Raw genomic sequence first — 55,644 nt, 5'->3', positions numbered from 1 at the left:
GCGCGTTGATCGCGTTGAGCCCTTCCGTGTGATGAGTCTGCTGGAGGCCGCCCAGGCGCGCGAGGCGGCCGGCCATGACGTCATCCACCTCGAGGTGGGCGAGCCCGATTTCGCCACGCCCGAGCCGGTGGTGGCGGCCGGTCAGGCGGCGCTGGCAGCGGGACATACCCGCTACAGCCCGGCCGCCGGGTTGCCGGCACTGCGCGAGGCGATCGCCGGCCATTATCGCGAGCACTTCGGGGCCGACATCGACCCCCGGCGCATCCTGATCACACCCGGCGCCTCCGGGGCACTGCTGCTCGCCAGCCAGCTACTGGTCGGCCCCGGCGACAGGGTGCTGATGGCCGATCCCAATTATCCCTGTAACCGGCACTTCATGGCCCTGGCCGGCGCCGAGGTGGATACCGTTCCCGTCGGCCTGGAGAGCGGCTGGCAACTCGACGCCGACCTCGTGGCCCGCCACTGGCGCGATGACACCCGCCTGGCAATGCTCGCCACGCCGTCGAACCCCACCGGACATATGCTCGATGCGGCACAGCTCAAGGCGGTCGCCGACACGGTGGCTGCCAAAGGGGGGCATCTGCTGGTGGACGAGATCTACCAGGGGCTCAGCTATGACATTGAGCCGCTATCGGTGGTCTCGCTCTCGAGCGAAGCCTTCGTGGTCAACAGCTTCTCCAAGTATTTCGGCATGACCGGCTGGCGCTTGGGCTGGCTGCTGGCGCCCGAGGATGCCGTGGAGCCGCTGACCCGGCTGGCCCAGAACGTCTTCCTCGCCGCCCCCACCCCGGCCCAGCATGCGGCGCTGGCCGCCTTCACCCCGGCGTGCCGCGACCTGCTCGAGAACCGCCGCGTCGAGCTCGGCCGTCGCCGCGATGCGCTACTGGCCGGTCTTGCCCGACTGGGTCTGGCGCCGTCGCTGCCGCCGCAGGGCGCCTTCTACCTGTGGCTCGACATCTCGCGCTACAGCCGCGACAGCCAGGCCTTCTGTCAGCGCCTGCTGGAGGAGGAGAGCGTCGCCATCACGCCCGGGGTCGACTTCGCCGTGCATGGGGGCGAGCACCATGTGCGCATCGCCTTTACCACCGGCATCGCTCGCCTGGAGGAGGCGGTAAGTCGTCTCGAGCGCTTTCTGGCGCGGCAATAGGGGGCGTCTACGTGGAATACCCCGCCCTGGTCCCAGGCGTGCTGCTGCGCCGCTACAAGCGCTTTCTCGCCGACGTGCGTCTCGACAATGGCCGCGAAGTGGTGGCGCACTGCCCCAACACCGGCTCGATGCGGGCGGTGAACGTACCGGGCTGTCGCGTGTGGCTGGCGCCGAGCGACAATCCGGCGCGCAAGCTGGCCTGGACCTGGGAGCTGATCGAGCTGACCCAGGCCGACGGCAGCGTGGCATTGGCCTCGGTGCATACCGGTCGCACCAACCGCATCGTCGAGGAGGCCCTGCGGGCCGGACGTGTGGAATCGCTGGCCGGCTATGCCATGCTGAAGCGCGAAGCCAAGGTGGAGGGAGCGCGGCTCGACTTTCGCCTCGACGATCCCGATAGGGGCACCGCCTTCGTCGAGGTCAAACAGGTGACGCTCAAGGAGTTCGACGGTCACGGCTACTTTCCCGATGCAGTGAGCGAGCGCGGCCGCAAGCACCTGCTGGCGCTGGCGGCCCTGGCCGAGCAGGGCCAGCGTGCGGTGTTGCTGTTCTGCGTGGCGCATACGGGGATTCGCGACGTGGCGCCGGCGGCACATCTCGATCCGGCCTATGCCGCCACGCTCAAGGCCGTGGTCGAATGCGGTGTGGAGGTAGTCGCCCATGGCTGCGAGGTCGGCTGGCGTGATGCACGGCCGGTGTCGATCGGTCTGAGAGCCAGGCTTCCGATATCACTCACTCGCCAAGTGGATATTGCCCTCGGTGTCGATTGAGACGGCCACTGGCTCCAGGAAGCGCCCTTGGCAGGGGCCGAACACGCACTCGCCGCTTTCCGGCAGGAACAGGGCACCATGCATACCGCACTGGATCAGCTCGCCACCCGCCTCGAGGAAGCTTCCTTCGGGCAGGTTCAGCGGTACCTGCTGGTGCGGGCAGCGGTTGACGAAGGCGCTGATCCGGCCGTGCACGCGCACGAGGAAGGCCTTTCTACCGTCGGGGAGCGTGACGCCCCGCGAGGGGGCGGCGTCGAAATCATGCAGGTGGGCAAGCATGGCGGACACGGCTCAACGGTCGATATGGAAGCGCTGGATGAAGTTCACCTCGGCCGGCTCGCGGTTGCGGTCGTAGCGCACCTCGAGGGTAAAGTGCATCGGTTCGTCGTCGCGGATGCGGAACACCGCGATCTGCGACTGCGTCTCGCCGCTGCGCAGAGTGCGGAAGCTGAGCGGTTGCTGCTTGCTGCCCTGGACCTCGCCCACACTGCCGCTGACCGATGCGTTGACCGGGCGCAGCTGGCCATCGACCTCCTCGAGCACACTGACGTTGAGCAGCGCCAGGGCGGGGCTGCGCTGGATGCCATGGGCCTCGGCCACTGATGAGGGCAGGAAGCTGGTGCTCACGGCGCTGTAGTGAATCTGGTAGTCGCCGATCTGCTCGAACTGCTGGGCCTGGCCCGCAAGCGGCAGCAGCCCCAGCAGCAGCGCGAAGGCCAGAGCAAGAGGGTGCGACACAAGGCGTTTCAGCATGGCGCTCTCCTTGGCGACGCCGATCGAAGGCTGGCTATCACCGGCGATTCCGGCGCTCGACGCGAAAGATCGCGATCTCGCCGAAAAGGTTGGGCCACAGCCGCGTGGCCCAGTGTCCCTCGTGCTCGCCGATGCCGACAGCTCGGTCGGTGATGCGAAGCCCCTTCTCACGACACAGGTGCTCGAAGTCGTTGAAGGTCGACAGGTGGATGTTGGGGGTATCGTACCAGGCATGAGGCAGCGACTTGGAGACCGGCATGTAGCCGCGGATGCCCAGGTGAACCCGGTGCCGCCAGTAGGCGAAGTTGGGGAAGGTGATGATGCACTCCCTGGCCACGCGCAGCATTTCGTCGAGCATGCGGTCGGGGCGACGCAGCGCCTGCAGTGCCTGGGTCATGACCACCAGATCGTAAGTGTCATCCTCGAAGTTGACCAACCCCTCGTCGAGGTTCTGCTCGAGTACGCTGACGCCCTTGGCGACACAGGCGGTGATGCCTTCGGGGTCGATTTCCAGGCCGTAGCCGGTCACACGCTTGTCGCGTGCCAAAGCCTCGAGCAGGGTACCGTCGCCGCAGGCCAGGTCGAGGATGTGGGCGCGCTCGGGCACCCAGCGATGAATCAACTCCAGGTCGGCGCGCATCATGCAGTCTCCTTCAGGCCCAGATCGCGGGCGGCACGCGACATGAAGGCGGCGAACACCGCCTGGTAGCGCGGCTCCGGCAACAGGAAGGCGTCATGGCCGTGGGGCGAGTCGATGTTGACGTAGCTCACCGGCTTGCCGGCGCGGGTCAGGGCATTGGCCAGCTCGCGTGAGCGAGATGGCGGGAAGCGCCAGTCGCTGGTGAAACTCACCACCAGGAAGGGGCACTGGCTGGGCGCGACGGCGTCGGCCAGCACGCCGCCGTGCTCAGCCGCCGGATCGAAGTAGTCCAGCGCCTTGGTCATCAGCAGGTAGGTATTGGCATCGAAGGTGGTCGAGAAGGTGTCGCCCTGGTACCGCAGGTAGGACTCGACCTGAAACTCCACGTCATAGCCGAAGTTCAAGTCCTGGCTGCGCAGGTCGCGTCCGAACTTGCTGCCCATGGCGTCTTCCGAGAGGTAGGTAATGTGCCCCACCATGCGTGCCAGCTTCAGGCCGCGACGCGGTGCAGTGCCATGTTCGGCGTACCAGCCGTCATGGAAGTCCGGGTCGGAGCGGATGGCCTGACGTGCCACCTCGTTGAAGGCGATGTTCTGCGCCGAGAGCTTGGGCGTGGCGGCGATGATCACGGCGTTGGCGATCCGCTCGGGATAGATCCGGGTCCACTGAAGCACCTGCATGCCGCCCAGGCTGCCACCGATCACGGCGGCGAAGCGCTCTATTCCCAGGCGCTCGGCCAGGCGTGCCTGGCTATTCACCCAGTCGCTCACCGTGACCATGGGGAAGTCGGGCCCCCATTGGCGACCGCTGGTGGGGTTCATGCTGATAGGGCCGGTACTGCCGTGGCAGCCGCCGAGGTTGTTCAGCGATACCACGAAGAAGCGGTTGGTATCGATGGACTTGCCCGGGCCGATATGGGCATCCCACCAGCCCGGCTTGCGCTCGTCGGCGCTGTGATAGCCGGCGGCATGATGATGCCCCGACAGGGCGTGGCAGACCAGTACCGCATTGGAGCGCTCGGCGTTGAGCGTGCCGTAGGTCTCGTAGACCAGGTCGTAGGCCGGCAGCGTCCTGCCGCATGCCAGGGCCAGGGGGTCGTCGAAGTGTGCCGTCTGCGGCGTCACCAGGCCGACCGAGTCATCGGGAAGCTCGGGCATGTGTCGTTCCATGTCCTGTCGTTGAGGTCCGCCATGAGCGAACGGCGCGCCTTATAGACCCACCAGGGCGCCAGCGATACCTGCGGCGCGCGTCAGCGCACCGACCACCAAGCCATCGATGAGGCTGATGGCGATGAAGACGACGATCGGCGACAGGTCGATCATGCCCAGCGGCGGAATGACCTTACGCACCGGTGCCATTATCGGTTCTACCAGTTGCATGACCAGTAGCGCCCCGGGGTGGCTGGCATTAGGGGCGACCCAGCTCAGGATGATCATCACGATCAGGGCGAAGAAGTAGATCTTGAGGATGGCATTGGCTATGGCCGCCACGGCGCCGATCGCTACCTGGGTGAGCGGCGGCATGCCGATGCCGGCAATTTGCAAAATCGCCACTATGGCGATCGCCTTGAGCACGAAGGCGGCGGCCAGGGTTGCCATGTCGAAGCGTCCCATCACCGGGCCGAGAAAGCTCTGGAACGGCCGCACCACCGGCTGGGTGACCTTAACCACCGACTGGCTCATGGGGTTGTAGTAGTCGGCCTGCGATGCCTGCAGCAGGAAGCGCAGCATCATCAGGAACAGATAGATGTTGATTAGGGTATTGATCAGCAGCAGGCCGGCATTTCCCAGTTGGCCCATGTGGGCTCCTCCATATCGTCAAGATGCCGTCACGGGATAACCGCGAGCGGCTTGAAAGACTAACGCTTGCCGAGCTCCTCGGCCATCTCACGGGCACGGGCGGCACAGGCTTCCATGGCATCGGCCATGATCCGGCGCAGCCCGGCCTGCTCAAGATGCTCGATGGCCCGCTCGGTGGTTCCGCCGGGTGACATCACGTTGCGCTTGAGGCGGTCCGGGGGGAACTCGCTGCCCTGCGCCATACGCGCTGCACCCAAAGCGGTTTGCATCGCCAGGCGGCGTGCGGTCTCGGCCGGCAGGCCAAGCTTGACCCCGGCCTCCTCCATGGCCTCGAACATCAGGAAAAAATAGGCCGGTGCGCTCCCCGATACGGCGGTGACCGCATCCAGCAAGCCCTCTTCTTCCACCCACTCGACCAGCCCCACGGCCTCGAGCAGCGCAGTGGCCTGGTCGCGCTGCTCGGCGCTGACCTCGGGTGTGGCGAACAGGCCGGCGGCGCCGGCGCCGACCAGCGAGGGCGTGTTGGGCATGCAGCGTACCAACGGCAGGCCGCCGCCCATCCAGGCCTGCAGCGACTCGGCCGTGAGGCCGGCTGCCACAGAGATGATCAGCGGCCGCTGACGCTGCAGGGTGTCGCGCATCCCCTCGCATACGTCGCGCATGATCTGCGGCTTCACCGCCAGCACGACGATGTCGGCATCGGCCACCGCCGCAGCATTGTCGGTAGCGGTGTGGATGCCGAGGCGTTCGCGAAGCGGCGCCAGAAAATCGTCGCTAGGCGAGGTGGCGGTGATGTCGGTGGCCGGATGGCCATTGTCGATCATCCCGCCGATGATGGCGCCGGCCATGTTGCCGGCGCCGATGAAGGTGACTCTGCTGGCCATTGCTAGCTGTCCTTTTTCTGTCATTGGGCGAACGGCTCGTTGCCGGTGCGGTACGCCGCCTAGCGACGCGATGTGTCTCGTGCGCCGAAGATCGCCGTGCCCAGGCGTACCAGGTTGGCTCCCTCCAGCACGGCGGCTTCCAGGTCGTCGCTCATGCCCATCGACAGGGTATCCAGCGGCGCGTCGGGGAAGCGTTCACGCAGCGCTTCCAGGGCCTGGCGCAGCCGGGCCAGGGGCTCGCGCTGGCCCGCCATGTCCTCGGCCGGGGCCGGGATGGCCATTAGCCCGCGCAGGCGCAGGTGCGGCATCGAAAGTACGGCTTTCGCCAGACCCTCCAGCTCGTCGAAGGAGACGCCTGATTTGCTGGTCTCGCCGCTGACGTTTACCTGTAGGCAGATCTGCAAGGGCCCCAGCGCCTCGGGGCGCTGGTCGTTCAGGCGCCGGGCGATTTTTTCGCGATCGACGCTATGGACCCAATCGAAGTGTTCAGCCACGGCGCGTGTCTTGTTGGCCTGCAACGGGCCGATGAAGTGCCAGACGATACCGCTCAGGTCGGCCAGCTCGGCCTGTTTCTCCAGCGCTTCCTGTACGTAGTTCTCACCGAACTCCCGCTGACCCAGTTTCCAGGCTGCACGGACCATATTGGCCGGCTTGGTCTTGCTGACCGCGAGCAGTCGTGCCGACTCGGCAGGACGTGCCGCCGCCGCCAAGGCCTGAGCCAGACGTTCGCGGGCACTGGCCAGAGACTCGGAAAGCATGGTATCCGTCATCTCAGTCATATGAAGTCCGTCATGTCCACAAGGTCTGTCATACTTGCTGGAACCTCAACCGGGGAGCAGGGGAATCGCATGGATATTACCGAACTGCTGGCGTTCTCGGCAAAGCAGAACGCCTCCGACCTGCATCTGTCGGCCGGTCTGCCGCCGATGATTCGTGTCGATGGCGACATTCGCCGCCTCAACGTGTCGGCCATGGAGGACAAGGAAGTCCGCAAGCTGATCTACGACATCATGGGCGACCGGCAGCGTCGTGACTACGAGGAGTTCTTCGAAACCGACTTCTCCTTCGAAGTCCCCGGAGTCGCGCGTTTCCGGGTCAATGCCTTCAACCAGGCGCGCGGGGCCGGTGCGGTATTCCGCACCATTCCCAGTGAGGTGCTGACCATGGAGGACCTGGAGCTGGGTGATGTCTTCCGCCGCCTGTCACTGCTGCCACGTGGCCTGGTGTTGGTCACCGGCCCTACCGGCTCGGGCAAGAGCACGACCTTGGCCGCCATGATCGACTATATCAACGATCACCGCTATGACCATATCCTCACCATCGAGGACCCGGTGGAATTCGTCCACCGCAGCAAGCGCTGTCTGATCAACCAGCGTGAGGTGCACCGCGACACCCACGGCTTCGCCCAGGCGTTGCGCAGCGCCTTGCGCGAGGATCCCGACGTCATCCTGGTCGGTGAGTTGCGCGACCTCGAGACCATTCGCTTGGCGCTGACTGCCGCCGAAACCGGCCACCTGGTATTCGGTACCCTGCATACCACCTCGGCGGCCAAGACCATCGACCGTATCATCGATGTCTTCCCCGGCGAGGAGAAGGCCATGGTGCGCTCGATGCTGTCTGAGTCGCTGCAGGCGGTGATCTCGCAGACGCTGCTCAAGCGCCGCAGTGGCGGCCGGGTCGCAGCGCACGAGATCCTCATTGCCAACGCCGCGGTGCGTAACCTGATCCGCGAGGACAAGGTAGCGCAGATCTATTCGGCCATTCAGACCGGCGGCAATATCGGTATGCAGACTCTCGACGCCGCCCTGGCCAAGCTGGTGGCCGAAAACGTGGTCAATCGCGACGAGGCGCAGGCCCGCGCCAAGAGCGCGCTGGCAAGCTGAATGCCTTGGGATAATTAGAGAGGCGGGGAGATGAAAGCACAGGAATGGTTGGAGCAGTTGCTCGACATCATGGCCCAGCAGGAGGCCTCGGATCTGCTGATCTCGGTGCAAGCACCGCCGACGATCAAGACCGCAGGAAAGCTCACGGCACTAGGCGACCAGCGGCTTTCGGTGGAGCAGGTGCGCGAGCTGGTCAATACAGCGGTGCCCGAGGGGCTTCGTGAGCGTTTCCTGCAGGAGCGTGAGGCCAACTTCGCGCTGAGCCTCAGCGGCCGGGGACGTTTCCGGGTCAGCGCCTTTCAGCAGCGCAACCAGTGGGCCATGGTCATCCGGCGCATTGCTTACGAGATCCCTCATCTCGAGGAGCTCTCGCTGCCGGCGCAGTTGGGGGAGCTGGCCAATATGAAGCGCGGGCTGGTGTTCGTGGTGGGCGGTACCGGCACCGGCAAGTCGACTACCCTGGCGTCGATGATCCAGCAGCGCAACGAGACCCTGGGCGGACATATCATCAGCGTCGAGGACCCCATCGAGTACGTGCACCCGCACAAGAAGGCGATTATCAACCAGCGCGAAGTGGGCATCGATACCGAATCCTTCGAGGTGGCGCTGAAGAATACTCTGCGCCAGGCGCCGGACGTCGTCCTGATCGGCGAGGTGCGAACCCGCGAGACCATGGAGCATGCGCTGACCTTCGCCGAAACCGGCCACCTGTGCCTGGCGACCCTGCATGCCAACAACGCCAACCAGGCGCTGGATCGCATCATCCACTTCTTCCCGCATGAGCGCCACGAGCAGATCTGGCTCGACCTGTCGCTCAACCTGCACGCCATCGTCGCCCAGCAGCTCCTGCCGACTCGCGATGGGGGACGCACGCCGGCCATCGAGATCCTGCTGCGCACGCCGCTGATCGCCGACCTGATTCGCAAGGGCGACGTGGGCGAGATCAAGAACGTCATGGCTCGCTCGCGCGACCAGGGCATGCAGACCTTCGATCAAGCGCTGTTCGAACTCTACAAGGCCGGCAAGATCAGCGAGCAGGTAGCCATGGTGCACGCCGACTCGGCCAACGAGCTGCGCATGATGATCAAGTACGGTGACGAGAAGAGCGACGTGCTGGCCAAGGCGCAGGACAGCGCGCAGCGCTTCTCCCTGCGCGAGGATGATGATTTCTAGGTAGGACGTTCGGCCTTAAGGTGAAAAAAGGCCGCCAAGCACCCTGGGGCCGGCGGCACCGGTAACGCTGGGCAGGTTGCCGGGCAGCCCCTCCAGGCGGCGCCAGGCGAGCCAGGCAAAGGCGCCGGCTTCCAGCCAGTCGGCCGGCCAGCCCCAGTCGCTGCTGGGCACCAGAGCGGTCTCGGGCAAGTGGCGGGCCAGGCGGCCGAGCAGGTCGCGGTTATGCGCGCCGCCACCACAGGGGATCAGCGCCGAGGCTGCGGGGGCGCCGACGAGTTCACGCGCCATCTCGATACCCAGGGTCACGCTGGTGGCGGTCAGTTCCGCCAGGGTGGCCTGCACGTCAATGGGGTTCTCTTTCCCTGTGAGATGGTATTCGAGCCAGTCGAGATGGAACACCTCACGCCCGGTGCTGCGCGGCGGCGGGCGATGAAAGAAGGGCTCGCCCAGCAATCTCTCGAGCAAGGTTTCGTCCACACTCCCCGCAGCGGCCCAGTTACCGTCGGCATCGAAGCGGCCACCGCGGTGGCGTGCATGCCAGGCATCCAGCAGGGCGTTGGCCGGGCCGGTATCGAAGCCGATGATTTGGGCGTCACTTTCCGCTGGCGGCAGCAGGGTCAGGTTGGCAAATCCCCCCAGGTTGAGTACCAACTGCCATTGCCCTTTGCGACGGAACAGCGCCTCGTGAAAGGCTGGCGCCAAGGGAGCGGCCTGACCGCCGGCGGCCAGGTCGCGACGACGGAAGTCGGCCACCACCGTGCAGCCGGTCAGCTCGGCGATCAGGCTCGGGTTGTCGAGCTGCAACGTATAAGCCGGCCCATCGGCGTGGCCCCAGGGTGCATGCTCGATGGTCTGTCCGTGGCTGCCAATGGCGGTGACCAGCTCGGCGGCGATGTCGTTGTCATCGAGCAAACGCAGTACGGCAGCGGCCTGGAGCCGGCTGAAGGCATCCTCGGCGCTGGCCAATTCGGCGAAGGCAACCCGCTCGGCTTGGCAGAGCTGCAACAGCTGCTCATGGAGAGCTGTGGGCATTGCTTCCGCATGGGTGAAAAGCAATCGCGGCCGGCCCATAGCATCGATCTCGACCAGGGCGGCATCGATACCATCCAGGCTGGTGCCGGACATCAGGCCGACGAATAGTGCCATCTCTTCTCCCCCTAACGTGGCCGCCCCGCGGGGCGTTAAGTCATGCTAACATCGTGCCCCATTCGATGGACCCTGCCGTGGGGTGGATCAACGCAATTCGTGGAGTGGGAGACGATGACCGACGTTGCAAGCGCACTGGCGCTGCTGAAGCGAGGTACTCAGGAGATTCTGCTGGAGGAGGAGCTGGTCAAGAAGCTCGAGTCCGGCCGCAAGCTGCGCATCAAGGCGGGCTTCGATCCCACGGCGCCCGATCTTCACCTCGGCCATAGCGTGCTGCTGACCAAGATGCGCCAGTTTCAGGATCTGGGCCACCAGATCATTTTCCTGATCGGCGACTTCACCGGGCGCATCGGCGACCCCACTGGCAAGAACGTCACCCGCAAGCCGCTCACCGAGGAAGAGGTCCGTGCCAATGCGCAGACCTACAAGGAGCAGGTGTTCAAGATCCTCGACCCTGCCAAGACCGAGGTGCGTTTCAACTCCGAGTGGTTCGGCGAACTCACCGCGGCCAAGATGATCGAGCTGGCGGCCCAGAGCACGGTGGCGCGCATGCTCGAGCGTGACGATTTCGACAAGCGCTACAAGTCGGGTCAGCCGATCTCCATTCATGAATTTCTCTACCCGCTGGTGCAGGGCTACGACTCCGTGGCGCTCGAGGCCGACGTCGAGATGGGCGGCACCGACCAGAAGTTCAACCTGCTGATGGGGCGCGAGATTCAGAAGCACTTCGGCATGGAGCCTCAAGTAGTCATTACCATGCCGCTGCTCGAGGGGCTCGACGGCGTGCAGAAGATGTCCAAGTCATTGGGCAACTACGTCGGCGTCGACGAGGCGCCTGGCTCGATGTTCAATAAGCTCGTTTCCATGCCCGACAGCCTCATGTGGCGCTACTTCGAACTGCTCTCGCTGAAATCCAACGAGGAGATCGAGGCGCTCAAGCGTGACGTCGATGCCGGTGCCAACCCCCGCGACATCAAGATGGTCCTGGCGCGTGAGCTGATCGGGCGCTATCACGACGAAGAGGCAGCGGCCAACGCCCACAAGTCGGCCGGCAATCGCCTGGCCGAGGGCGAGTTGCCCGAAGACCTGCCCGAAGTGGAAGTGGACTTCGAAGGGAGCGCCCAGGCGCCGATCGCTGCAGTGCTCAACCGCTCGGGGCTCGCCAACAACAGTGCCCAAGCCAAGGACATGCTGGGCAACGGTCGGGTCAAAGTCGATGGCGAAGTAGTCGCCAAGGAGCATATGCTCGATACCGGCAAGAGCTACGTCATCCAGGCTGGCAAGAAACGCTATGCTCGGGTGACGCTCTGCTGAGCACGAGCCGCCTGATCCTGAGCTATTGATTGCAAGTCAGTTGCTCTGCCAGCGCCCGCCATGAGCGGGCGTTGTCGTCACTGGCGGCATCGCCGATCCGTCCACAGGCGGTCGTTCCGCACCGCCTGTGGATAGCTTGCCCGTCATCGCTTCTTCATGCCCCTGCCGTCATTCTGAAACTTTTTTACAGGCAGCCCTTGCAGGGTCGCGGTGAAAACCGTAAAGTACGCATCCGCTGCCGGCAACGGGCAACGTTGTCAGTGGTGGGAAGAGTGGTAAGTGGCTGTCGCGCTTTGGATTTTTCGACTCGCTTCGTAAAATTCCTGCTTGACGCTCACGGCGGATTCGGTAGAATGCGCCCACTCGAGAGAGGCCCGCCGAGGGCTCTCACGGAAACCGCGACGCCGGTCTTCGACGCCAGGTTCGCTACGGTGACGGCCTCGAAGGGAGTTGACAGACTCCGCCGAATCGGTAGAATACGCCTTCCTCGCAGGGCGCTGGCGAGGCCGCTGACAGAGTCAGTTGCCACGACAGCAAGCGAGACGCTCCGCGCTTCAGGCAGTGATTGAAGCGAGTGGGAGCCGCTCTTTAACAATCGATCAGGTAATTCATGTGGGCGCTTGTCGACGAGGTGGGTGAGAAGTCACACCCTATCGAGGCAAGCGACTCGTCGAAGACCTTCGGGTCTTTTTGAGAAGCTTTGACCTTGAGCCAAGTTTGGTTCGCTTTTGTCCGTTTCTTCGGAAAGGGATGAGTAAGAACCACAATGATTTGAAACTGAAGAGTTTGATCATGGCTCAGATTGAACGCTGGCGGCAGGCCTAACACATGCAAGTCGAGCGGCAGCACGGGGAGCTTGCTCCCTGGTGGCGAGCGGCGGACGGGTGAGTAATGCATAGGAATCTGCCCGATAGTGGGGGATAACCTGGGGAAACCCAGGCTAATACCGCATACGTCCTACGGGAGAAAGCGGGGGCTCTTCGGACCTCGCGCTATCGGATGAGCCTATGTCGGATTAGCTGGTTGGTGAGGTAATGGCTCACCAAGGCGACGATCCGTAGCTGGTCTGAGAGGATGATCAGCCACATCGGGACTGAGACACGGCCCGAACTCCTACGGGAGGCAGCAGTGGGGAATATTGGACAATGGGGGCAACCCTGATCCAGCCATGCCGCGTGTGTGAAGAAGGCCTTCGGGTTGTAAAGCACTTTCAGTGGGGAAGAAAGCCTTCCGGTCAATACCCGGGAGGAAGGACATCACCCACAGAAGAAGCACCGGCTAACTCCGTGCCAGCAGCCGCGGTAATACGGAGGGTGCGAGCGTTAATCGGAATTACTGGGCGTAAAGCGCGCGTAGGTGGCTTGATAAGCCGGTTGTGAAAGCCCCGGGCTCAACCTGGGAACGGCATCCGGAACTGTCAGGCTAGAGTGCAGGAGAGGAAGGTAGAATTCCCGGTGTAGCGGTGAAATGCGTAGAGATCGGGAGGAATACCAGTGGCGAAGGCGGCCTTCTGGACTGACACTGACACTGAGGTGCGAAAGCGTGGGTAGCAAACAGGATTAGATACCCTGGTAGTCCACGCCGTAAACGATGTCGACTAGCCGTTGGGTCCTTCGCGGACTTTGTGGCGCAGTTAACGCGATAAGTCGACCGCCTGGGGAGTACGGCCGCAAGGTTAAAACTCAAATGAATTGACGGGGGCCCGCACAAGCGGTGGAGCATGTGGTTTAATTCGATGCAACGCGAAGAACCTTACCTACCCTTGACATCCTGCGAACCCTTCGGAGACGAAGGGGTGCCTTCGGGAGCGCAGAGACAGGTGCTGCATGGCTGTCGTCAGCTCGTGTTGTGAAATGTTGGGTTAAGTCCCGTAACGAGCGCAACCCTTGTCCCTATTTGCCAGCGATTCGGTCGGGAACTCTAGGGAGACTGCCGGTGACAAACCGGAGGAAGGTGGGGACGACGTCAAGTCATCATGGCCCTTACGGGTAGGGCTACACACGTGCTACAATGGTTGGTACAAAGGGTTGCAAGCTCGCGAGAGCAAGCTAATCCCAGAAAGCCGATCTCAGTCCGGATCGGAGTCTGCAACTCGACTCCGTGAAGTCGGAATCGCTAGTAATCGTGAATCAGAATGTCACGGTGAATACGTTCCCGGGCCTTGTACACACCGCCCGTCACACCATGGGAGTGGACTGCACCAGAAGTGGTTAGCCTAACCTTCGGGAGGGCGATCACCACGGTGTGGTTCATGACTGGGGTGAAGTCGTAACAAGGTAGCCGTAGGGGAACCTGCGGCTGGATCACCTCCTTAAACGACGTATCACCGCCTCGCGGCAAGTGCTCACAATGAATTACCTGATCGACCAGAGCAAAGACTGTTTGGGTCGCCGACCCAGTGGTTGTAAGCCGGGTCTGTAGCTCAGTTGGTTAGAGCGCACCCCTGATAAGGGTGAGGTCGGCAGTTCAAATCTGCCCAGACCCACCAAATTTGCGTGATACGTCGTTGAAAGAGTCCTCGTATAGCAGGCTATACGTCGTCGTCTTTCGCCTTGTCTCACACAAATTACTTTCGGGGCCATAGCTCAGCTGGGAGAGCGCCTGCCTTGCACGCAGGAGGTCAGCGGTTCGATCCCGCTTGGCTCCACCACACTTCTCCACAGTCTACCCTGATCGGATCTGCAGTCATAAGCCAGCGTCGCGCCTTGCGATGTCGGGTTTATGACTGTCGATTGACAGTCTGCTCTTTAACAATGTGAATCATGCTGACAATTTCTCCGCAAGGAGAAATGCGAGATACGTCTCAAGCGTATCCGGCAATTGTCGTACGTAATCGCGGACCAGACCCTTTCGGGTTATATGGTCAAGCGATTAAGCGCATACGGTGGATGCCTTGGCAGCCAGAGGCGATGAAGGACGTTGTAGCCTGCGATAAGGCTCGGTGAGGTGGCAAACAACCTGTGACCCGGGCATTTCCGAATGGGGAAACCCACCCTGCACAAGCAGGGTATCCCACACTGAATCCATAGGTGTTGGGAGGCGAACCGGGGGAACTGAAACATCTAAGTACCCCGAGGAAAAGAAATCAACCGAGATTCCCCTAGTAGCGGCGAGCGAACGGGGACTAGCCCTTAAGCGACACAATCGATAGGCGAACAGGCTGGGAAGCCTGACCATAGCGGGTGATAGTCCCGTAGCCGAAATCCGAGTGGCGTGAAAACGAGTAGGTCGGGGCACGAGAAACCTTGACTGAACATGGGGGGACCATCCTCCAAGGCTAAATACTCCTGGCTGACCGATAGTGAACCAGTACCGTGAGGGAAAGGCGAAAAGAACCCCGGCGAGGGGAGTGAAATAGATCCTGAAACCGTATGCGTACAAGCAGTGGGAGCCGACTTGTTCGGTGACCGCGTACCTTTTGTATAATGGGTCAGCGACTTATTTTCAGTGGCGAGCTTAACCGAATAGGGGAGGCGTAGCGAAAGCGAGTCTTAACTGGGCGACCAGTCGCTGGAAATAGACCCGAAACCGGGCGATCTATCCATGAGCAGGTTGAAGGTTGAGTAACATCAACTGGAGGACCGAACCAGGATCTGTTGAAAAAGATTTGGATGACTTGTGGATCGGAGTGAAAGGCTAATCAAGCCCGGAGATAGCTGGTTCTCCTCGAAAGCTATTTAGGTAGCGCCTCACGTATCACCATCGGGGGTAGAGCACTGTTTCGGCTAGGGGGCCATCCCGGCTTACCAACCCGAGGCAAACTCCGAATACCGGTGAGTGCGAGCGTGGGAGACACACGGCGGGTGCTAACGTCCGTCGTGAAAAGGGAAACAACCCAGACCGTCAGCTAAGGTCCCGAAATCCTGGTTAAGTGGGAAACGATGTGGGAAGGCTCAGACAGCTAGGAGGTTGGCTTAGAAGCAGCCATCCTTTAAAGAAAGCGTAATAGCTCACTAGTCGAGTCGGCCTGCGCGGAAGATGTAACGGGGCTAAACCAGGTACCGAAGCTACGGGCTTGCCGAATGGCAAGCGGTAGAGGAGCGTCGTGTAAGCCGATGAAGGTGGATTGAGAAGTCTGCTGGAGGTATCACGAGTGCGAATGCTGACATGAGTAACGACAAGGGGAGTGAAAAACTCCCCCGCCGGAAGACCAAGGGTTTCTGTTCGACGCTAATCGGAGCAGAGTGAGTCGGCCCCTAAGGCGAGGCCGAAAGGCGTAGTCGATGGGAAACGGGTCAATATTCCCGTACCTCACTGTATTGCGATGGGGGGACGAAGAAGGCTAGGTGAGCCAGGCGTTGGTTGTCCTGGTGAAAGCCAGTAGGCTGGGGGTTCAGGCAAATCCGGATCCCCAAGGCCGAGAGGCGAGACGAACACCCCACGGGGTGGAAGTCATCGATGCCACGCTTCCAGGAAAAGCCTCTAAGCTTCAGATACAGTGGGACCGTACCCCAAACCGACACAGGTGGTCAGGTAGAGAATACCAAGGCGCTTGAGAGAACTCGGGTGAAGGAACTAGGCAAAATGGTGCCGTAACTTCGGGAGAAGGCACGCCGGCGTAGGGTGAAGGCACTTGCTGCTGGAGCTCGAACCGGTCGAAGATACCAGGTGGCTGCAACTGTTTATTAAAAACACAGCACTCTGCAAACGCGCAAGCGGACGTATAGGGTGTGACGCCTGCCCGGTGCCGGAAGGTTAAGTGATGGTGTTAGCCCTCGGGCGAAGCTCTTGATCGAAGCCCCGGTAAACGGCGGCCGTAACTATAACGGTCCTAAGGTAGCGAAATTCCTTGTCGGGTAAGTTCCGACCTGCACGAATGGCGTAATGATGGCCACGCTGTCTCCACCCGAGACTCAGTGAAATTGAAATCGCAGTGAAGATGCTGTGTACCCGCGGCTAGACGGAAAGACCCCGTGAACCTTTACTATAGCTTCACACTGGACGCTGATGTTGCTTGTGTAGGATAGCTGGGAGGCTAGGAAACCCGGACGCCAGTTCGGGCGGAGCCACCCTTGAAATACCAGCCTGGCATCATTGGCGTTCTAACTCAGGTCCGTGATCCGGATCGAGGACAGTGTGTGGTGGGTAGTTTGACTGGGGCGGTCTCCTCCCAAAGAGTAACGGAGGAGCACGAAGGTACCCTCAGCACGGTCGGAAATCGTGCATTGAGTGCAAGAGCATAAGGGTGCTTGACTGCGAGACAGACACGTCGAGCAGGTACGAAAGTAGGTTCTAGTGATCCGGTGGTTCTGTATGGAAGGGCCATCGCTCAACGGATAAAAGGTACTCCGGGGATAACAGGCTGATACCGCCCAAGAGTTCACATCGACGGCGGTGTTTGGCACCTCGATGTCGGCTCATCACATCCTGGGGCTGAAGTCGGTCCCAAGGGTATGGCTGTTCGCCATTTAAAGTGGTACGCGAGCTGGGTTTAGAACGTCGTGAGACAGTTCGGTCCCTATCTGCCGTGGGCGTTGGATGTTTGAGAAGAGCTGCTCCTAGTACGAGAGGACCGGAGTGGACGCACCTCTGGTGTTCCGGTTGTCACGCCAGTGGCATTGCCGGGTAGCTACGTGCGGACGGGATAACCGCTGAAAGCATCTAAGCGGGAAGCCCCCTTCAAGATGAGACATCCCCGAGGCCTCGAGCCTCCTGAAGGGCCCAGCGAGACCAGCTGGTTGATAGGCCGGGTGTGGAAGCGCTGCGAGGCGTTGAGCTAACCGGTACTAATGGCCCGTGAGGCTTGACCATATAACCCCAAGGGGTCTGCGCATTGCGCACGAAAATTGACGGATACGCCCGGGCACGCCCCGGCGAGACGTATCGCTCAGCATGATTCCAACCGTTTTCGCCTGACGACCATAGCGAGTGGGAACCACCTGATCCCATGCCGAACTCAGCAGTGAAACCGCTCAGCGCCGATGGTAGTGTGGGGTCTCCCCATGCGAGAGTAGGTCATCGTCAGGCATCTCTTCAGAGACCCAGCTTCGAAAGAGGCTGGGTTTCGTCGTTCAGGACTTCCCAAAACCCCGAGTGCCATAGCGCTCGGGGTTTTTCTTTGTCTGTCGTTTCTCTTCGTACAGCTCGATAGGCGTGCCGTCGGGATCACTCATGAAGGTGAAGCGTGAGCCCGTCAGGGCGTCGATCCGAATGGGCTCGGCTCGTGCACCGCGTGCCTGGAGCAACTTCATGCAGGCATCCAGATCGGTAGTGGCCAGGGCAAGGTGGCGCCAGCCGCAGGCCTCGGGGTAGCTTTGGCGTGCCGGAGGCTCGGGAAAGGAGAAGAGCTCCAAATGGATACCGCCAGGGAGTCTCAGGTCCAGCTTGTAACTGTCGCGTTCGGCGCGATAGGTCTCGCTGATGACGTCTGCACCCAGCACCTCGATATAGAAGCACTTGGCGCGGGGGTAGTCGGCGGTGATCAGGGCGATGTGGTGAACGCCCGACAGGGGGAGGGGAGCCGTGGACATGTGGGTGACCTCGGTATGAAACGGGCGCCAAGCGGCGCCCGGGACAATATCAGCGGCAGAGAGCCTCGAAGGTCTCGATCAGGCTATTCATTTCGTCGTCAGTTCCGATGGAGATGCGCAGGAAGTCGCGCAGCGTCTCGGTATTGAAATGGCGGACCAGAATGCCGCGTTCACGCAGGCCGACGAACAGCTGGGCGGCATCGTGATCGGAATGGCGGGCCAGGATGAAGTTGGCCTGTGAGGGCAGCACATCGAAGCCGAGCTTCATAAGTCGCCGTACGGTGCGCTCACGTGTGGTGATGACGCGCTCCCGACAGGCATCGAAATGCGCCTTGTCCTCCAGCGAGGCGATGGCGAGCGCACTGGCCAGGCTGTCGATGGGGTAGGAGTTGAACGAGTCCTTGACCCGCTCGAGCCCTTCGACCAGTTCGCGAGAGCCGATGGCATAGCCCAGGCGAAGGCCGGCCAGGCTGCGCGATTTCGAGAAAGTGCCCGTCACCAGCAGGTTGGGGAAACGCTCGATCAGCGGTACGACGCTCTCACCGCCGAAGTCGACATAAGCCTCGTCGACCAGTACCACCTGATCAGTCAAGCGCTCGAGCAGGTTGGCTATGGCACTGCGAGAGTGACCATGTGCCGTAGGTGCGTTGGGGTTGGCGAAGATGGCGCCGCCGCTGTCGGTGGTAAAGGCATCGAGGTCGACTTGCCACTCGCTGTTGAGCGGCAGGCTGCGTCTTTCGATGGCGTACAGCTTGCAGTAGACCGGATAGAAGCTGTAGGTGATATCCGGCATCTCGAGCGGACGGTCGTGGCAAAAGAAAGCCTGGAAGGCCAGTGCCAGCACTTCGTCGGAGCCGTTACCGACGAAGACCTGCCCGACTTCGACGCCATGTTCCCGGGCAAGCGCCTCGCGCAGGGCCAGAGATTGCGGGTCGGGATAGAGGCGCAGGTGATCGACGGGGTATTCACGCAACGCCGCCTCCACACCGGGTGCGGGCGGATAGGGGTTTTCGTTGGTGTTCAGCTTGATCAACTTCTCGCGCGGTTGCTCTCCCGGTACGTAGGGCGTCAACTCGCGCACCGCCGGGCTCCAGAACTGGCTCATGGGGTCTCGTTTCTCGCAAGGGCAGACTTTAGGCCATGTTGACCGGTGCGGGCTGACCGCGCAAGCCGGCGGCGTGCTAGCCTAGGCGCTTTCGCGTGAATATCGGAACCCCTTCATGACCGCCCAGATCATTGCCACTCTGCTTCCGGTCTTTCTGATTGCGGGCTGCGGGACCCTTTATGGTCGCTTCCGTACGCCCGACATCCGCAGCCTGAACACGCTCAACATGGAAATCTTCGTTCCCATGCTGGTGTTCGCCGTACTGGCGGATCGACAGGCGCCGCTGGCGGAGTATGCCGGTCTGGCACTAGGGGCTGCCGTCGTGGTGCTGGGGTCCGGCGTGTTGCTGTGGCCTCTGGTCAGGCTTCTCGAGCTCGAGCCCAAAACCTTCCTGCCGCCGATGATGTTCAACAACTCCGGCAACATGGGCATCCCGCTGCTGGTACTGGCTTTCGGTGAGGCGGCTCTGCCCGCCGCGGTGGTAGTATTCATCGTTGAAATGCTGCTGCACTTCTCCGTCGGCCTCTACATGTTGAGCCCACATACGCCGCTGTGGCGGCTATTGCGCATGCCGATCGTATTGGCAAGCCTGGCGGGTCTGAGCGTCAACCTGGGTGGCGTACCGCTACCCGGCTGGCTGCTCGAAGCGCTGCATATGCTGGGTGGTGTGTGTATTCCGCTGATGCTGTTTGCGCTCGGAGTACGCATGCTCGACATTGACTTCGGCGACTGGAAGACTGGCCTGCTTGGTGCCGTGCTATGCCCGCTCTCCGGTCTGCTGCTGGCCGTGCCGATGATCCTGTGGCTCGATCTGACGGGGCTTCAGGCGGCGGCACTGTGGGTATTTGCCGCGCTGCCTCCCGCCGTGCTCAACTATCTGGTAGCCGAGCAGTATCGACAGGAGCCTCACAAAGTGGCCTCTCTGGTGCTGATCGGTAACCTGGGCAGCCTGATCGTGATGCCTATCGTACTGGCTCTGGTGTTCACGCACGTGCAACCGGGGGCCGTCTGAAGGCGGCACGACACGCAGACGCAGTCGAGACTGTCTGCCAGCGGCCGAAGGGGTTATGCTGTGACATACGCTGAATACGGTACATCGCGACAAACCCATAGGTTAGGAGTGAACAAATGCAAGTAAGGACCCTGCTGGCTGGCTCGGCCATGCTGGCCTTCCTGGCCGGTTGTGCGGCCGGCCCGGCTGAAGACCGTGCTGACATGGCAATGGACGATGCCGAAGTCGTTTACCAAGGCACCCTGCCCTGCCGCAACTGTGCGGGCATCGATCTGAACGTGACGCTGCGAGGTGACGAGCAGGCTGCGCTCGAGGAACGCACCTTCGACCTGCGTGCCAGTTACCAGGAACACCCCCAGGAGCCGCCCGATGAAGAGTATGCGGCCAACTGGGAGGTGCTCAGCGGTACCGCAGTCGATCCTGATGCGACCGTGTACGAGCTGACACCGGATGGTGAAGGTCAGATCTACTATTTCCTGCGCGTCGATGACCAGACCCTGGAACTGATCGACCCTCAGCGTCGTCGCTTCCAGAACAACGAAGCCCTGCAGTTGAAGCGCCAGTAAAACTCTGTTGCGACAGTAGCGAAGGCGGCCTGTGGGCCGCCTTCGCGCGTTTACAGGCCTGTTAGAATGGGTCGAACCGAAGCCGAAGAGAGGCCAGCATGGCCAAAGCGAAGAGTGCCTACGTCTGTACCGAGTGCGGGGCGGAGTATCGCAAGTGGCAGGGGCAGTGTTCGAGCTGTCTGGAATGGAATACCCTCAGCGAGGTACGGCTGGGCGCCCCCCGCCCGGGCGCGGCGTCTGCGAGCGCCGCCGGTCGCTCGGGCTACGCCGGTAGCCTGTCGAGGGAGGTCGTGGACCTGGGCAGCGTCGACCTCACCACGGTGCCACGGCTTTCTTCCACCTTCGGTGAATTCGACCGAGTGCTGGGCGGTGGCCTGGTGCCGGGCTCGGCGGTGCTGCTCGGGGGGAACCCGGGGGCTGGCAAATCGACCCTGCTGCTGCAAACCGCCTGCAAGCTGGCTCAGGCGCGCAAGGTACTGTATGTCACCGGGGAGGAGTCGCTCTCTCAAGTGGCGATGCGGGCGCATCGCCTGCAGTTGCCCTCCCAGGGTCTCAAGATGCTGGCCGAGACCAGCGTAGAGACGGTGCTCGCCGTGGCCGAGCGTGAGCACCCCGAGATACTGATCATCGACTCGATCCAGACCATGCACCTGGAGGACATCGCCTCGGCACCCGGCGGCGTAGCTCAGGTGCGTGAGTCCGCTGCGGTGCTGACGCGCTTTGCCAAGCAGTCCAATAGCGTGCTGCTGCTGGTGGGCCACGTGACCAAGGACGGCACCTTGGCCGGCCCCAAGGTACTGGAGCACATGATCGATGCTTCGCTGCTGCTCGAGGGGGGCGCCGACTCGCGCTTCCGCACCCTGCGCGGGCAAAAGAATCGCTTCGGTGCGGTCAACGAACTGGGCGTGTTTGCCATGCTCGAGCACGGCTTGAAAGAGGTGAAGAATCCCAGCGCCATTTTCCTTTCTCGCAGCGAGGAGCAGGCCTCGGGTAGCCTTGTGATGGTAGTTTGGGAGGGTACGCGACCGCTGCTGGTGGAGGTGCAGGCCCTGCTCGACGAGTCGGCGCTGGGCAACCCGCGGCGGGTCGCGGTGGGTCTCGATCAGAATCGCCTGGCCATGCTGCTGGCGGTACTGCATCGCCACGGTGGGTTGTTCACCGGTGACCAGGACGTGTTCCTAAATGTCGTTGGTGGGGTCAAGGTGCTCGAGACCAGTGCCGACCTGGCTGTGCTGCTCGCCGTGGTGTCGAGCTTGCAGAACCGTCCCCTGCCGCGAGAGCTGGTGGCCTTCGGCGAGGTGGGGCTTTCCGGTGAGATTCGCCCCGTGCCCAGTGGCCAGGAGCGCATCGTCGAGGCGGCCAAGCACGGCTTCACCCGGGCTATCGTGCCGCGGGCCAATGCGCCGAAGCGAGCCCCCGAGGGAATGGAGGTGGTGGCGGTGGACAAGCTGGCCGACGCCCTCGAGGCACTGTGAGGCAAGGACGTCCCACTGCGGTAGAATGACGAATGAACTGCCAAGGAGAACGAGATGAGCGCGATTCGCCTGACTCAATACAGCCATGGTGCCGGTTGTGGCTGCAAGATTGCCCCTGACGTACTCGACAGTATCCTGGCCAAGGCCGGTCCGGGGGCTACCCATTCGCGTCTGATCGTGGGCAACCAGGGCCGCGAGGATGCGGCCGTGTACGATCTGGGTGATGGCCGCGGCATGATCGCCACTACCGATTTCTTCATGCCGATCGTCGACGACCCCTTCGACTTCGGCCGCATTGCCGCCACCAACGCCATCAGTGACGTCTACGCCATGGGCGGCAGGCCGGTACTGGCACTCGGCATCCTCGGCTGGCCGCTGGACAAGCTGGGGCCGGAGATCGCCGGCGACGTGGTGGCAGGTGCCCAGGGCGTGTGCCGCGAGCTGGGCCTGGCGCTGGCCGGCGGACACTCCATCGACGCGCCGGAGCCGATCTTCGGCCTTGCCGTCAACGGCCTGGTCGATCTCGAGCACCTCAAGCTCAACAAGGGCGCCCAGGTCGGCGATCTACTGTTCCTGACCAAGCCGCTGGGCGTCGGTTTCCTGACTACCGCCGAGAAGCAGGGGCTGCTCGAGTCGGGCCATCAGAATCTGGCCCGCGAGACCATGCTCAAGCCCAATCAGATCGGCATGGCGCTGGCCAAGGTCAAGGGTGTAAATGCCATGACCGACGTCACCGGCTTCGGCCTGGCGGGCCATCTCACCGAAGTGTGCCAGGCCAGCGGTGTGGCCGCACGCATCGACTTCCGCCGCCTGCCGCGGCTGGCCGAGGCCGAAGCCTATCGGCGCCGCGGCGCGGTGCCCGGCGGCACCCACCGCAACCGCAACGCCCTGGGGACGGCGCTCAAGGACATGGACGAGCCGCACTGGCAGTGGTTGTGCGATCCGCAGACCTCCGGTGGGCTGCTGCTCTCCGTCCACCCCTCCTGGGAGGACGACGTCGAGCGCATCGGCCGTGAACATGGCATCGAGCTGGTACCGTTCGGTGAAGTGGTCAAGGCCGAAGGCCAGGCCCTGATCGAGGTGCGCGGGTGAACCTGCCCCTGATCAAACCCGACCTCTCCCTGCTACGCCAGGGGCGACCGCTGATCGACGTGCGAGCGCCGGTGGAGTTCGCCCAGGGCAGCCTGCCCGGTGCGACCAACCTGCCGCTGATGGACGACGAAGAGCGTCGCCTGGTGGGCATCGAGTACAAGCACCACGGTCAGCAGGCTGCCATGGAGCTGGGCCAACGGCTGGTCAGCGGGGGAATCAGGGCGTCACGCATCGCTGCTTGGCGACGCATGGTCGAGGCACATCCCGATGCGGTGATCTACTGCTATCGCGGCGGGCTGCGCTCGCAGATTGCCCAGCAGTGGCTGGCCGAAAGCGGTCTGACGCGGCCACGCATCCATGGCGGCTGGAAGGCGATGCGCCAGACGCTGTGCCAGCGTATTGACGCGGCGGCCGGTCAACCGCTGCTGGTGGTCGGTGGGCTGACCGGCTGCGCCAAGACGGCGCTGATCCAGGCACTGCCCAACGGACTCGATCTCGAGGGCTGCGCCCGCCACAAGGGTTCGGCCTTTGGCCGGCATCCGCTGCCGGCACCCAGCCAGATCGATTTCGAGCATGCCATGGGCCGGCGCCTGCTGGAGCTCTCCGGTCCGCTGGTGGTGGAGGACGAGTCGCGCCATATCGGCGCGGCTAACGTGCCGCTCACCTTCTGGCGGGCGATGGAGCAGGCCCCTCGGATACGGGTGGAGATGCCTCTCGACTGGCGTCTGGCGCAGATCCACAAGGACTATATCGATGACCTTTGGGCGATCTATCGCCAGCAGTTCGGCGAATGGCTGGGCTGGACGCTGATGCGCAAGCAGCTCGCGAGTGCGCTGGCGCGATTGAAGAAGCGCCTGGGCCAGGCCCGGCTGGCTCGCCTCCAGCGGCTGCAGCAGCTCGCCTTCCGCGAACACGAGCGAGGCAATCGCCAGGCTCATGAGGCCTGGCTCGCACCGCTGCTTACCGAGTACTACGACCCCATGTACCGTCATCAGTTGGAAAAGCGTGACCCCGGTCGCTTCCTCCATGTTGGCGACTGGGACAGCTGCCTGGGAGCCGCAAGAGCGTGGACGAAGGAGGCAGCGCGGCAGCTTGCCGAACAGCCTCAGCTGGCCTGAAGCTTCTTATGCCGGAGCGCTGCGGATCCACTGGCTGAGCAGGCGGTCGAGCAGCGGCGCCAAGTGGTCGAAGCGCCTGGCATCGGCCAGGATGCTCTCGGCGGGCTGGGCATGAGGGCTGGTCTCGCTGCCTTCCGGCCTCTCGCTGTTGGCCAGCAGTTCGTCCACGCTGGCACGCGTGACCTCGAGATGACACAACAACCCCAATGCCCGTCCGGCATCCCAGGCGAAGCCTTGTACCGGACTGCCAACGCTGCCGCCCAGCGGCAGGGCGTCGTCGGGCAGGGCGAAGACATCGCGATGCCACATGAAGGCAGCGAAGCGTTCCGGCAGGTCGAAGGGGCTCTCGGCAGCCAGGGTCACCTCGTGCCAGCCGACCTCGGCAAAAGTGCCGCGGCCCACCGTGGCGCCAAGCTCGGCGGCAATCATGCGGGCGCCCATGCCGATGCCGAGCAGCGGCTTGTTGCCGTCCAGTGCTTTGGCAATCAGCTTGCGCTCGCGCTTGAGCCAGGGGTAGCGTTCGTCGTCGAATGTGCCCATGGGGCCATCGAGCAGAATCAACGCATCGCCGTCGGCCAGGCTGGGGGGCGCTTCACCCGCATGGAGATGAAAGACGGTATGGCTGTGTCCCATGCTGGTCAGCCAGTCGGCGATCCGCCCCGGGCCGTGATGCGGGCTGTGCTGAAGAAGGTGAAAATGCATGGCAACCTCGCCATTCAGGGTGATACGGAAGGGGGAGCGGCAGCGTACATGAAACCGGTATTGCGAGAACAGATCCTGACCATCCTGGCCGCGATACCGCCGGGGCGGGTAACCACCTATGGCCGTATCGCCGCCATGACCGAGGGAGGTACGCCGCGGCTGGTCGCTCGGGCGCTGCGCGAGCTTCCCGACGACCATGGCCTGCCATGGTTTCGTGTCATCACTGCGTCGCGCCGGGTGGCCGACCATCCCGGCAGCATGGAACAGCGCCAGCGGCTGATAGCCGAGGGGGTGTTCTTCGATGCGCGAGAACGAGTGGCGCCGGAAGCGCTATGGCCATGAGCCTACGACTTCCCATGAACTTCATCTGACCGTCATTTCACTAGGAGTATCCATGAGCCAGCCAACAGGGGGCTTCCACCAGCGGCTCCAGGCGCTTGCGGCGCACCAACGACAGGCCTTCATGGCGGCGTTGTGCGAACGGTTATTAACCAACTATGCGCTCTATGCACAGATGACAGGAACGGGAAACCCGGCCGGGGTGAGAGCAATTCTCGATCTGGTATGGGAGCAGCTCAGCGTACGCGAGGCGCGTATCGATTTCGAGCGGCAGGCCGAGAAGCTCGCTGAGCTCGAGCCGCCGGCCGATGATGACAGCTTCGGTGCCCGCCGCGCCCTGGAAGTGGTGGTCGCCTTGGCTTCGCTGCTCGATACGCTGCGCGGCGAAGCTCCCGATGCCGTGCTCGAGGTCAGTCGCATCTCCAAGAGTGGCGTGCGTGCCTTCATTGAAATGACCGAGAGCGAGGAGGATGCCAGCAAGCTTTCTAAGCTGGTGCGCGAGCATCCGCTCATGGCGGACGAGAACGACTTTCAGGATGCGGTGCTGGAAGCGGCAGAAAAGCCCCTCGACCGTGATGCACTCAAGGCGCTGCGGCGGCTAGGGCGTAACGATGGGGTGAGCAATCTCGGGCTCGAGGCGGGGTAGGCGCTAGACGACCGCCGCCTAGAAGCGGATGCCGCCGATGATCATGGCGCCGGCGGCGCCGAAGGCAATCAGGTCGGTCTCGAAGCGCCCCCATTGCAGGCCCAGGCTGGGTAGAGCGGCCGGTGCCGTGCCATAGCGGTTGAAGGGGATATTGTCCTGATGTTCGCCACGGTAACCGTGCAGCAGGCCGGCCGTCAGCTTGGCGCGCACGGTGAGGTTGTCGCGCGGCTCCCACAAGGGAAACTCACGGCCGGCATATAGGTAGACGGCTTCCTGATCGAAGGAGTTGAGGAAGCGGGCGCCACCGATCAGCCAGCGCTGCGGGTTGTGCAGCTCGAGTCCGATCAGGTCCTGCTGGTCATTGTGATCGGGCTCGGGCTCGAAGTGGCGCGTGTAGAGACTGGTCTGCAGCAGCACATGATCGACTTCAAACAGTGGTGGCCAGATCGGGTTCTGTCCGGCCCGCAGCGCTGGGGGAGCCAGCATGAATGCAGCGAGAGCGATAAAGCTCCGGCGCATGGCGCCTTTACAAGAAATCCGCAATGTCACTCTCTTTGGCCCCTGCTACAGGCGCATCTCGATGCCATGCTCGGCCATGTAGCGCTTGGCCTCGGGAATGGTGTACTCGCCGAAGTGGAAGATGCTGGCGGCGAGTACCGCATCGGCGCCACCCTCTATTACGCCGTCCACGAGATGGTCGAGATTGCCGACGCCACCGGAGGCGATCACCGGCACCGTCACGGCGTCGCTGATCGCACGGGTCACGCCGAGATCGAAACCGGCCTTGGTGCCGTCGCGATCCATGCTGGTCAAGAGCAGCTCGCCGGCGCCGTACTCCACCATCTTCTTTGCCCACTCGACGGCATCCAGTCCGGTGGGGCGTCGCCCGCCGTGGGTGAAGATCTCCCAGCGAGGCGTCTCTCCTTCGGCCGAGACACGCTTGGCATCGATGGCAACGACGATGCACTGGCTACCGAAGCGCTCGGCGGCTTCGCGCACGAAGTCGGGATTGGTGACCGCCGCGGTGTTGATCGAGACCTTGTCGGCACCGGCGTTGAGCATGGTGCGGATATCGTCGCAGGTGCGTATGCCGCCACCCACGGTCAGCGGAATGAACACCTCGCCGGCGATACGCTCGACCATCTCTACCGTGGTTTCGCGGTCCTCATGGCTGGCGGTGATATCGAGAAAGGTGATCTCGTCGGCGCCCTGCAGGTTGTAGCGCTGGGCGATCTCCACCGGGTCGCCGGCGTCTCGGATGCCGATGAAATTGACGCCCTTGACCACCCGGCCGGCGTCGACGTCGAGACAGGGGATGATGCGCTTGGCCAGTCCCATGATTCAGCTCCCGGCTCGATCGAGCCCTGCAGTCAGTTGGTCGCACAGCTTCTGGCCTTCGGCCACGTCGAGGCTGCCTTCGTAGATGGCGCGGCCGGTGATGGCACCGAGGATACCCGGCTCGCCCGCTGCCACCAGCGCGCGCAGATCATCTAGATTGGTCACCCCGCCCGAGGCGATCACCGGCAGGCCACCCTGGCGGGCAAGAGCTGCCGTGGCTTCGACGTTGACGCCATTCATCATGCCGTCGCGGGCGATGTCGGTGTAGACGATGCTGGAGACGCCGTCATCGGCGAAGCGCTTGGCCAGGTCCACCGCCTTTACCTGGGAGACCTCGGCCCAGCCGTCGGTGGCGACGAAGCCGTCACGGGCATCGAGGCCGACGATCACGTGGCCGGGAAAGGCGCGGCACATCTCGCCGACGAAATCCGGCTCCTTGACCGCCTTGGTGCCGATGATCACGTAGGAGACGCCAGCAGCGAGATAGTGCTCGATGGTCTCGGCGCTGCGGATACCCCCGCCGATCTGGATGGGCAGCGTAGGCCAGCGACGGGCGATGGCGGTCACCGCCTCGCCATTGATCGGCTTGCCTTCGAAGGCGCCGTTGAGGTCGACCAGGTGCAGCCGGCGCGCGCCGGCCTCGACCCAGCGGGCGGCCATGGCCACCGGATCGTCACCGTAGGTGGTGGCATCGTCCATTCGCCCCTGCTTGAGGCGGACGCATTGACCGTCCTTGAGATCGATGGCGGGAATTACCAGCATGTCGTGTCCTCTCTGGTGCGCACGGGGCACCGTGTTGTCGGGCGGCCTGGCCAGCAACGCACGATCGATGCGCCGGCATGGCCTGGTGCAGCGTCAGGGTACCCAGGTAACGAAGTTTTCCAGCAGCTTGAGTCCGGCTCGGGAGCTCTTCTCCGGGTGGAACTGCACGGCGAAGGTGGCATCGCGGCCCACGGCCACGTGGGCATCGATGTGCCCATAGCGGGTAGTGCCGAATACGCAGGCGTCGTCTTCCGCCGCCACGTAGTAGCTGTGCACGAAGTAGAAGTGCTCATCCTGATCGATGCCCTTCCAGAGCGGGTGCTCATGGTGCTGGTGGACCAGGTTCCAGCCCATGTGGGGCACCTTGAGGCGCTGTTCGTAGTCGTCGACCATATCGGTGGGAAAGCGCTTCACTTCGCCGGCGAGAAAGCCCAGGCAGGGAATGCCGCCGCTCTCCTCGCTGTGGTCGAGCAGCATCTGCTGGCCGACACAGATGCCCAGCAGCGGCTTGCTCTGCCTGGCCAGCAGCTCCTGTACCAGCCCTCGCAGCTCGGTCTTCTCGAGTTCGCCCATGCAGTCGCGGATCGCCCCCTGGCCGGGCAGGACCAGGCGGGTAGCGCCCTGGATGCGGCGCGGGTCGCGAGTGATGACCACGTGTTCATGGGTCACATGCTCCAGCGCCTTGGCAACCGAGTGCAGATTGCCCATTCCGTAGTCGATGACGGCAATGGTCATGGCGGCTCCTCTCAGGTTCGGTCGAAGGCGTTACAGGCAGCCCTTGGTGGACGGCATCTGACCGGCCATGCGCGGATCGGGCTCCACGGCCATGCGCAGTGCGCGGCCGAAGGCCTTGAAGATGGTTTCCGCCTGATGATGGGCATTGAAGCCCTTCAGGTTGTCGATATGCAGTGTGACACGGGCATGATTGACGAAGCCCTGGAAAAATTCCCAGAACAGCTGGGTATCGAGGCGGCCGATGGTGGCACGGGTGAACTCGACGTTCATGAACAACCCCGGGCGACCGGAGAAGTCGATGACGACCCGTGACAGCGCCTCGTCGAGCGGCACGTAGGCGTGACCGTAGCGATGGATGCCACGTTTGTCGCCGATGGCTTGCTCGAAGGCCTGGCCGAGGGTGATACCGAGGTCCTCGACGGTATGATGATCGTCGATGTGCAGGTCGCCCACTGCCTTGATGTCCAGATCGATCAGGCCGTGGCGCGCCACCTGATCCAGCATGTGATCGAGGAAGGGAACGCCGGTCTCGCAGTTCAGCCGCCCCTCGCCGTCGAGGTTCACGGTGACCGTGATCTGGGTCTCCTTGGTATCACGGGTTACCGTGGCGATTCGCTCGGACATGTCGGACTCTCTCTGGCGCTGGTGCGCGTCGCATGGTGTGGGCCCGGCACGGCCGCAGGCGGCTCCGGGCGGGCAAGTCGCTGCGCTTGCCGTCATGTGGGTCGACCATTATAGAGAATCGTCACCCCCATCCGCTACAATGCGCCCATCACAGCGGCGGCGCCATGCTGCAGCCCAGGGAGACCGCCATGCCGGTAACGCTTCATCTCGTAGACAAGACCGTATGGGCGTCCGACCCTCAGGTGCGACACGATCTGCAGCGGATCTATGCCGATGCACCGGCCGAGCGCCTGCCAGTGCCAGTGGATTCCTTTCTTCGCGAACACCTCGAGGCCGGGCACCTCTTTGGCTGCGCGCGCTTCAACGATCGCCTGCTAGGGGCGGTGGCAGTAAGAATCGACGATCAGGCCTGGTGGCTCTCGGAGCTGTGTGTGCGCAAGACCACCCGGCGGCGCGGCGTCGGTTCGCGGCTGCTGGCACTGGTCAGCGATGCGGCACGCACCACGGGTAAGGAACTCCGCACCCTCTCCTCGCAGCTTCCGGTCGCCGACCAGGTTCTGCTGACGCGCCTGGGGTATCGCCTGGATATCACTGGTGACTATTTCGTATTGGCTCCACCGCTGCAAGGAGGCGGTAACACATGAAACGACTGTTGCAGATGCTGCTGGCTGCCATCGGGGTACTCGGTGTGGTGGTGGCGGCGGCCGTGGTCTACGTCACGACCTTTCTCGACCCCGAGGACTTCAAGCCGCGCCTGGTCGAGGTGGTGCGCGAGCAGAGCGGGCTGGAGCTGACCCTGGACGGCCCGCTCTCCTGGTCGTTCTACCCGCGTCTGGGGGTGAGCGTGGAGCAAGCCGAAGGCCGCCTTCCTGAGCAAAGTGCCGAAGACCAGCCCTTCCTTGCCCTCGCCCATGCCGAGGTCAGCCTTGCCTTTGCACCGTTGCTGCGCGGTGAGATCGCCATCGAAGGGCTGACACTAGACGGAATGCAGCTGCGCCTGGCTCGCGACGAGGAGGGGCGCGGTAACTGGGAAACCCTGTTGCAGCGTCTCGACGAGGGCCGCGAAGGCGCCGAGTCGGTGCTGGCACCGGCCAGCGCCGGGCCCAACCGAGAGAGCGGCAATCTGGCCGTGGCGCTCAACGTCGCCAGCGTCCAGGTGCGCAATGGCGCGGCGACATACCGCGATCTGGCATCGAGAACGGAGTGGTTGATCGAGGAACTCAACCTTTCCGGCACCAACGTCAACCCCCAGCGCGCCTTTCCGTTCAAATCCTCCTTCAAGCTGAGATCGTATTCCTCCCTCGACTGGCGGGAGCTGGAGCGTAGCCCGGCCTTGGCGAGCGACGTTTCTTTCGAGGGGAGAATGCGGTTGGCCCTTGCCGAGAGCCGCTACGTTCTGGAGGGGCTGAAACTCAGTTCCGCAAGCCTGCTGGCGGGCATCGAGAGCAGGCAGCAGATCGACCTGAGCGGACAACAGCTCACTCTGGACTTATCGCAGCAGCGGCTGCAGCTTCAGGAGGGGCGGCTCGAAGCCGGATTGCAGCACCCGGCTTTGGGAGAGGGCCCCTTGCCGCTGGTGCTGGCCATGGCAGTGGATGCCGATCTGGCCGAGAATACGGCACAGTTGCGCGACCTGCAGTTGACCGGGCCTGATGACCTGCGCCTGAGCGGGCATCTGAACCTCGCCGACCTCGTACAGTCGCCCACCTATAGCGGACAGATCAGCATCGCGCCCTTCTCGCTGCGTCCATGGCTATCGCGCCTGGGCAAGATGCCCCAGATGGCGGATCCCCAGGCCCTCTCCGACGTGGCTTTGACCAGCCCCGTGCAAGGCGATCTGGAGCATATCGAGCTGGCGGGCCTGACCATGGTGCTCGATGGCAGTACCTTCACCGGCGAGCTGAACGCCGGCTTCGACGGCAAACTGCTCGACTTCGAGCTGCAGGGCGATAGTCTCGACCTGGACAGCTACCTGCCGCCTGCCGAGCCCGCCGACCAGAATGCCGCGCGAAATGATTTTTTGTTTATCTCAAAGGCCCATGCCGACGACACGGCCGAGTTGGTCCCCGCCGAGTGGCTGGCGCAACTGAACTTGAATGGGGCGCTGGACCTGGCGCAGCTGCACCTGTCGGGGCTCGACTTCACCGAGGTGGGGCTGGCCCTGTCCGGCGGAGATGGCCGGCATCGCCTCGAGCGCTTCCGTTCGGTCTTCTATGACGGCGAGCTGAGCGCCAGCGGAGCTCTCGACCTGACCCACGAGCCGATTCGCTGGCAATTCAACCCCAGCCTTGAACGGGTACGCCTGGAGCCGCTGCTTCAGGCGCTGAGCGAGGACGATAGCCCCGCGCCTCTGCGTGGTCGGCTCACGCTCGGCGGCGAACTCGAGACGCGTGACAACAGCTGGCCGACGCTCAAGCGCAATCTCAACGGACGTCTGGCGGGACGGATCGACGAGGGCGCCATACTCGACGTCAATGTGTCACAGGAGCTGTGCTCGTTGGCGGCTGCGATCGAGGGGCGCGAGACGAGCCGCGACTGGAGTGCCGATACGCGCTTCGAGCGCGCCGAGGCGAGCCTGCGCATCAACGATGGCGTTGCCCGCAGCGAAGACATCCTGGTCCTCATTCCCGGTATCGAGCTGGGCGGCACCGGCGAGCTGGACCTGGGCAGCGAGCGCTTCGATCTGCGTGCCGCGGCTCGCTTCGTCGACGGGGCCGATACCGCCTGCCCGGTCAATCAGCGCCTGGAGCGATTGCCGCTGCCGGTGCGCTGTAGCGGAGAGCTGTCCGGCGACAGCGGTGAATGGTGTCGCTTCGATCGGGAGGCGTTTCAGGGGTCGCTGGCCGAGCTGCTGCGTGACGAAGCCTCCCGGCGTGCCGGCGATGAGCTGGAGGAGCGCCTCGAACGCCCTCTCGAGAAGCTCGAAGAAAGTCTGGGCGAGGGAGCCAGCCGGGAACTTCGCGACACTCTGCGTGGTCTGTTGAACTGATGACCCAACAAGCCAGTCCCTGCGCCGACTCACAGTCGGCGCTTTTTTTCGTCACGTCTGTGTGAAGGTGGTTCATGCGCGAAATGCCTGAGCCGGTTCTTGAAGCCGCCGAATTCCAGCGCCGCCTGCTGGACTGGTTCAATCGTCACGGTCGCCACGACCTGCCTTGGCAATGCCAGCGCACACCCTACCGGGTCTGGGTTTCCGAGATCATGCTGCAGCAGACCCAGGTGGCGACCGTCATTCCCTATTTCGAGCGCTTCATGGACCGCTTTCCTACGCTTGCAGAGCTCGCCGAGGCCTCTCAAGACGAAGTGCTGCATCTGTGGACCGGGCTTGGCTACTACGCCCGCGGGCGCAACCTGCACAAGGCGGCGCAGCGGCTAATGGCCGAGCACGGCGGTGAGCTGCCGGTGGCAAGCCTCGAGGCCCTGGCCGGGCTGCCCGGCATCGGCTGCTCCACAGCCGGGGCGATCATCGCCCAGAGCACCGGCCAGCGGGCGGTGATCCTGGATGGCAACGTCAAGCGCAGCCTGTCGCGGCTGCACGCCGTGGAAGGCTGGCCGGGGCGGCCAGCGGTGGAGCGCAGGCTGTGGGCGCTGGCCGAGCACTACACACCCGAGGAAAGGGTAGTCGACTACACCCAGGCAATGATGGACCTCGGCGCCACCTTGTGCCGGCGTGGAACGCCCGAATGCAGTCGCTGCCCGTTCGTCGACGTCTGCGTGGCTCACGCACGCGGCGAGCAGCGCCGCTTTCCCGAACCCAAGCCCAAGAAGGCACTGCCGACACGCACCACGCTGATGCTGGTCTTGCAGGATAGCGGGGGCCGGGTGCTGCTCGAGCAGCGCCCGGCCAGTGGGCTGTGGGGCGGGTTGTGGGGCTTGCCCCAGTTCGACGATCTGGTGGCTCTTCGAGACTGGCTCGACGTGCACGCTCCCGGGGCGGCGCTCCAGCCGAACTGGCCGGCCTTCAGCCACACCTTCAGTCACTTCAAGCTAGAGATCACGCCCCAACCGGCGCGGGTCGTCGGGCTGGATTCGGTCGGCGAGGCGCGATGCTGGTACGATCCAGGCAATCCCGGGCGCATAGGTCTGGCGGCGCCGGTGAAGTCGCTGCTGGCCTCGCTCGCTCCGTTTGCCCTGGCTGCACCGGAGGGGCCTTGAGCGTCCGGCCATCTAAAAATCAGGAGATTCCATGAGCCAGACCGTTTTCTGTCGCAAGTATCAGCAAGAGCTAGAAGCGTTGCCGTTCCCGCCGCTGCCGGGAAAGAAGGGCCAGGCTATCCAGGCCAGCGTGTCGAAGCGCGCCTGGGAGGAGTGGCAGGCGCTGCAGACCCGGCTGATCAACGAGAAGCACCTCAACATGCTCGATCCCGAGGCGCGGGCCTACCTCAACGAGCAGATGGAGCTTTTCCTCGACAATCGCGAAACCGATCAGGCGGAGGGCTACGTACCGCCCGAGCGCTAGCCCGAACGGTACCGGCTGGGCCGCGGCATCTGCATGAAACGAAAGGCTTGACGCTGCACGGCTGATCTTGTTTAATACGCACCGTTGGCAGCGGCCAGATAGCTCAGTCGGTAGAGCAGGGGATTGAAAATCCCCGTGTCGGCGGTTCGATTCCGTCTCTGGCCACCAATCTGCTGGGGTATAGCCAAGTGGTAAGGCACCGGTTTTTGGTATCGGCATTCCCAGGTTCGAATCCTGGTACCCCAGCCACGCCAACCCTATCCGATCTGCAATTCGCCTGGATCGGTCCCGAGCCGGCATAGCTCAGTTGGTAGAGCAACTGACTTGTAATCAGTAGGTCCCGGGTTCGACTCCTGGTGCCGGCACCATCCTCAAGTTGGATGGCATTACGGAAAATCAGCGACTTGCAGCTATTAAAAACCGCCTCGATGGGCGGTTTTTTGCGTTCAGGCCAGACTGCCCTGCTCTCCTGGGGCAGGGACGGGGCTGGTTCCTCAGTGCTTCTGGGCAAGGTTCATCAGGTAAAGAGCGCCTGCCAGTGCCAGCACCGACAGCGCCAGATAGATGGCTTCCAGGGGCGTCTGGAAGCGAATGTCGACGACGGCGCGGAAGAATTCGATGATTACCGCGAGGATGACGACTCGGGCGATCTTGTCCTTGAGCTGATCGAAGGACTGGACGTTGAAGGGGTGTGCCGTGGCGTGCTCTTCGGCCTGCTCGATGGGCGAAACGAACAGCCGATAGACGCCGAGCCCGAAGATCAGCAGCACGATTGCCACCAGGTAGATATCCACGGCCATGACCACGCTGGGCACGACAGTGTCGTGAATGTCTGGCCCGGTCCCGACGAGATAATACCCGGCAGTGGCGAGAACCAGCTTGAGGATGTCCATGGTACCGATGATGAAAAGCGCCAGGGCAGCCGCCAGGCTGGGGATGACGGCAAGCAGCACGAGAAAGCGGCTGCTCCATAGCAAGCGTTCGAAACGCCGCTCCCAGCGGCCTTGAGGAGGGGTTGGCGGTGTCTGCGGCATGGCAGGGTCTCCTGGCTGATGAAACAGGGAGCGGAGCGAGGTGGTGACGAACCGGAGCTCAATGGAGGCACTAATGTAACAAGGCGAGCCAGGCCGATGCCATGTCGAACGCAGCACTCTTGAAAGCGCAGCGCATCGCCACTACATCAACGCTGCAAAGGTCTCTCTGAGGCCTCCCCACCACGGCTGCACGCCGTTGCACGAGTTGGGACTGAAACTGATCACGGATACACAGGAGGTGATTGGATGACAGTGCAGACTTCGTCCGACCGTAAGCTGAAGCAGGTGACCGACTATATCGGCGCCGACACCATGACCGCCCAGGTCGACAGCGTGCTCGACCGCATGCGCGACCCCTATCCTACCCGGCTGGCCAAGCCGCTCGACACTCTTTGGCTGGAGCGTCAGGAGGGTGTGGTGCGTGGTAGCGTCGACGAGGGGCCGTTGAGCCAGGCGCAACTCGACGAATTCGAGCGCAAGGGTTTTTTGTTCGAGCCCGGCTTCATCAGCGGTGAAGAGCTCGACGAGCTGCGTCGGCAACTGAGCGAACTGCTCAATTGCGACGACTTCCGCGGCCGCGACTTCAGCATCACCGAGCCCGACAGCCAGGAGATCCGTTCGCTGTTTGCGGTGCATTACCTGTCCGAGCGCTTCGCCACCCTGGCAAGCGACGAGCGCCTGGTGGGCCGGGTGCGCCAGATCCTCGGCGGTGACGCCTACGTGCATCAGTCGCGCATCAACTACAAGCCGGGCTTTGAGGGCAAGGGCTTCAGCTGGCACTCCGACTTCGAGACCTGGCACGCTGAGGATGGCATGCCGGCCATGCACGCCGTCAGCGCCTCGATCGTGCTGACCGACAACCACGAGTTCAATGGCCCGCTGATGCTGATTCCCGGCTCGCACAGGGTCTTCGTGCCGTGCCTGGGCGAGACGCCGGGGGATCATCACCGCCAGTCGCTGAAGCGCCAGGAATTCGGCGTGCCCGGACGCGAGGCGCTGCGTGAGCTGGTCACCCGCCATGGTATCGAGGCGCCGAAAGGGGCCGCTGGCGGCCTGCTGCTGTTCGACTGCAATACGCTGCACGGCTCGAATGCCAACATGTCGCCGGACCCGCGCAGCAACGTCTTCTTTGTCTACAACCGGGGTGACAATGCCTGTGTCGAGCCCTTCGCGGCACGCCGCCGACGCCCGAACTTCCTGGCGCATTCGCCGGACGAGCCATGGGCGCCGGAAGGATGATCGCATCGTCGGGTCGCGGACGATAGGATGGAACAGGGCGTATGGTGAGGTAGACTATGAGGCTTGTCGCCGAGATGCGGACGCCTAACGAGAAGGAGAAGACCCGCCATGCGCTTTGTCCCCCGTTTCACCGATGGCCAGGCGTTTTCCCACCCGCTTGGCAAGATCGTCTGCGTCGGTCGCAATTACGCCGATCACGCCAAGGAACTGAACAACCCGATACCCAGCGAGCCGCTGCTGTTCATCAAGCCGGCGACCAGTGCGGCCAGCTTCGATGCGCCCATTGAGGCCCCGTTCGCGCGTGGGGAGGTGCACTACGAGGCCGAGCTGGCGCTGTTGATCGGCGAACGGCTCAGCCACGCGACTCCCGGCGAGGCCGAGCGAGCCATCGTCGGCATCGGCCTGGCCCTCGACCTGACCCTGCGCGACTTGCAGGCGCGCCTCAAGGAGAAAGGCCATCCTTGGGAGGTGGCCAAAGCCTTCGATGGCGCCTGTCCGTTGACCGATTTCCTGCCCCTCGATCGGGTGCCGAACTGGAGTGCCTTGAGCTTCGAGCTGGAGATCAACGGCGAACTACGTCAGCACGGCGAAGGTGCCGATATGCTGTTCCCGGTTCCCACCCTGGTCGCCGAAATGAGCCGCCATTTCACTCTCGATCCCGGCGATGTGGTGCTGACCGGCACGCCCGCGGGCGTCGGTGAACTGCAGCGTGGCGCTACCCTGCGCCTGAGCCTGACCGGCGGGCTGGAGGTCAGCGGACAGGTGGCAGAATAGGCTTCCAGCGGGCCCTTTGCTTCACAAAGCGCTTCACAAAAACGCCCCTCGGCATGGCCGAGGGGCGTATCGCCATATAGCGAGTGTGCCGTTCACTCCAGGTAGGTATAGCCCTGCAGGCCGGCGGAGAGGTCGTCGAGAAACTGTGCCTGCTCCTCTGCGGAGAGGCCGCTCTCGTGCAGCTGGCCGGCGAGTCGGTCGCGCAGCACCTTGGCGTCGAAGTTGACGTAGGCGAGCACGTCGGAAACCCGGTCGCCCTGCTGGGCGTGGCTCAGCACCCAGTCGCCATTCTCGTCGAGGGCGGCATCGACGGAGTCGGTATCGCCGAACAGGTTGTGCAGGTCGCCGAGTATCTCCTGGTAGGCGCCGACCAGGAAGAAGCCCAGCAGGCGCTCCTCGTCCTCGCGCCATTCCGGCAACGGCAGGGTGGTCTCCACGCCCTGGCCGTCGACGTAGCCGTCGATACGGCCGTCACTGTCACAGGTGATGTCCTGGATCACACCGCGGCGGGTGGGCTCACGGTTGAGACCGGTCAGCGGCAGTACCGGGAAGATCTGGTCGATGCCCCATACGTCGGGTACCGACTGGAACAGCGAGAAGTTGACGAACAGCTTGTCGGCGAGCTTCTCGGCGAGTTCGTCGATGATCTCGCGGTGGGCGCGGTTGCGGCTGTCGAGTTTCTCGCGCAGGCGCGCGCAGGCGGCGAAGTAGACCCCTTCCGACTCGGCGCGCACGGTGATGTCGGCGAGCCCCATGAGAAAGCGGTCGTGCATCTCGCTCATCGCCTGGAGCAGGTCGTGCCAGGCCTCCACCAGCTCGCGCGGTTCCACCGAGTTGCCCAGCAGATCGTGCACGCGCCACAGTTCGTCCAGCTGCGGGTCGTCCTCGGCCAGGCGCGCAGGCGCCTTGTCGTTGACCCGCTCCTCGCCGATCACGTTGGCGATCAGCACCGCATGATGGGCGGTGAGGGCGCGGCCGGACTCGCTGATCAGATGTGGGTGGGGGATCTCCGCCTCATTGCAGGCCTGCGCGAAGGCGCTGACCACGTTGCGGGCATACTCGCGCATGGAGTAGTTGATCGAGCAGAAGCTGCGCGAACGGGTGCCTTCGTAATCGATGCCCAGACCGCCACCGACGTCGACGGTGTCGATCGGCGCGCCCAACGCCAGCAGGCTCTGGTAGAAGCGCGCACACTCGCGCAGGCCGACCTGGATGTCGCGGATGTTGGCGATCTGCGAGCCCAGGTGGAAATGCACCAGCTGCAGGCTGGCCAGTGAATCGGCTTCGCGCAGGCGCTCCACCACCGCCAGCATCTGGCTGGCGGTGAGCCCGAACTTGGACTTTTCGCCGCCCGTGTCCTGCCACTTGCCCATGCCCACTGAGGCCAGGCGGGCACGCAGGCCGATGCGCGGGGTGACACCGAGGTTCTGGGCTTCCTCGAGGATCAGCGGCAGCTCGGAGAACTTCTCCACCACCAGGTAGACGCGGTGGCCGAGCTTTTCGCCCATCAACGCCAGGCGGATGTACTCGCGGTCCTTGTAGCCGTTGCATACGATCAGCGAAGGACCGTCGGCGGAGAGCGCCAGCACGGCCAGCAGTTCCGGCTTGCTGCCGGCCTCGAGGCCGACCCGGCCGTGGCCGCGCTCGCGGGTGGCGAGAATCTCCTCGACCACGCGGCGCTGCTGGTTGACCTTGATCGGGTAGACGGCGGTGTAGCCGCCGATGTACTCCTCCTCGGTCATGGCCAGGTCGAAGGCCTCGCACAGCTGTTCGACGCGGTCATGCAGGATATCGCTGAAACGTACCAACACCGGCAGACGCAGGCCGGCCTCGCGTAGTTGGTCCACCAGCGGGGCCAGCGGCAAGGCAGGCCCTTCGGCCTCGCTACCCAGCGGGCGCACCAGGGCGTGGCCGCTGTCGTCGACGTCGAAGTAGCCGCTGCCCCACTGATCGATGTTCCAGGTACGGCGCGCCCGCTGGGCGGGGCCGGAGGCAGCTCCCATGGATAGGCTCATGTATTGCTCGCTTCAGGCAGGGGCAGGGCGCCATGTTTCAGGCGTGCCGTAAGAATGGTATGGAATTGCGCCGGGTCGTGTGGCGTCAGGTCGTGGGCCGGCGGGTCCACGTAGACCACCAGCAGGCGCGAGAGCCAGTAGCGCAGGGCTGTCATGCGTAGCATCGTCGGCCACACCTCGCGTTCGTCGTCTGTCAGCGGGCGGCGGGCCTGGTAGGCGCACAGGATGGCATCGTGGCGTTCGCGGTCCAGTTGCCCCTCGGGGCCCGACGCCCAATCGTTGATCACGATGGCCAGATCGAACAGCAAATCACCGGTACAGCCATTGTAAAAATCGATGATGCCACCCAGCCGGTCGCCTTCGAACAGGGTGTTGTCGCGAAACAGGTCGCCGTGCAGCGCCCCGTGGGGCAGCTCGGAGGCAGCGCCGAATACGCCCTGGTAGATTTCCACTTCGTCCTTCATCAGGGCCTGATCCTCGGGCGAGAGGTAGCCCAAGACCCTGTGGTGCATGGCCACGAGCCAGTTGAGGTCGCGTGGGTTGGGGCGGTGGCCGGGAAAATGTTGGGATACCGCATGCATGCGTCCCAGCGCGTCACCCAGGGCCTGGCACTGCATCAGGTTGGGCGCCATGGGGTGGCGACCTGGCAGCCGGGGAAACAGCAGCGAGGGCTTGCCGGCCAGGCTGTGCAGGGCGATGCCCTCGCGATCGTGCACCGGTCCCGGCACTGGCAGGCGATGCTCGTCGAGATAGTCGAGCAGATCGACGAAGAACGGCAGCTCCTCGTGTTCGCCCTGCTCGAACAGCGTCAGCACCAGCTCGCGGCGGTCGGTAGTGACGAAGAAGGTGGTGTTCTCGGTACCCCCGGCGACTCCCTCCAGGGAAACCAGGTTGCCGACGTCGAAACGCCTGAGAAACTCCGCGACCTGTGCGTCGCTCAACGGGGTGAATACGGCCATGTGTCTCTCGCCCAGGTTGCCAAGCCGCCTATTGTAGCGTCTTGGCACTTCGATGCACGTCTGCTGGACACGTTCCGGCGTTCACCAGCGATCAACCCCGGTGTGATGGCTAGAAGCGAATCAGCACCCATTGGGGCACTGCGACGCGGTCGCCCTCCTCACGCTCGAAATTGCCGTCGCCGTCGTGGTCGACCAGGAAGTAGCTGGCGCCTTGGCTCGGGCGGATCTCGATGGCGTAGAGCTGGCCGTTGACGCGGTACTCGCGAATGGTTCGATCCTCCTCCTGGCGAATGGTGATGTCGGGTTCGACATCAGCGGAGGATTGGGCCAAGGCAGGCGTGGCCGCCGCCAGGCCGAGGGAAAGCAGTGCTACAACCAGGAAACGGTGATTGACGTTCATGATGGGCTCCCAAGAGCGCAGGCGAAGATCGCTGCCACTGACTCCAGTGTATGACGTTGGACAGCGTGATCCCAACGATGGCGGCAAAAGCGGCGTGCAATGCGTATCATGGCTGATCAGAATTACATTTTCCTGCACAGACCCAACGGATACCGATACATGGCCGACACGCCTATCGTTCTCGTCGATGGTTCCTCCTATCTCTACCGCGCCTTTCACGCCTTGCCGCCGCTGACCACCTCCACGGGCCAGCCCACCGGTGCCATCAAGGGCGTGATCAACATGCTCAAGCGGCTGATCAAGGACTACCCCGACAGCCCCATGGCGGTGGTGTTCGACGCCAAGGGCAAGACCTTCCGCGACGAGCTGTTCGAGGAGTACAAGGCGCAGCGTCCGCCGATGCCCGACGACCTGCGTGGCCAGGTGGAGCCGCTCTACGACTGCGTCCGCGCGCTGGGGCTGCCGCTGCTGTGCGTCGAGGGCGTCGAGGCCGACGATGTCATCGGCACGCTGGCCCGGCTCGCCACCGAGGCCGGGCGCGACGCGGTGATCTCCACGGGTGACAAGGACATGGCGCAGTTGGTCAATGGCCATATTACCCTGGTCAACACGATGAAGGACGAGACCCTCGACGTGGACGGGGTCAAGGCCAAGTTCGGCCTGCCGCCGGAGCTGATCATCGACTTCCTGGCGCTGATGGGCGACAAGGTGGACAACATTCCCGGGGTGCCGGGCGTGGGCGAAAAGACTGCGCTGGGCCTGCTGCAGGGCGTGGGTGGAGGGCTGGATGCCATCTATGCCGACCTGGACAAGGTCAGGACGCTCGTCTTCCGCGGTGCCAAGACCTTGCCCAAGAAGCTCGACGAACATCGCGAGATGGCTTACCTCTCGTACCAGTTGGCCACCATCAAGACCGACTGCGAGCTGCCGGTGGGGCTCGACGACCTCGACATCGCCCACCCCGACCGCGAGGCGCTCAAGCGCCTCTATACCGAGCTCGAATTCAAGGCCTGGCTCTCCGAGCTGCTGGCCGGCAAGGACGAGGGCGTCGACGACGTCGAGCGTGGGGCGGGGGTGGCGGGAACGGCGGCGGCGGGCAATGTCGATTCCGACACACCGCCGGCAAGCGTAGCGGCGTGCCAGAACCACCTGATCCTGACCCAGGCGGAACTCGACGAGTGGCTGGCCCGACTCGATGCCTGCGAGGCCTTCTGCTTCGACCTCGAGACCAACAGCCTCAACTACATGGACGCCGAGATCGTCGGCGTGGGGCTGGCGCTGAATCCCGGCGAGGCGGCCTACGTACCGCTCGCCCATGATTACATCGACGTGCCCGACCAGCTCGATCGGGCAAGCGTGCTGGCATCGCTGAAGCCGCTGCTGGAAGATCCCTGCCGCGGCAAGATCGGCCAGAACCTGAAATACGACATCTCGGTGCTGGCCAACTACGACATTCAGGTGCGCGGGCCGCTGACCGATACCATGCTCGAGTCCTACGTGCTCAACTCCACGGCCACCCGTCACGACATGGACTCGCTGGCGCTGAAGTACCTCGGCCAGAAGACGGTGAGCTTCGAGGAGATCGCCGGCAAGGGCGCCAAGCAGCTTACCTTCAACCAGATCGACTTCGAGCAGGCCGTGCCGTACGCCTGCGAGGACGTCGACGTCACCCTGCGCCTGCACTGCGAACTGCGTCCGCGCATCGAGGCGGAAGGTCGCCTGGCCGAAGTGCTCGACACCATCGAGCGCCCGCTGATCCCGGTGCTGTCGCGCATCGAACGCACTGGGGTGGCGATCGACGCCACGCGTCTGCATGCGCAGAGCCAGGAGCTCGAAGGGCGCATCCAGGAACTCGAGACGCGCGCCTTCGAGCTGGCCGGGCGCGAGTTCAATCTCGGTTCGCCCAAGCAGCTCGGTGAAATCCTGTTCGACGAGCAGAAGATCCCGGTGATCAAGAAGACGCCCAAGGGCGCACCCTCCACCGCCGAGGCGGTGCTCGAGGAGCTGGCGCTGGACTACCCGCTACCCAAGGTGATCATGGAGCATCGCGGCCTGGCCAAGCTCAAGTCGACCTATACCGACAAGCTGCCGCGGCTGGTCAACAAGCGCACCGGGCGACTGCACACCAGCTATCACCAGGCGGTCGCCGCCACCGGGCGCCTGTCGTCGTCCGACCCCAACCTGCAGAACATTCCCATCCGTACCGAGGAGGGGCGCAGGATACGCCAGGCGTTCATTGCCCGGCCCGGCTATCGCATCGTCGCCGCCGACTACTCGCAGATCGAGCTGCGCATCATGGCCCACCTCTCCGGCGACCAGGGGCTGCTCTCGGCCTTCGCCGAGGGGCGCGACATCCACACCGCCACCGCGGCCGAAGTCTTCGGCGTGGCGCTGGAGAAGGTCTCGGGCGAGCAGCGGCGCAGTGCCAAGGCGATCAACTTCGGGCTGATCTACGGCATGAGCGCTTGGGGTCTGGGCAAACAGCTGCGCATCGAGCGCAGCCAGGCGCAGACCTACATCGATCGCTACTTCGACCGCTATCCGGGCGTCGCCCGCTACATGGACCGCATCCGCGCCCAGGCCGCCGAGGACGGTTTCGTCGAGACCGTGTTCGGCCGCCGGCTCTACCTGCCCGAGATCCGCGCCCAGAACCACGCCCGGCGCCAGGCCGCCGAGCGCACCGCGATCAACGCGCCGATGCAGGGCACCGCGGCGGACATCATCAAGCGCGCCATGATCGAGGTCGACGGCTGGCTGCAGGGCAGCGGCTTCGACGCCTGCATGGTGATGCAGGTCCACGACGAGCTGGTGTTCGAGGTCGGCGAGGGCCAGGTGGGCGAATTCATCGGCGAGGTGAAGTCGCGCATGCAGGCCGCCGCCGAGCTCAGCGTGCCACTGATCGTCGAGGCCGAGAGTGGCGTCAACTGGGACGAGGCGCACTGATCCTCGCTCGTGACTCAGCTCTCTCCTTCACCACCCAGGGATTGAATGAAAAACGCCACCGCGGCTGCGGTGGCGTTTTCGGTTCGAGCTTGTCAGCTCAGGCTTAGCGCCAGCCGACGCGATCGAAGATACGGATCGCTTCCGGGTTGTTCTCGCCCAGCACATTGACGTTGAGGTCATCCTTCTTGAACTCGCCCCAGGATTCCAGGGTCTCGCTCATCTTCACGCCCTCGACCACGGGGAACTCGTAGTTGCCGGCGGAAAATATCTCCTGGGCCTCGTCGGAAGCCAGGAACTCAAGGAAGCGAATCGCGTTCTCGCGGTTGGGGGCGCCTTCGACTACGCCGGCGCCACCGACGTTGACATGAGTGCCGCGGTCGTCCTGGTTGGGGAACACGATGCCGACTTTCTCGGCCACTTCGCGGTCGGCGGCTTCCTCGGATTGGAGCAGGCGCACGTAGTAGTAGTGGTTGGCCACGGCCAGGTCGCACTCACCGGCTGCCACTGCCTTGATCTGGTCGGTGTCGCCGCCTTCGGGATCGCGCGCCATGTTGTCGACCACGCCCTGGGCCCACTCTTCGGCCCCTTCCACGCCGTGGTGCTTGATCAGTGAGGCCAGCAGCGACTGGTTGTAGATGTTGCTCGAGGAGCGGATACACACCTCGCCTTCCCAGCGCGGATCGGTCAGCTCCTCGTAGGAGGTAATCTCGCTGGGATCGACATTCTCGGGATTGTAGAAGATGGCGCGCACGCGCTGACTGAAGCCGAACCACTTGCCCTCGGGGTGGCGCATGGCATCCGGCAGACGCTCGGCGAGCACCTCGGACTCGACGCTCTGGAAGATGCCATCCTGCTCGGCACGCCACAGGCGGCCGGCATCCACGGTGATCAGCACGTCGGCGGGGCTGGCCACGCCCTCGCGCTGGATGCGCTCGATCAGCTGGTCGGAGTCGCCCTCGAGAAGATTGACCTCAATGCCGGTCTCCTCGGTGAAAGCCTGGTAGAGCTTCTCGTCGGAGTCGTAGTGGCGGGCCGAGTAGAGGTTGATTTCCTCGGCGACGGCGGTGGATGCCAGTGCGGAGCTTGCCAGCACGGCGGCAAGCGGAGCGACGAGACGATGGCGGTGGGTCATGGTTGCACCTCGAGAGCCTGACGTAACAGTTTTTGGGGTAATGATAATACGTTGCATTACGTTGAGCGCTATTGAAGCCTTTTGTGAAGAAGTCGTCAAGCCTCACGCAAGTAGCCCTGGCTTGCGGGCTGCGGTGAAGCTGACCGGGAGCAAGAGAATGCGAAAAAATTGCCAAATGCGAGTTAATTCCAAACGTATTTGCTGGACATTTCGGGTAGGATGAAAGTAGCCATTTCCCCTCGGATCATGTCGCCTGTTCTATGACTAGCCAATCGAAGCCAACGGAAGTCGGACACGCTCCCTACCGCCAGACCACCGCGTTGACCATGGAGGGGGTACACCACACCTTCGGCAGTCTGGCTGCCGTGCGTGGTGTCGACCTGGACGTGGCTCCCGGCGAGGTCGTCTGCCTGCTGGGGCCGTCGGGCTGCGGCAAGACAACTCTGCTGCGTATAGCGGCGGGGCTCGAGGTGCTGCAGCAGGGGCGAGTGTCCCTCAACGGCGGCGAGATCGCCGTGCCCAACGGGCGCCATGTACCGCCGGAGAAGCGCAACGTCGGCCTGGCGTTCCAGGATTCGGCGCTGTTTCCGCATCTCACGGTCATCGAGAACGTCACCTTCGGGCTGAAGGGCGAGCCGCCGCGGCAGCGCCGTGAGCGGGCGCTGACCCTGCTCGAACAGCTGGGCATGGCTGCCTATGCCGAATCCTACCCGCACATGCTTTCCGGCGGGCAGCAGCAACGCGTTGCGCTGGCCCGCGCCCTGGCTCCGACCCCGCAGCTGATGCTGCTCGACGAGCCCTTTTCCAGCCTCGATGCGCGACTGCGCGACCGCATCCGCGACGATACCCTGCACGTGCTCAAGAAGGTCGGCGCCGCCACTCTGCTGGTGACCCACGACCCCGAAGAGGCCATGTTCATGGCCGACCGCATCGCTCTGATGCGCGACGGGCGTATCGTGCAGATGGGCACACCCAGGGAACTCTACTGTGCACCCTGCGATCCCTTCGTCGTGGCGTTCTTCGGTGAGGTTAACGAGCTGAGCGGTACGGTGCAGGGCGGCCGTGTGCAGACACCGGTAGGGCCGGTGGAGGCCGGTTGGCTACCCGAAGGGAGCCAGGCACTGGTGATGATCCGTCCCGAGGCGCTGCGCATCACCGAGCACTTCGAGCCGACGCCGGAGCATCGCTACAGCCATGTAGTCATGGCCAAGCTGCTCGGGCGCAGCAGCTTGCTGCATATCTGTGCTCACGGTGCGGATGGCAGCGAAGCCCACCTGCATGCCAGGGTGCCCGGCGTTTTCCTGCCAGCCGAGGGACAGCGCGTGGACATCCACCTCGACCTCTCCCAGGTCTTCGTCTTCGCTCAGTGATGGTTGCCTGAACCAGGGCGCGAACGGCGCATGGCCATGCTCAGCAGGATCACCGGAACGATGCCGACGGCGACGATGGCCAATGATGCCGTCGAGGCCTCGGCGAGGCGTTCGTCCGAGGCCAGGCTATAGGCTCTTACCGCCAGGGTATCGAAATTGAAGGGGCGCAGGATGATGGTCGCCGGCAGTTCCTTCATCACATCGACGAAGACCAGAATGCCTGCAGCAATCAGGCTGCCGCGCATGATCGGCGTGTGCACGCGCTTGAGCGTGCCGGCCGGCGTCTGGCCGAGGGTGCGCGAGGCGGCGTCCATGCTCGGCGTCACCTTGCCCAGGCTGGCCTCCACGGTATTGAACGACACTGCCAGGAAACGTACCACGTAGGCATATACCAGGATGAACGCCGAGCCGCTGAAGATCAGCCCGACGATCTTGCCGTAGTGGACGTGCAGCCAGGTATTGACGGTATTGTCGAGCCAGGCGAAGGGAATCAGGATACCTACCGCGATTACCGAGCCGGGAATCGCATAGCCCATCGAGGCGATCCGCGTGGCGATTCGCGTCAGCGGGCTATCGTGTAGGCGTACCCCATAGCTCAGGATGACCGCCAGGCCCACTGCAATCAGCGAGGCGATGACGGCCAGCATCAGGCTGTTCCAGGCGAAGTCGAAAAACCGAGTGCCGAACAGGGCATCGCCCTTGGCAACGGCCATCTGCAGCAGCAGTCCACTGGGAATCAAAAAGCCGATGAGCACCGGCAGGGCGCAGGCCGTGAAGGCCGCTGTGGCCCGCCAGCCGCGCAGTCGATACTCGGGCAACTGCTGGTAGCGACCGGTGGTATGGAAATACCGGCGCTTGCCGCGCGACCAGCGTTCCAGCAGTACCAGTGCGATAACGAACAGCAACAGGCAGGCGGCGAGCTGGGCAGCAGCGACCTGCTCTCCCAGGCCGAACCAGGTGCGGTAGATACCGGTGGTGAAGGTATCGACGCCGAAGAACTGCACTGCGCCGAACTCGTTGAGGGTTTCCATCAGTACCAGCGAGACGCCGCCGACGATGGCCGGACGTGCCAGTGGCACGGCCACGCTGACGAACAGGTTCCACGGACCGCGCCCCAGCGTACGCCCGACGTCGAGCACACATACCGACTGCTCCAGGAACGCTGCCCGGGCCAGCAGATAAACGTAGGGATACAGTACCAGAGTGATCAGCGTGGCGGCACCGCCCAGCGAGCGAATATCGGGGAAGAAGTAGTCGCCATGCCCCCAGTCGAAGAGTTCGCGCAGCCAGCTCTGCAAGGGGCCGGCGTATTGCAGAAAGTCGGTATAAGCGTAGGCGATCACATAGGTAGGCACGGCCAGTGGCAGCAGCAGAGCCCATTCGAAGACTCGTCGCCCCGGAAAGCGGCACATGACGACCAGCCAGGCGGTGCCGGTGCCGATCACCATGCTGCCGAGCCCCACCGTAACGGCGAGATAGAAGGTGTTGCCCAGGTAACGACCCAGCACCGTGCTGGCCAGGTGCTGCCAGACACCCTGTGTCGGCATCACGACATGCGCCATGACCACGATGACCGGCAGAGCGACGACGAGCGCCACGCCCAGCATCAACAGGGTCCAAGGGCTCAGGCGGCGAGACAGGGAAATAAGGCCGGTGGTCGCGGATCGGAACAAGCGGGAACTCCTTCACTGGCCGGCGCGGCGGCGCAGTAATGCGAGGCGGTAGCGGCCGAAAATGATACCAGTTGCCGCGTGCGGCTGCAGCTTGCCCTAACTGACCGGCATCAAGGAAAAGCGCCCACAGCTTGTGATGTGGGCGCTAAATCCAAATCCGTGCACGGTATTCAGCTACCCAGCAGCATCGCCGGCAGGCCCGTCACCAGTACCGGGAAGAATGCCATCAGCACGCAGGCCAGCACAATCAGCGCCACGAAGGGGATGACGGCCCGGTAGAGATCCAGCGTCTCGACTCCTGGCGGGGCGACGCCTTTCAGGTAGAACAGCGCGTAGCCGAACGGCGGTGTGAGGAAAGAGGTCTGCAGCACCACGGCCACCATGACCACGAACCACAGGATATCCACGCCCATGCTGTCGACGATCGGCAGCATGATCGGGAAGCTGAGCAGCACGATACCGGTCCAGTCGAGAAACATGCCGAGGATGAAGACCAGGAACAGCATCAGGATCAGCGCCCCGGTGGTGCCGCCGGGCATCGCCATGACCACCTCGTGAATGACCTGCATGCCGCCGCCGCGCGAAAAGACGCCGGTGAAGGCCGTGGCGCCTACTAGCACAAGCATCACCATGGTCGTGGTCTTGCTGGCATCGATCAGGGTGCGGTAGCAGGTCGATGCCTTGCGGTCGCCGAAGATCAAGAACAGCACGAAGGCGATGAACACGCCGATGGCCGAGGCCTCGGTGGCGGTGGCGATACCGGCGAACAGCGACCCCAGGACACCCAGAATCAGAGCCATCGGCGGCAGCACGTACTTGAGCAGCATGACCATCAGCTCGCCGGTGGAGACGTCGGCGCGCTCCTCGGCCGGCACCGGCGGACCGTAGCTGGGTTTGAAGTGGCAGATTACCAGCACGTAGAGGGCATACATCACGCCGAGCATCACGCCGGGCACCAGGGCGCCGGCGAAGAGAGCACCCACCGAGACCGGCGAATAGCTGGCCATCAGGATCAGCATGATGCTGGGCGGGATCAGGATACCGAGGCAGCCGCTGGCCATGATCACGCCGGTGCTGAGCTCCTTGTTGTAGGAGTACTTGAGCATCGGCACCAGTGCGATCATACCCATTACCGCGATGGAGGCGCCGACGATGCCGGTGGTGGCCGCCAGCAGCACCGAGACGATGACCACGGTCAGCGCCAGGCCGCCACGCAGGTTGGCGAGCAGCAGGCGCATCGACTCGAACATCTTCTCGGTGACGCCGGAGTCGTTGAGGAAGCGTGCCATCAAGACGAACAGGGGAATGGCGACCAGGACGTAGTTGTCCATGGCGTTACCATAGATGTTGTTGATCAGCGTGCCGGTCACTTTGATGCCGGGGCCGAACAGCGCTCCGAGCACCGCTACGCCGCCCAGCACGAAGGCCAGCGGATGACCCATGAACAGCCCGACGAGCAGGCCGCCGAACATGAAGAAGGTGAGCATTTCGGGGCTCATGCTGGCTCCTCCCGGTTCAGTTCCTGAACGGCGCGGATGACGATGGCGATGGCCTGCAGCAGGATCAGCGCGGCGGCTACCACGATCACGCCCTTAACCGGATAGACGGGGATGGCGATCATGCCGTAGGTGGTTTCGCTGCGGCTGAAGGAGCGCTCGAAGAAGTTCCAGCCGTAGGTGAGCAGCATCCAGATGAACGGAATGAAGAAGATCAAGTAACCGAGAATATCGATGAGGGCTCGTTTACGCCGCGACAGCAGGCGCTTGAGTACATCCACCTCGACATGCGCGTGGTGGCGCAGACCGTAGGCGGCCATCAGCATGAAGTGTGCGCCGAACAGCATCTTGGTGACATCGAAGGCCCAGTCGCTGGGACGCCCGATGAGGAAGCGCATGGCGATGTCGTAGATCACGATCAGGGTGATCACGGCGAGTAGCGGGGCGATCAAACGTCCGAACCCCTCGTTAAGGGCATCGATGGCCCTGGCAATGGCATTCATGATGAGGATCTCGGAATCGGTCAGGGTAGAGGCGGATTGGCGTATCGTCGTGAGGCGAGAAGGGTGGGCCGCAGGCGGCCCACCCTGATCCGCTTACTGATTCATGCAGGACTCGATCTCCTCCAGCGGGGGAAGATTTTCGGTTACGCGGCTCATGTTGTAAGGCACCGAAACATCGCGCCAGTTTGCGTAGTGCTCCATATAGCTGATCATGGAGTGGTAGACCTTGGCGTGCATCGGATCCTCGCAAGCGCCCTGGATGATGACCTCGTTGGTGATCTCCTGAATACGGGCCAGGTCCTCCTCGGATAGCTGGTTGATCTCGGTGCCATCCTCGATGAACTTGACCGTACCCTCGGTGGATTCGCGCTCCGACCAGGCCAATGACCAGGCCAGGTTGGCCTCGGCGGCGATCTTCAGCTTCTCCTGGGTCTCCTCGGAGAGAGCGTCCCAGGCGTCCTTGTTGATCATTACGCCGAATACGCTGGCGGACTGGTGCCAGCCCGGTACGGACCAGTAGTCGGCGACCTCGTTGAAGCCGGCCTTGTAGTCGACTCCGGGCGTGGAGAACTCGGCACCGTCGACGACGCCACGCTCGATGGCCTGGTAGATTTCGCCGCCCGCCAGGGTGACCTGGGAACCGCCCAACTGCTCGAGTACGCGACCCTGATCGCGGCCGGAGAGGCGCAGGCGCTTGCCCTCCAGGTCGGCGATGCTCTCGATCGGCGTGCCGCCGCGGAAGCCGGATTCGTTATTGGTGATGCCGTAGGGCAGGTAGACCATGTTGTACTGGCCATAAACCTCTTGATAGAGCTCCCAGCCACCCCACTGCATGATCCAGTTGAGGTAGTCAACGCCATTGAACAGGCTGGTGGTGGTGGCCAGTGGCGAGAAGGCCGGGGAGAGGCCGGCCCAGTAGCCGGGCCAGTCGCCTGCGGCCTCGATGCTGCCGGTCTCGGTGGCGTCGAACACTTCGGTGCCGGGCATCAGCGTGCCGCCGGCGCGAAACTCGATCTGCAGCTCGTCGCCGGCCAATTGGTTGACCAGCTCCACCCAGTGGCGGTCGATCTCGATCAGATCCAGGTTGTCCGGCCAGGTGGTGGTCATGGTCCACTGTTCCTGTGCCTGGGCGGAGGAGGCGAAGGCTGCCAGGGCGATGCCGGCAGCCAGACCGGTGAGGGCGAACTGCGTCTTCGTTTTTTTCATGTTGTGCTCCCTTATTGTGTCTTGTTGTATTGCCGCGTAAGAAGCGCCGTGCCGACGTGCACGGGAGGCGCCCGGGCCACTGCGATCACTGCTATGGCCGCTCGGCAAACATCGACAAGCTAGCATGCTGCATTGAGGGAATCGATAGGGCGCCGAGGTGAGGCATCGACTTCAGTCGGGATGCTTTTCCATCAACCACTGCGAGATGGGGTAAATCCACGACACGATGCGCCTTTATTCGCAAGTTTTCTGTTAATTACGACGTTAGGCAAATGGCGATCTAGATAACAGAATAGACTAAAGTTATATGCAGCTGGGTGCTATAGCAGCGATTTGTCATGACCGAGAGGTCAGGAGGGCCATTTGCGGATATCGAAACGGGAGCACGAAAGATGACCGAGACGGCAGCTGCACAGAGCCTCAACGACTGGCGCAAGCGGCTGCAAGCTTGCGGCTGGCGTGGCCTGGTCTGGCTGGTCGGGGCTCCCGAGACGTCCCGCCGCCAGGCTTCCGCCCTGTGGCAGGCGCATGACTGGTTGATGCCTTGCTGGGTATCGCCGATATCGCCCGAGGCACCATTCGACGAGGCTTGGCTGCCTCCCGCCAAAGCCAGGATGCGGCTGGGTGGCGAGCACGACTTGATCGTGTTCGATGCCGCCTCGCCGGAGGCCGGCTTCGATGCGGATGCCTTCGGTGCCCTGAGCGGCACTCTGCGTGCCGGTGGCCTGCTGGTACTGCTGACGCCGCCACATGCTGCGGCTACCAGCCGCTACATGGCCCGCCTGTGTCGGCGGCTGTCGCAGGCCGCCGGCGTGGTGCGCTGGCCGGCGGGCGGTCCTCCTCTACTGCCCGAGCTTGGCGCGTCACAACCCCGCTCGGGTCGTGTCAGTAATGATCCGGACTGCCTGACGTCCGACCAGGCCGAGGCCGTGAGGCGCCTGGTCGGCCTGCGTCGTCGTCGTCCGCTGGTCCTCACCGCCGACCGCGGCCGAGGCAAGAGCGCGGCGCTCGGCATTGCCTGCGCGCGCCTGATGGAGGCGCGCCAGGAGAGAATCTGGGTGACGGCACCGCGCCCCGAGGCGGTCGTGGCACTATTCGATCGCCTGGAGGCGCTGTGCCGGCTGGGCCGGCGCGAAGGCAATCGCTTCGTCGACCCCCGGGGCGGGTGCGTGGAGTTCATCGCACCCGATGAGCTGAGCGCCAGGGTCGAGCGCGGCGAGGCCGGCGGCCAGGGCAGCTGGTTGCTGGTGGATGAGGCCGCCGCCATTCCCGCGGCCATGCTGGGGCAGTGGCTCGCGGCCTTTCCGCGCATCGCTTTCGCCACTACCGTGTACGGCTACGAGGGCTCCGGGCGCGGTTTCGCCTTGCGCTTTCGCCAACGGCTCGAGCGGCAGGCCCCCGACTGGCGTGAATTTCACCTGGCGGCGCCGGTGCGCTGGACCGAGGGCGATCCGCTTGAGCGGCTGGTCAGCGACCTGCTGCTGCTCGATGCCGAACCGCCCCCGCCCATGGCCGCAGCGACACTGGAGACAGTGCGCTGGCAGCGCCCGGCACTTGCCGCCGATGAGGCGGCCCTGGGCGAGATATTCGGTCTGCTGGTGCAGGCGCACTATCGCACCACGCCGGCCGATCTGCAGCGGCTGCTCGACGAGCCGGGGCTCAACGTCACGACCCTGACCGATGGCGCCCATACCCAGGCCGTTGCGGTGTGTGCCGAGGAGGGGGGCTTCGAGCCCGAGTTGGCCGAGCGGGTGGCACGGGGCGAGCGCCGCCTGCCCGGCCATCTGCTGGCGCAATCGCTGGCTGCCCATGCCGGTTCCCGCGAGGCGCTGACGGCACGCCTGCGTCGCGTGCAACGCATTGCGGTGAATCCACAGCATCGTTGTCAGGGGCTGGGGCGGCGGTTGCTGGAACATGAACGCAAGATTGCGCGCGAGGCGGGCATCGACCTGCTGGGAGCCAGCTTCGGTGCCGAACCGGGACTGCTGTCGTTCTGGCAGTCATTGGGTTTTCGCGCCGTGCGGTTGGGCTTGTCGCGGGAGACCTCCACCGGTGAATACGCCGTCATGGTCGTCGCTCCGCTCTCTCCCGGGGGAGAGACGCTGGCCGAGACGTTGACGGAACGCTTTCAGCGGCTGTTGCCCGCCCTGCTGGCCTTCGAGCTGGCCGAGCTCGATCCCCAGGTGGCGCTGGCGCTGCTGGCCGAAGGGATGCCTGAGCCCTTGAGCGATGGTGAGCGCAGCGATATCTTCGATGTCGCCCATGGTCATCGCGAACCCGCCCTGGTGCGCCCTGCCCTGCAGGGGCTGGTGCAACGTGCGGCAACGGCGGGGTGTCGCGATGACGAGCTTGCCTGGTTGGCCGCCTGGGCCTTCCAGGGTCGCGACATGGCCTGGTTGGCGGCCCGCTCCGGTGCCAAGGGGAGGCGTCAGGTCATGGATCGTCTGCGTAGTGTCGTGGCCCGCTTTCTCGATGGCGACCCGGCCATGTTCTGAGCGGGCTTTTCCCGGCGCCAGCGGCCGGGTAAGGTAGCCCGGTTATCCTTACGCAGACGGATCATGAACGAACATCTCGAGCAACTCACGCCGCAGCCGCTGTGGCGCCACTTCCGCACCCTGTGCAATACGCCGCGGCCTTCGGAACACGAGGCCGAGCTGGTGGCCATTCTCGAGCAGTGGGCCGAGCGGCACGGGCTTGCCCACGACCGCGACGACTTCGGCAACCTGCGTATTCGCAAGCCGGCCACACCCGGACACGAGGCCGCCCCGGGCATCATTCTGCAGGGACATCTCGACATGGTGGCCCAGGCCAACGCCGACCATCCCCACGACTTTGCCCGCGACCCGATCGAGACCTACATCGATGAGGGCTGGCTGAAGGCCCGGCACACCACGCTGGGTGCCGACAATGGCCTCGGCGTGGCGGCGGCGTTGGCGCTCCTTGAGGACGCAACGCTGGTTCACGGTCCGCTGGAAGCACTGTTCACCCTCGAGGAGGAATCATCGATGGGCGGCGCATTGCAGTTGGCCGAGAATTGGCTCGAGGGTGGCGTGCTGCTCAATCTGGACTCGGAAGACCGCGGCGAAGTGTTCATCGGCTGCGCCGGCGGTGCAGACATCGTGGTCGAGGCCCAACTGCCCACGGCGAAACCGGGAGCCGACGAAGTCGCTGTGCAGCTCTCCCTGACTGGGCTGGTCGGAGGTCACTCGGGCATCGACATACATCGCGGTCGCGGCAATGCCAACCGCCTGCTGGTCCGAGTGCTGCGGGTGCTGGAGGCTTATGACATCCGCCTGGTCAGCTATCGTGGCGGCACTCTGCGCAACGCCATCCCGCGCGAGGCTTTCGCCACCTTGGTACTGCCCGCCGATGAGGTCAGTGCTGCCCAGAGCCGCGTGGCGGCGCTGGAGCAGGTGCTGCGCGGCGAGCTGGCAGGGGTCGACGAGAACCTGTCGCTGAGCATGACGCCGCTCGAGGCTGAGCCCGCCCAAGCGCTCAATGGCCATGCCAGCCACATGCTGCTGGCGGCGCTCAACGTGGCGCCCTACGGCGTGGAGCGCATGAGCAGCACGGTGCCCGGCGTGGTGGAAACCTCCAACAACCTTGGCGTGGTGAGCCTCGACGCGGGCCGTTTTCATCTCTGTGCCCTGGTGCGCTCGCTGCGGGACACCGCGGTGGAGGCCATGGCCGACCGCTTCCGCGGCCTGTTCGATCTCATCGGTGCGCGTACCCGGGTCGAGAATGCCTATCCCGGCTGGACGCCGGCGCCCGACAGCGCCTTGCTGGCGCGCTTTTGTCGTCTGCATCGTCAGCACGTGGGTAGCGAGCCGGCGGTCAAGGTGATTCACGCGGGGCTTGAGTGCGGCATCTTGGCCGGCAAGTACCCTGGGCTCGAGATGATCTCGTTCGGCCCATCGATCCGCGGGGCGCATTCGCCCGACGAGCGGGTGGAGCTGAGTTCGGTGGAGGAGTTCTGGGAGTTGTTGCGGGCTTTGGTTGAAGATCTGGCCAGCGACTCAGCGTAGCAAGGCGCCGGAACCTCGTATAAACGCCGCCCGCCAAGGGCGGGCGGCGGCAGATGAGGCGTCGCTGCCTCAGGCGTGCTGGTGGCTGTGCTTGCCTTCGGCGATCTCCTCGACGAGCTTGCTGCAGAATGCCTCGAGATCGTCGGGCTTGCGGCTGGTGACCAGGCCGCTATCGACCACGACTTCCTGGTCGACCCATTCGGCTCCGGCGTTGCGCAGGTCCTGTTCCACCGAGGGGTAGGATGTCATGCGGCGGCCCTTGGCGACACCGGCATTGATCAACACCCAGGGGGCATGGCAAATCGCGCCGACCGGCTTGTGAGCTTCGAAGAAACGCCGAGTGAATGATAGCGCCTGCTGGTTCTGGCGCAGGGCATCGGGGTTGAACAGCCCGCCGGGAAGCTCCAGCGCGTCGTAGTCTTCGGCATTGACCTGATCCAGGTGGCGGTCGACGTCGTAGGAGGGACCCCAGTCGGTCTTCGCCCAGGCGCGGATGCTGTCCTTGTCCGGCGCGATCACGTGCACCGTAGCGCCCTCGCGCTCGAGTGCCGCCTTGGGCTCGCTGAGCTCCGACTCCTCGAAACCGTCGGTGGCCAGAATGGCCACGGTCTTGCCTTTCAGCTTCTCGCTCATGAGCTACCTCCTTGCAAGCAGTGTTTGCTGGCTCCGCCAGCGTGATTGGCGAGTCGCGTCTGTGTACCCTTGATAGGGTTGTAGCGGATGGCGTCGAGGACAAGGGGGAGAATGTTGCGAATCGTCAAGCTGACTGTCGGCGTATGATCATGAGGGCACAGGGAGCCGAGCGATGCCCGGCTCCGCCAGAGTGACGCTCAGCCCAGGTAGGCGTTGAGCATCCAGACGGTCTTCTCCTGCTCGCGGATATAGTCGCCGGCCTGGGCGGCGGTTCCCTCGTCGTCAGCGTC

Annotated in this window: 49 protein-coding genes, 5 tRNA genes and 3 rRNA genes (2 of these 57 running past the window's edge); 30 read left to right on the top strand and 27 right to left on the bottom strand. The window is 63.8% G+C overall.

Annotated features, from left to right (window positions below; genetic code table 11):
• Positions 1 to 1,147: the 3' portion of a pyridoxal phosphate-dependent aminotransferase gene (locus tag HNO52_RS19530; protein WP_197566828.1), read on the top strand. The gene continues 14 nt to the left of window position 1, outside the view; the window shows 1,147 of its 1,161 coding nt (coding positions 15-1,161); the start codon falls outside the window, past its left edge; its stop codon occupies positions 1,145 to 1,147.
• Positions 1,148 to 1,158: 11 nt separating this feature from the next.
• Positions 1,159 to 1,917: a DNA/RNA nuclease SfsA gene (sfsA, locus tag HNO52_RS19525; RefSeq protein ID WP_197566827.1), complete on the top strand. Its 759-nt coding sequence runs from the start codon at positions 1,159 to 1,161 to the stop codon at positions 1,915 to 1,917.
• Here the strand turns inward: sfsA and HNO52_RS19520 are convergent.
• The 7 genes from HNO52_RS19520 to HNO52_RS19490 are packed head-to-tail and all read right to left on the bottom strand — an operon-like array spanning position 1,876 to position 6,763.
• Complete coding sequence (locus HNO52_RS19520; RefSeq protein ID WP_197566826.1) at positions 1,876 to 2,196, bottom strand: Rieske (2Fe-2S) protein; 321 nt, start codon at positions 2,194 to 2,196, stop codon at positions 1,876 to 1,878. The genes sfsA and HNO52_RS19520 overlap by 42 nt on opposite strands.
• 12 nt (positions 2,197 to 2,208) lie before the next feature.
• Entirely contained in the window at positions 2,209 to 2,670 is a 462-nt protein-coding gene (locus HNO52_RS19515) for a DUF4426 domain-containing protein (RefSeq protein WP_197566825.1), read from the bottom strand.
• Positions 2,671 to 2,707: 37 nt separating this feature from the next.
• Complete coding sequence (gene metW, locus HNO52_RS19510; protein WP_197569311.1) at positions 2,708 to 3,310, bottom strand: methionine biosynthesis protein MetW; 603 nt, start codon at positions 3,308 to 3,310, stop codon at positions 2,708 to 2,710.
• The gene (gene metX / locus HNO52_RS19505; protein WP_197569310.1) at positions 3,310 to 4,467 is read right to left on the bottom strand and encodes a homoserine O-succinyltransferase MetX; all 1,158 of its coding nucleotides are present in this window, start codon (positions 4,465 to 4,467) and stop codon (positions 3,310 to 3,312) included. Before metX ends, metW begins: the two co-directional genes overlap by 1 nt.
• Positions 4,468 to 4,518: 51 nt before the next feature.
• Positions 4,519 to 5,109: a YggT family protein gene (locus HNO52_RS19500; RefSeq protein WP_197566824.1), complete on the bottom strand. Its 591-nt coding sequence runs from the start codon at positions 5,107 to 5,109 to the stop codon at positions 4,519 to 4,521.
• A gap of 59 nt (positions 5,110 to 5,168) precedes the next feature.
• A complete protein-coding gene (gene proC, locus HNO52_RS19495; protein WP_197566823.1) occupies positions 5,169 to 5,993 on the bottom strand; it encodes a pyrroline-5-carboxylate reductase in 825 nt (274 codons plus the stop codon).
• A 59-nt stretch (positions 5,994 to 6,052) separates the two neighbouring features.
• Complete coding sequence (locus HNO52_RS19490; RefSeq protein WP_197569309.1) at positions 6,053 to 6,763, bottom strand: YggS family pyridoxal phosphate-dependent enzyme; 711 nt, start codon at positions 6,761 to 6,763, stop codon at positions 6,053 to 6,055.
• A 78-nt stretch (positions 6,764 to 6,841) separates the two neighbouring features.
• Here HNO52_RS19490 and HNO52_RS19485 point away from each other — a divergent pair, with 78 nt between their 5' ends.
• Both HNO52_RS19485 and HNO52_RS19480 read left to right on the top strand, forming a co-directional pair.
• Positions 6,842 to 7,876, top strand: coding sequence for a type IV pilus twitching motility protein PilT (locus HNO52_RS19485; protein ID WP_197566822.1), 1,035 nt, complete (start codon positions 6,842 to 6,844; stop codon positions 7,874 to 7,876).
• A 30-nt stretch (positions 7,877 to 7,906) separates the two neighbouring features.
• On the top strand, positions 7,907 to 9,049 hold the full coding sequence (locus HNO52_RS19480; protein WP_197566821.1) for a PilT/PilU family type 4a pilus ATPase: 1,143 nt from the start codon (positions 7,907 to 7,909) through the stop codon (positions 9,047 to 9,049).
• 15 nt (positions 9,050 to 9,064) lie between these two features.
• On the opposite strand, the gene HNO52_RS19475 is transcribed toward HNO52_RS19480, so the two are convergent.
• Positions 9,065 to 10,195, bottom strand: coding sequence for an anhydro-N-acetylmuramic acid kinase (locus tag HNO52_RS19475; RefSeq protein WP_197566820.1), 1,131 nt, complete (start codon positions 10,193 to 10,195; stop codon positions 9,065 to 9,067).
• 114 nt (positions 10,196 to 10,309) lie between these two features.
• On the opposite strand from HNO52_RS19475, the gene tyrS reads away from it, so the two are divergent.
• The 6 genes from tyrS to rrf all read left to right on the top strand — a co-directional run bounded on the left by tyrS (position 10,310) and on the right by rrf (position 17,476).
• Positions 10,310 to 11,509, top strand: a complete 1,200-nt coding sequence (gene tyrS, locus HNO52_RS19470; RefSeq protein WP_197566819.1) for a tyrosine--tRNA ligase — start codon at positions 10,310 to 10,312, stop codon at positions 11,507 to 11,509.
• A gap of 774 nt (positions 11,510 to 12,283) precedes the next feature.
• Positions 12,284 to 13,823, top strand: a 16S ribosomal RNA gene (locus HNO52_RS19465).
• A 97-nt stretch (positions 13,824 to 13,920) separates the two neighbouring features.
• Positions 13,921 to 13,997 (top strand) — tRNA-Ile (locus HNO52_RS19460).
• 86 nt (positions 13,998 to 14,083) lie between these two features.
• Positions 14,084 to 14,159: transfer RNA gene (locus tag HNO52_RS19455), tRNA-Ala, on the top strand.
• A gap of 211 nt (positions 14,160 to 14,370) precedes the next feature.
• Positions 14,371 to 17,260, top strand: a 23S ribosomal RNA gene (locus HNO52_RS19450).
• A 100-nt stretch (positions 17,261 to 17,360) separates the two neighbouring features.
• A 5S ribosomal RNA gene (gene rrf, locus HNO52_RS19445) occupies positions 17,361 to 17,476 on the top strand.
• Together the 16S, 23S and 5S rRNA genes with 2 tRNA genes alongside form the textbook arrangement of a ribosomal RNA operon.
• 44 nt (positions 17,477 to 17,520) lie before the next feature.
• On the opposite strand, the gene gloA2 is transcribed toward rrf, so the two are convergent.
• The gene (gene gloA2, locus HNO52_RS19440; protein WP_197566818.1) at positions 17,521 to 17,979 is read right to left on the bottom strand and encodes an SMU1112c/YaeR family gloxylase I-like metalloprotein; all 459 of its coding nucleotides are present in this window, start codon (positions 17,977 to 17,979) and stop codon (positions 17,521 to 17,523) included.
• A gap of 49 nt (positions 17,980 to 18,028) precedes the next feature.
• Positions 18,029 to 19,084 (bottom strand): histidinol-phosphate transaminase, encoded by a 1,056-nt coding sequence (gene hisC, locus HNO52_RS19435; protein WP_197566817.1) that lies wholly within the window; start codon positions 19,082 to 19,084, stop codon positions 18,029 to 18,031.
• A 115-nt stretch (positions 19,085 to 19,199) separates the two neighbouring features.
• On the opposite strand from hisC, the gene HNO52_RS19430 reads away from it, so the two are divergent.
• The 5 genes from HNO52_RS19430 to mnmH all read left to right on the top strand — a co-directional run bounded on the left by HNO52_RS19430 (position 19,200) and on the right by mnmH (position 24,347).
• Positions 19,200 to 20,096 carry an AEC family transporter gene (locus HNO52_RS19430; protein ID WP_197566816.1) on the top strand — a complete coding sequence of 299 codons (897 nt, stop codon included), beginning with the start codon at positions 19,200 to 19,202 and terminating at the stop codon, positions 20,094 to 20,096.
• 116 nt (positions 20,097 to 20,212) lie between these two features.
• Positions 20,213 to 20,662, top strand: a complete 450-nt coding sequence (locus HNO52_RS19425; protein ID WP_197566815.1) for a copper resistance protein NlpE N-terminal domain-containing protein — start codon at positions 20,213 to 20,215, stop codon at positions 20,660 to 20,662.
• A 98-nt stretch (positions 20,663 to 20,760) separates the two neighbouring features.
• The gene (gene radA, locus HNO52_RS19420) at positions 20,761 to 22,137 is read left to right on the top strand and encodes a DNA repair protein RadA (protein WP_197566814.1); all 1,377 of its coding nucleotides are present in this window, start codon (positions 20,761 to 20,763) and stop codon (positions 22,135 to 22,137) included.
• Positions 22,138 to 22,191: 54 nt separating this feature from the next.
• Positions 22,192 to 23,229, top strand: a complete 1,038-nt coding sequence (gene selD, locus HNO52_RS19415; RefSeq protein WP_197566813.1) for a selenide, water dikinase SelD — start codon at positions 22,192 to 22,194, stop codon at positions 23,227 to 23,229.
• A complete protein-coding gene (mnmH, locus tag HNO52_RS19410) occupies positions 23,226 to 24,347 on the top strand; it encodes a tRNA 2-selenouridine(34) synthase MnmH (protein ID WP_197566812.1) in 1,122 nt (373 codons plus the stop codon). The genes selD and mnmH overlap by 4 nt, the downstream gene beginning before the upstream one ends.
• A gap of 6 nt (positions 24,348 to 24,353) precedes the next feature.
• Here mnmH and HNO52_RS19405 read toward each other — a convergent pair whose 3' ends face one another.
• Positions 24,354 to 25,049 carry a type 1 glutamine amidotransferase gene (locus HNO52_RS19405; protein ID WP_197566811.1) on the bottom strand — a complete coding sequence of 232 codons (696 nt, stop codon included), beginning with the start codon at positions 25,047 to 25,049 and terminating at the stop codon, positions 24,354 to 24,356.
• 48 nt (positions 25,050 to 25,097) lie between these two features.
• Here HNO52_RS19405 and HNO52_RS19400 point away from each other — a divergent pair, with 48 nt between their 5' ends.
• A complete protein-coding gene (locus HNO52_RS19400) occupies positions 25,098 to 25,391 on the top strand; it encodes an MGMT family protein (protein WP_197569308.1) in 294 nt (97 codons plus the stop codon).
• Between the two features lie 52 nt (positions 25,392 to 25,443).
• Positions 25,444 to 26,034, top strand: a complete 591-nt coding sequence (locus tag HNO52_RS19395; RefSeq protein WP_197566810.1) for a YjaG family protein — start codon at positions 25,444 to 25,446, stop codon at positions 26,032 to 26,034.
• Between the two features lie 18 nt (positions 26,035 to 26,052).
• On the opposite strand, the gene HNO52_RS19390 is transcribed toward HNO52_RS19395, so the two are convergent.
• The 5 genes from HNO52_RS19390 to hisB all read right to left on the bottom strand — a co-directional run bounded on the left by HNO52_RS19390 (position 26,053) and on the right by hisB (position 29,493).
• Complete coding sequence (locus HNO52_RS19390; RefSeq protein WP_232090404.1) at positions 26,053 to 26,520, bottom strand: hypothetical protein; 468 nt, start codon at positions 26,518 to 26,520, stop codon at positions 26,053 to 26,055.
• Between the two features lie 78 nt (positions 26,521 to 26,598).
• Positions 26,599 to 27,372 (bottom strand): imidazole glycerol phosphate synthase subunit HisF, encoded by a 774-nt coding sequence (gene hisF, locus HNO52_RS19385; RefSeq protein WP_197566808.1) that lies wholly within the window; start codon positions 27,370 to 27,372, stop codon positions 26,599 to 26,601.
• A 3-nt stretch (positions 27,373 to 27,375) separates the two neighbouring features.
• A complete protein-coding gene (gene hisA / locus HNO52_RS19380) occupies positions 27,376 to 28,134 on the bottom strand; it encodes a 1-(5-phosphoribosyl)-5-[(5-phosphoribosylamino)methylideneamino]imidazole-4-carboxamide isomerase (RefSeq protein WP_167117554.1) in 759 nt (252 codons plus the stop codon).
• A 93-nt stretch (positions 28,135 to 28,227) separates the two neighbouring features.
• Positions 28,228 to 28,869: an imidazole glycerol phosphate synthase subunit HisH gene (gene hisH / locus HNO52_RS19375; RefSeq protein ID WP_197566807.1), complete on the bottom strand. Its 642-nt coding sequence runs from the start codon at positions 28,867 to 28,869 to the stop codon at positions 28,228 to 28,230.
• 30 nt (positions 28,870 to 28,899) lie between these two features.
• Complete coding sequence (gene hisB / locus HNO52_RS19370; protein WP_197566806.1) at positions 28,900 to 29,493, bottom strand: imidazoleglycerol-phosphate dehydratase HisB; 594 nt, start codon at positions 29,491 to 29,493, stop codon at positions 28,900 to 28,902.
• A gap of 188 nt (positions 29,494 to 29,681) precedes the next feature.
• On the opposite strand from hisB, the gene HNO52_RS19365 reads away from it, so the two are divergent.
• The 7 genes from HNO52_RS19365 (at position 29,682) to HNO52_RS19335 (ending at position 34,320) form a co-directional block, all read left to right on the top strand.
• A complete protein-coding gene (locus HNO52_RS19365) occupies positions 29,682 to 30,137 on the top strand; it encodes an acetyl-CoA sensor PanZ family protein (RefSeq protein ID WP_197566805.1) in 456 nt (151 codons plus the stop codon).
• Entirely contained in the window at positions 30,134 to 32,482 is a 2,349-nt protein-coding gene (locus tag HNO52_RS19360) for an AsmA family protein (RefSeq protein ID WP_197566804.1), read from the top strand. The genes HNO52_RS19365 and HNO52_RS19360 overlap by 4 nt, the downstream gene beginning before the upstream one ends.
• Positions 32,483 to 32,556: 74 nt before the next feature.
• Positions 32,557 to 33,648, top strand: a complete 1,092-nt coding sequence (gene mutY / locus HNO52_RS19355) for an A/G-specific adenine glycosylase (RefSeq protein ID WP_197566803.1) — start codon at positions 32,557 to 32,559, stop codon at positions 33,646 to 33,648.
• Between the two features lie 31 nt (positions 33,649 to 33,679).
• On the top strand, positions 33,680 to 33,952 hold the full coding sequence (locus HNO52_RS19350; RefSeq protein ID WP_197566802.1) for an oxidative damage protection protein: 273 nt from the start codon (positions 33,680 to 33,682) through the stop codon (positions 33,950 to 33,952).
• Between the two features lie 92 nt (positions 33,953 to 34,044).
• Positions 34,045 to 34,120, top strand: a tRNA-Phe gene (locus HNO52_RS19345).
• 6 nt (positions 34,121 to 34,126) lie between these two features.
• Positions 34,127 to 34,201 (top strand) — tRNA-Gln (locus HNO52_RS19340).
• A 43-nt stretch (positions 34,202 to 34,244) separates the two neighbouring features.
• Positions 34,245 to 34,320 (top strand) — tRNA-Thr (locus HNO52_RS19335).
• A gap of 126 nt (positions 34,321 to 34,446) precedes the next feature.
• Here HNO52_RS19335 and HNO52_RS19330 read toward each other — a convergent pair.
• Positions 34,447 to 34,986, bottom strand: a complete 540-nt coding sequence (locus HNO52_RS19330; RefSeq protein ID WP_197566801.1) for a YqhA family protein — start codon at positions 34,984 to 34,986, stop codon at positions 34,447 to 34,449.
• 246 nt (positions 34,987 to 35,232) lie between these two features.
• Here HNO52_RS19330 and thpD point away from each other — a divergent pair, with 246 nt between their 5' ends.
• Together thpD and HNO52_RS19320 are read left to right on the top strand one after the other, a co-directional pair.
• The gene (gene thpD / locus HNO52_RS19325) at positions 35,233 to 36,225 is read left to right on the top strand and encodes an ectoine hydroxylase (RefSeq protein WP_232090402.1); all 993 of its coding nucleotides are present in this window, start codon (positions 35,233 to 35,235) and stop codon (positions 36,223 to 36,225) included.
• Between the two features lie 108 nt (positions 36,226 to 36,333).
• Positions 36,334 to 36,999, top strand: a complete 666-nt coding sequence (locus HNO52_RS19320) for a fumarylacetoacetate hydrolase family protein (RefSeq protein ID WP_197566800.1) — start codon at positions 36,334 to 36,336, stop codon at positions 36,997 to 36,999.
• A 92-nt stretch (positions 37,000 to 37,091) separates the two neighbouring features.
• Here the strand turns inward: HNO52_RS19320 and speA are convergent, their stop codons facing one another.
• The 3 genes from speA to HNO52_RS19305 form a co-directional block, all read right to left on the bottom strand.
• Positions 37,092 to 39,014 carry a biosynthetic arginine decarboxylase gene (gene speA, locus HNO52_RS19315; RefSeq protein WP_197566799.1) on the bottom strand — a complete coding sequence of 641 codons (1,923 nt, stop codon included), beginning with the start codon at positions 39,012 to 39,014 and terminating at the stop codon, positions 37,092 to 37,094.
• Positions 39,011 to 39,973 (bottom strand): homoserine kinase, encoded by a 963-nt coding sequence (locus tag HNO52_RS19310; RefSeq protein ID WP_197566798.1) that lies wholly within the window; start codon positions 39,971 to 39,973, stop codon positions 39,011 to 39,013. Before HNO52_RS19310 ends, speA begins: the two co-directional genes overlap by 4 nt.
• Positions 39,974 to 40,082: 109 nt before the next feature.
• Positions 40,083 to 40,373, bottom strand: coding sequence for a DUF2782 domain-containing protein (locus HNO52_RS19305; RefSeq protein WP_197566797.1), 291 nt, complete (start codon positions 40,371 to 40,373; stop codon positions 40,083 to 40,085).
• A 159-nt stretch (positions 40,374 to 40,532) separates the two neighbouring features.
• On the opposite strand from HNO52_RS19305, the gene polA reads away from it, so the two are divergent.
• Positions 40,533 to 43,316 (top strand): DNA polymerase I, encoded by a 2,784-nt coding sequence (gene polA, locus HNO52_RS19300; protein ID WP_197566796.1) that lies wholly within the window; start codon positions 40,533 to 40,535, stop codon positions 43,314 to 43,316.
• Between the two features lie 103 nt (positions 43,317 to 43,419).
• Here the strand turns inward: polA and HNO52_RS19295 are convergent, their stop codons facing one another.
• Complete coding sequence (locus HNO52_RS19295; RefSeq protein ID WP_197566795.1) at positions 43,420 to 44,448, bottom strand: Fe(3+) ABC transporter substrate-binding protein; 1,029 nt, start codon at positions 44,446 to 44,448, stop codon at positions 43,420 to 43,422.
• A 260-nt stretch (positions 44,449 to 44,708) separates the two neighbouring features.
• Here HNO52_RS19295 and HNO52_RS19290 point away from each other — a divergent pair, with 260 nt between their 5' ends.
• Positions 44,709 to 45,818 carry an ABC transporter ATP-binding protein gene (locus HNO52_RS19290; protein WP_197566794.1) on the top strand — a complete coding sequence of 370 codons (1,110 nt, stop codon included), beginning with the start codon at positions 44,709 to 44,711 and terminating at the stop codon, positions 45,816 to 45,818.
• Here the strand turns inward: HNO52_RS19290 and HNO52_RS19285 are convergent.
• The 4 genes from HNO52_RS19285 to dctP form a co-directional block, all read right to left on the bottom strand.
• On the bottom strand, positions 45,812 to 47,425 hold the full coding sequence (locus HNO52_RS19285; protein WP_232090841.1) for an ABC transporter permease: 1,614 nt from the start codon (positions 47,423 to 47,425) through the stop codon (positions 45,812 to 45,814). The two genes, HNO52_RS19290 and HNO52_RS19285, sit on opposite strands and share 7 nt — an antisense overlap.
• A 236-nt stretch (positions 47,426 to 47,661) precedes the next feature.
• On the bottom strand, positions 47,662 to 48,990 hold the full coding sequence (locus HNO52_RS19280; RefSeq protein WP_197566792.1) for a TRAP transporter large permease: 1,329 nt from the start codon (positions 48,988 to 48,990) through the stop codon (positions 47,662 to 47,664).
• Positions 48,987 to 49,490, bottom strand: coding sequence for a TRAP transporter small permease subunit (locus HNO52_RS19275; protein ID WP_197566791.1), 504 nt, complete (start codon positions 49,488 to 49,490; stop codon positions 48,987 to 48,989). The genes HNO52_RS19280 and HNO52_RS19275 overlap by 4 nt, the downstream gene beginning before the upstream one ends.
• Before the next feature lie 93 nt (positions 49,491 to 49,583).
• Entirely contained in the window at positions 49,584 to 50,696 is a 1,113-nt protein-coding gene (gene dctP, locus HNO52_RS19270; protein ID WP_197566790.1) for a TRAP transporter substrate-binding protein DctP, read from the bottom strand.
• Between the two features lie 392 nt (positions 50,697 to 51,088).
• Here dctP and HNO52_RS19265 point away from each other — a divergent pair, with 392 nt between their 5' ends.
• A complete protein-coding gene (locus tag HNO52_RS19265) occupies positions 51,089 to 53,191 on the top strand; it encodes a tRNA(Met) cytidine acetyltransferase TmcA (protein WP_197566789.1) in 2,103 nt (700 codons plus the stop codon).
• Between the two features lie 63 nt (positions 53,192 to 53,254).
• Positions 53,255 to 54,721: a beta-Ala-His dipeptidase gene (gene pepD, locus HNO52_RS19260; RefSeq protein WP_197566788.1), complete on the top strand. Its 1,467-nt coding sequence runs from the start codon at positions 53,255 to 53,257 to the stop codon at positions 54,719 to 54,721.
• Positions 54,722 to 54,790: 69 nt separating this feature from the next.
• Here the strand turns inward: pepD and HNO52_RS19255 are convergent, their stop codons facing one another.
• Positions 54,791 to 55,354, bottom strand: a complete 564-nt coding sequence (locus HNO52_RS19255; protein ID WP_197566787.1) for a type 1 glutamine amidotransferase domain-containing protein — start codon at positions 55,352 to 55,354, stop codon at positions 54,791 to 54,793.
• 197 nt (positions 55,355 to 55,551) lie between these two features.
• Positions 55,552 to 55,644, bottom strand: the end of a protein-coding gene (locus tag HNO52_RS19250) for a Dps family protein (RefSeq protein ID WP_197566786.1). 381 nt of this gene lie beyond the right edge of the window; only the last 93 of its 474 coding nucleotides appear in the window; the start codon falls outside the window, past its right edge; its stop codon occupies positions 55,552 to 55,554.

The sequence above is a fragment of the Halomonas sp. MCCC 1A13316 genome, assembly GCF_014931605.1.
In the GTDB taxonomy this organism is placed as follows: Bacteria; Pseudomonadota; Gammaproteobacteria; order Pseudomonadales; family Halomonadaceae; genus Halomonas.
This window is presented reverse-complemented; position numbering and strand designations above follow the sequence as displayed.

Bases quoted from the DNA above. Each gene is read 5' to 3' on its own strand.
- tyrS (WP_197566819.1), top strand. From the start codon at position 10,310: ATGACCGACGTTGCAAGCGCACTGGCGCTGCTGAAGCGAGGTACTCAG.
- HNO52_RS19365 (WP_197566805.1), top strand. From the start codon at position 29,682: ATGCCGGTAACGCTTCATCTCGTAGACAAGACCGTATGGGCGTCCGAC.
- HNO52_RS19430 (WP_197566816.1), top strand. From the start codon at position 19,200: ATGACCGCCCAGATCATTGCCACTCTGCTTCCGGTCTTTCTGATTGCG.
- hisB (WP_197566806.1), bottom strand. From the start codon at position 29,493: ATGTCCGAGCGAATCGCCACGGTAACCCGTGATACCAAGGAGACCCAG.
- HNO52_RS19520 (WP_197566826.1), bottom strand. From the start codon at position 2,196: ATGCTTGCCCACCTGCATGATTTCGACGCCGCCCCCTCGCGGGGCGTC.
- thpD (WP_232090402.1), top strand. From the start codon at position 35,233: ATGACAGTGCAGACTTCGTCCGACCGTAAGCTGAAGCAGGTGACCGAC.
- HNO52_RS19350 (WP_197566802.1), top strand. From the start codon at position 33,680: ATGAGCCAGACCGTTTTCTGTCGCAAGTATCAGCAAGAGCTAGAAGCG.
- HNO52_RS19400 (WP_197569308.1), top strand. From the start codon at position 25,098: ATGAAACCGGTATTGCGAGAACAGATCCTGACCATCCTGGCCGCGATA.
- HNO52_RS19310 (WP_197566798.1), bottom strand. From the start codon at position 39,973: ATGGCCGTATTCACCCCGTTGAGCGACGCACAGGTCGCGGAGTTTCTC.
- HNO52_RS19330 (WP_197566801.1), bottom strand. From the start codon at position 34,986: ATGCCGCAGACACCGCCAACCCCTCCTCAAGGCCGCTGGGAGCGGCGT.
- hisA (WP_167117554.1), bottom strand. From the start codon at position 28,134: ATGCTGGTAATTCCCGCCATCGATCTCAAGGACGGTCAATGCGTCCGC.
- selD (WP_197566813.1), top strand. From the start codon at position 22,192: ATGAGCGCGATTCGCCTGACTCAATACAGCCATGGTGCCGGTTGTGGC.
- proC (WP_197566823.1), bottom strand. From the start codon at position 5,993: ATGGCCAGCAGAGTCACCTTCATCGGCGCCGGCAACATGGCCGGCGCC.
- HNO52_RS19515 (WP_197566825.1), bottom strand. From the start codon at position 2,670: ATGCTGAAACGCCTTGTGTCGCACCCTCTTGCTCTGGCCTTCGCGCTG.
- polA (WP_197566796.1), top strand. From the start codon at position 40,533: ATGGCCGACACGCCTATCGTTCTCGTCGATGGTTCCTCCTATCTCTAC.
- metW (WP_197569311.1), bottom strand. From the start codon at position 3,310: ATGCGCGCCGACCTGGAGTTGATTCATCGCTGGGTGCCCGAGCGCGCC.
- HNO52_RS19285 (WP_232090841.1), bottom strand. From the start codon at position 47,425: ATGCTGGGCGTGGCGCTCGTCGTCGCTCTGCCGGTCATCGTGGTCATG.
- pepD (WP_197566788.1), top strand. From the start codon at position 53,255: ATGAACGAACATCTCGAGCAACTCACGCCGCAGCCGCTGTGGCGCCAC.
- HNO52_RS19290 (WP_197566794.1), top strand. From the start codon at position 44,709: ATGACTAGCCAATCGAAGCCAACGGAAGTCGGACACGCTCCCTACCGC.
- HNO52_RS19265 (WP_197566789.1), top strand. From the start codon at position 51,089: ATGACCGAGACGGCAGCTGCACAGAGCCTCAACGACTGGCGCAAGCGG.
- HNO52_RS19255 (WP_197566787.1), bottom strand. From the start codon at position 55,354: ATGAGCGAGAAGCTGAAAGGCAAGACCGTGGCCATTCTGGCCACCGAC.
- hisC (WP_197566817.1), bottom strand. From the start codon at position 19,084: ATGAGCCAGTTCTGGAGCCCGGCGGTGCGCGAGTTGACGCCCTACGTA.
- hisH (WP_197566807.1), bottom strand. From the start codon at position 28,869: ATGACCATTGCCGTCATCGACTACGGAATGGGCAATCTGCACTCGGTT.
- hisF (WP_197566808.1), bottom strand. From the start codon at position 27,372: ATGGGACTGGCCAAGCGCATCATCCCCTGTCTCGACGTCGACGCCGGC.
- radA (WP_197566814.1), top strand. From the start codon at position 20,761: ATGGCCAAAGCGAAGAGTGCCTACGTCTGTACCGAGTGCGGGGCGGAG.
- HNO52_RS19405 (WP_197566811.1), bottom strand. From the start codon at position 25,049: ATGCATTTTCACCTTCTTCAGCACAGCCCGCATCACGGCCCGGGGCGG.
- HNO52_RS19390 (WP_232090404.1), bottom strand. From the start codon at position 26,520: ATGCTGGCTCCCCCAGCGCTGCGGGCCGGACAGAACCCGATCTGGCCA.
- HNO52_RS19425 (WP_197566815.1), top strand. From the start codon at position 20,213: ATGCAAGTAAGGACCCTGCTGGCTGGCTCGGCCATGCTGGCCTTCCTG.
- HNO52_RS19295 (WP_197566795.1), bottom strand. From the start codon at position 44,448: ATGACCCACCGCCATCGTCTCGTCGCTCCGCTTGCCGCCGTGCTGGCA.
- mutY (WP_197566803.1), top strand. From the start codon at position 32,557: ATGCGCGAAATGCCTGAGCCGGTTCTTGAAGCCGCCGAATTCCAGCGC.
- HNO52_RS19280 (WP_197566792.1), bottom strand. From the start codon at position 48,990: ATGAGCCCCGAAATGCTCACCTTCTTCATGTTCGGCGGCCTGCTCGTC.
- HNO52_RS19395 (WP_197566810.1), top strand. From the start codon at position 25,444: ATGAGCCAGCCAACAGGGGGCTTCCACCAGCGGCTCCAGGCGCTTGCG.
- HNO52_RS19305 (WP_197566797.1), bottom strand. From the start codon at position 40,373: ATGAACGTCAATCACCGTTTCCTGGTTGTAGCACTGCTTTCCCTCGGC.
- speA (WP_197566799.1), bottom strand. From the start codon at position 39,014: ATGAGCCTATCCATGGGAGCTGCCTCCGGCCCCGCCCAGCGGGCGCGC.
- dctP (WP_197566790.1), bottom strand. From the start codon at position 50,696: ATGAAAAAAACGAAGACGCAGTTCGCCCTCACCGGTCTGGCTGCCGGC.
- HNO52_RS19490 (WP_197569309.1), bottom strand. From the start codon at position 6,763: ATGACGGATACCATGCTTTCCGAGTCTCTGGCCAGTGCCCGCGAACGT.
- HNO52_RS19500 (WP_197566824.1), bottom strand. From the start codon at position 5,109: ATGGGCCAACTGGGAAATGCCGGCCTGCTGCTGATCAATACCCTAATC.
- HNO52_RS19475 (WP_197566820.1), bottom strand. From the start codon at position 10,195: ATGGCACTATTCGTCGGCCTGATGTCCGGCACCAGCCTGGATGGTATC.
- metX (WP_197569310.1), bottom strand. From the start codon at position 4,467: ATGCCCGAGCTTCCCGATGACTCGGTCGGCCTGGTGACGCCGCAGACG.
- HNO52_RS19480 (WP_197566821.1), top strand. From the start codon at position 7,907: ATGAAAGCACAGGAATGGTTGGAGCAGTTGCTCGACATCATGGCCCAG.
- HNO52_RS19320 (WP_197566800.1), top strand. From the start codon at position 36,334: ATGCGCTTTGTCCCCCGTTTCACCGATGGCCAGGCGTTTTCCCACCCG.
- HNO52_RS19275 (WP_197566791.1), bottom strand. From the start codon at position 49,490: ATGAATGCCATTGCCAGGGCCATCGATGCCCTTAACGAGGGGTTCGGA.
- HNO52_RS19485 (WP_197566822.1), top strand. From the start codon at position 6,842: ATGGATATTACCGAACTGCTGGCGTTCTCGGCAAAGCAGAACGCCTCC.
- HNO52_RS19360 (WP_197566804.1), top strand. From the start codon at position 30,134: ATGAAACGACTGTTGCAGATGCTGCTGGCTGCCATCGGGGTACTCGGT.
- gloA2 (WP_197566818.1), bottom strand. From the start codon at position 17,979: ATGTCCACGGCTCCCCTCCCCCTGTCGGGCGTTCACCACATCGCCCTG.